Origin of the sequence: Meridianimarinicoccus sp. MJW13, from assembly GCF_014901205.1 — a bacterium.
GTDB lineage: Bacteria > Pseudomonadota > Alphaproteobacteria > Rhodobacterales > Rhodobacteraceae > Meridianimarinicoccus.
This window is the reverse complement of record NZ_JACNMU010000001.1, coordinates 561,628-606,231: the sequence shown is the minus strand read 5'-3', so window position 1 is coordinate 606,231 and position 44,604 is coordinate 561,628. Positions and strand designations below refer to the sequence as shown.

General features: G+C 65.9%; 38 protein-coding genes (1 of these 38 only partly in view). 19 read left to right on the top strand and 19 right to left on the bottom strand.

What is annotated here, in order from left to right:
* Positions 1-131 precede the first annotated feature (131 nt).
* Positions 132-764: a hypothetical protein gene (locus H8B03_RS02910; protein WP_193140076.1), complete on the top strand. Its 633-nt coding sequence runs from the start codon at positions 132-134 to the stop codon at positions 762-764.
* Between the two features lie 409 nt (positions 765-1,173).
* On the opposite strand, the gene carB is transcribed toward H8B03_RS02910, so the two are convergent.
* A complete protein-coding gene (carB, locus tag H8B03_RS02905; protein ID WP_193140074.1) occupies positions 1,174-4,494 on the bottom strand; it encodes a carbamoyl-phosphate synthase large subunit in 3,321 nt (1,106 codons plus the stop codon).
* A 273-nt stretch (positions 4,495-4,767) separates the two neighbouring features.
* Here carB and H8B03_RS02900 point away from each other — a divergent pair, with 273 nt between their 5' ends.
* The 3 genes from H8B03_RS02900 to aspS all read left to right on the top strand — a co-directional run bounded on the left by H8B03_RS02900 (position 4,768) and on the right by aspS (position 8,607).
* On the top strand, positions 4,768-5,880 hold the full coding sequence (locus H8B03_RS02900) for an aminodeoxychorismate synthase component I (protein ID WP_193140072.1): 1,113 nt from the start codon (positions 4,768-4,770) through the stop codon (positions 5,878-5,880).
* Complete coding sequence (locus H8B03_RS02895; protein WP_193140070.1) at positions 5,847-6,488, top strand: aminotransferase class IV family protein; 642 nt, start codon at positions 5,847-5,849, stop codon at positions 6,486-6,488. Before H8B03_RS02900 ends, H8B03_RS02895 begins: the two co-directional genes overlap by 34 nt.
* Before the next feature lie 124 nt (positions 6,489-6,612).
* A complete protein-coding gene (gene aspS / locus H8B03_RS02890) occupies positions 6,613-8,607 on the top strand; it encodes an aspartate--tRNA ligase (RefSeq protein WP_193140068.1) in 1,995 nt (664 codons plus the stop codon).
* Between the two features lie 3 nt (positions 8,608-8,610).
* Here aspS and H8B03_RS02885 read toward each other — a convergent pair whose 3' ends face one another.
* A complete protein-coding gene (locus tag H8B03_RS02885; RefSeq protein WP_193140066.1) occupies positions 8,611-10,461 on the bottom strand; it encodes a pentapeptide repeat-containing protein in 1,851 nt (616 codons plus the stop codon).
* Positions 10,462-10,601: 140 nt separating this feature from the next.
* On the opposite strand from H8B03_RS02885, the gene H8B03_RS02880 reads away from it, so the two are divergent.
* Genes H8B03_RS02880 through H8B03_RS02865 form a run of 4 tightly spaced genes read left to right on the top strand, consistent with a single transcriptional unit; the run spans position 10,602 to position 15,495 of the window.
* Positions 10,602-11,912, top strand: coding sequence for a flagellar hook protein FlgE (locus H8B03_RS02880; RefSeq protein WP_193140064.1), 1,311 nt, complete (start codon positions 10,602-10,604; stop codon positions 11,910-11,912).
* 20 nt (positions 11,913-11,932) lie between these two features.
* Complete coding sequence (gene flgK / locus H8B03_RS02875) at positions 11,933-13,384, top strand: flagellar hook-associated protein FlgK (RefSeq protein WP_193140062.1); 1,452 nt, start codon at positions 11,933-11,935, stop codon at positions 13,382-13,384.
* Between the two features lie 3 nt (positions 13,385-13,387).
* A complete protein-coding gene (locus H8B03_RS02870; RefSeq protein ID WP_193140060.1) occupies positions 13,388-14,398 on the top strand; it encodes a flagellin in 1,011 nt (336 codons plus the stop codon).
* A complete protein-coding gene (locus H8B03_RS02865; protein ID WP_193140058.1) occupies positions 14,395-15,495 on the top strand; it encodes a flagellar basal body P-ring protein FlgI in 1,101 nt (366 codons plus the stop codon). Before H8B03_RS02870 ends, H8B03_RS02865 begins: the two co-directional genes overlap by 4 nt.
* Before the next feature lie 55 nt (positions 15,496-15,550).
* Here the strand turns inward: H8B03_RS02865 and H8B03_RS02860 are convergent, their stop codons facing one another.
* From H8B03_RS02860 to H8B03_RS02850, 3 genes are read right to left on the bottom strand one after another with little or no spacing between them, the layout of a single operon-like run.
* Positions 15,551-16,822, bottom strand: coding sequence for a folylpolyglutamate synthase/dihydrofolate synthase family protein (locus tag H8B03_RS02860; protein ID WP_193140056.1), 1,272 nt, complete (start codon positions 16,820-16,822; stop codon positions 15,551-15,553).
* On the bottom strand, positions 16,819-17,751 hold the full coding sequence (gene accD, locus H8B03_RS02855; protein ID WP_193140054.1) for an acetyl-CoA carboxylase, carboxyltransferase subunit beta: 933 nt from the start codon (positions 17,749-17,751) through the stop codon (positions 16,819-16,821). Before accD ends, H8B03_RS02860 begins: the two co-directional genes overlap by 4 nt.
* 56 nt (positions 17,752-17,807) lie before the next feature.
* Positions 17,808-18,704: a CPBP family intramembrane glutamic endopeptidase gene (locus H8B03_RS02850; protein ID WP_193140052.1), complete on the bottom strand. Its 897-nt coding sequence runs from the start codon at positions 18,702-18,704 to the stop codon at positions 17,808-17,810.
* A gap of 111 nt (positions 18,705-18,815) precedes the next feature.
* Between H8B03_RS02850 and ilvD the strand changes: the two genes are divergently transcribed.
* The 3 genes from ilvD to H8B03_RS02835 all read left to right on the top strand — a co-directional run bounded on the left by ilvD (position 18,816) and on the right by H8B03_RS02835 (position 23,306).
* The gene (gene ilvD / locus H8B03_RS02845) at positions 18,816-20,549 is read left to right on the top strand and encodes a dihydroxy-acid dehydratase (RefSeq protein WP_193140050.1); all 1,734 of its coding nucleotides are present in this window, start codon (positions 18,816-18,818) and stop codon (positions 20,547-20,549) included.
* Positions 20,536-21,207 carry a hypothetical protein gene (locus tag H8B03_RS02840; protein ID WP_193140048.1) on the top strand — a complete coding sequence of 224 codons (672 nt, stop codon included), beginning with the start codon at positions 20,536-20,538 and terminating at the stop codon, positions 21,205-21,207. The genes ilvD and H8B03_RS02840 overlap by 14 nt, the downstream gene beginning before the upstream one ends.
* A gap of 80 nt (positions 21,208-21,287) precedes the next feature.
* Positions 21,288-23,306: an NADPH-dependent 2,4-dienoyl-CoA reductase gene (locus H8B03_RS02835; protein WP_193140047.1), complete on the top strand. Its 2,019-nt coding sequence runs from the start codon at positions 21,288-21,290 to the stop codon at positions 23,304-23,306.
* A 173-nt stretch (positions 23,307-23,479) separates the two neighbouring features.
* Here the strand turns inward: H8B03_RS02835 and H8B03_RS02830 are convergent, their stop codons facing one another.
* The 4 genes from H8B03_RS02830 to H8B03_RS02815 are packed head-to-tail and all read right to left on the bottom strand — an operon-like array spanning position 23,480 to position 26,475.
* Complete coding sequence (locus tag H8B03_RS02830; protein WP_193140045.1) at positions 23,480-24,436, bottom strand: OmpA family protein; 957 nt, start codon at positions 24,434-24,436, stop codon at positions 23,480-23,482.
* A complete protein-coding gene (locus tag H8B03_RS02825) occupies positions 24,433-25,002 on the bottom strand; it encodes a peroxidase-related enzyme (protein ID WP_193140043.1) in 570 nt (189 codons plus the stop codon). Before H8B03_RS02825 ends, H8B03_RS02830 begins: the two co-directional genes overlap by 4 nt.
* Positions 25,003-25,006: 4 nt before the next feature.
* A complete protein-coding gene (locus H8B03_RS02820; RefSeq protein WP_193140041.1) occupies positions 25,007-25,735 on the bottom strand; it encodes a GNAT family N-acetyltransferase in 729 nt (242 codons plus the stop codon).
* The gene (locus tag H8B03_RS02815) at positions 25,732-26,475 is read right to left on the bottom strand and encodes a molybdopterin-binding protein (RefSeq protein ID WP_193140039.1); all 744 of its coding nucleotides are present in this window, start codon (positions 26,473-26,475) and stop codon (positions 25,732-25,734) included. Before H8B03_RS02815 ends, H8B03_RS02820 begins: the two co-directional genes overlap by 4 nt.
* A gap of 46 nt (positions 26,476-26,521) precedes the next feature.
* Here H8B03_RS02815 and sfsA point away from each other — a divergent pair, with 46 nt between their 5' ends.
* The 3 genes from sfsA to H8B03_RS02800 all read left to right on the top strand — a co-directional run bounded on the left by sfsA (position 26,522) and on the right by H8B03_RS02800 (position 29,261).
* Positions 26,522-27,244, top strand: coding sequence for a DNA/RNA nuclease SfsA (gene sfsA, locus H8B03_RS02810; protein ID WP_193140037.1), 723 nt, complete (start codon positions 26,522-26,524; stop codon positions 27,242-27,244).
* Positions 27,245-27,314: 70 nt separating this feature from the next.
* Positions 27,315-28,127, top strand: coding sequence for a type I methionyl aminopeptidase (map, locus tag H8B03_RS02805; RefSeq protein WP_394355440.1), 813 nt, complete (start codon positions 27,315-27,317; stop codon positions 28,125-28,127).
* Positions 28,128-28,268: 141 nt separating this feature from the next.
* On the top strand, positions 28,269-29,261 hold the full coding sequence (locus H8B03_RS02800; RefSeq protein WP_193140147.1) for a TRAP transporter substrate-binding protein: 993 nt from the start codon (positions 28,269-28,271) through the stop codon (positions 29,259-29,261).
* Positions 29,262-29,464: 203 nt separating this feature from the next.
* Here the strand turns inward: H8B03_RS02800 and rsmD are convergent, their stop codons facing one another.
* Positions 29,465-30,019 carry a 16S rRNA (guanine(966)-N(2))-methyltransferase RsmD gene (gene rsmD / locus H8B03_RS02795; RefSeq protein WP_193140033.1) on the bottom strand — a complete coding sequence of 185 codons (555 nt, stop codon included), beginning with the start codon at positions 30,017-30,019 and terminating at the stop codon, positions 29,465-29,467.
* 3 nt (positions 30,020-30,022) lie between these two features.
* A complete protein-coding gene (locus H8B03_RS02790) occupies positions 30,023-31,240 on the bottom strand; it encodes an NAD(P)/FAD-dependent oxidoreductase (RefSeq protein WP_193140031.1) in 1,218 nt (405 codons plus the stop codon).
* 78 nt (positions 31,241-31,318) lie between these two features.
* Between H8B03_RS02790 and H8B03_RS02785 the strand changes: the two genes are divergently transcribed.
* Positions 31,319-31,807, top strand: coding sequence for a peroxiredoxin (locus H8B03_RS02785; protein ID WP_193140029.1), 489 nt, complete (start codon positions 31,319-31,321; stop codon positions 31,805-31,807).
* Positions 31,808-31,822: 15 nt separating this feature from the next.
* Here H8B03_RS02785 and H8B03_RS02780 read toward each other — a convergent pair whose 3' ends face one another.
* From H8B03_RS02780 to H8B03_RS02760, 5 genes are all read right to left on the bottom strand, one after another.
* Complete coding sequence (locus H8B03_RS02780) at positions 31,823-32,104, bottom strand: 4a-hydroxytetrahydrobiopterin dehydratase (protein WP_193140028.1); 282 nt, start codon at positions 32,102-32,104, stop codon at positions 31,823-31,825.
* Positions 32,105-32,115: 11 nt separating this feature from the next.
* Positions 32,116-33,303 carry a GNAT family N-acetyltransferase gene (locus H8B03_RS02775; RefSeq protein WP_193140026.1) on the bottom strand — a complete coding sequence of 396 codons (1,188 nt, stop codon included), beginning with the start codon at positions 33,301-33,303 and terminating at the stop codon, positions 32,116-32,118.
* Between the two features lie 81 nt (positions 33,304-33,384).
* Positions 33,385-33,849 (bottom strand): RidA family protein, encoded by a 465-nt coding sequence (locus H8B03_RS02770; protein ID WP_193140024.1) that lies wholly within the window; start codon positions 33,847-33,849, stop codon positions 33,385-33,387.
* A 29-nt stretch (positions 33,850-33,878) separates the two neighbouring features.
* Positions 33,879-35,309: an HlyD family type I secretion periplasmic adaptor subunit gene (locus H8B03_RS02765; RefSeq protein ID WP_193140145.1), complete on the bottom strand. Its 1,431-nt coding sequence runs from the start codon at positions 35,307-35,309 to the stop codon at positions 33,879-33,881.
* 323 nt (positions 35,310-35,632) lie between these two features.
* Positions 35,633-37,363, bottom strand: coding sequence for a type I secretion system permease/ATPase (locus tag H8B03_RS02760; protein ID WP_193140022.1), 1,731 nt, complete (start codon positions 37,361-37,363; stop codon positions 35,633-35,635).
* Positions 37,364-37,518: 155 nt separating this feature from the next.
* On the opposite strand from H8B03_RS02760, the gene H8B03_RS02755 reads away from it, so the two are divergent.
* Together H8B03_RS02755 and H8B03_RS02750 are read left to right on the top strand one after the other, a co-directional pair.
* On the top strand, positions 37,519-38,286 hold the full coding sequence (locus H8B03_RS02755; RefSeq protein WP_319022423.1) for a VacJ family lipoprotein: 768 nt from the start codon (positions 37,519-37,521) through the stop codon (positions 38,284-38,286).
* Positions 38,279-38,878 (top strand): ABC transporter substrate-binding protein, encoded by a 600-nt coding sequence (locus H8B03_RS02750; protein ID WP_319022422.1) that lies wholly within the window; start codon positions 38,279-38,281, stop codon positions 38,876-38,878. The genes H8B03_RS02755 and H8B03_RS02750 overlap by 8 nt, the downstream gene beginning before the upstream one ends.
* Before the next feature lie 53 nt (positions 38,879-38,931).
* Here H8B03_RS02750 and H8B03_RS02745 read toward each other — a convergent pair whose 3' ends face one another.
* Entirely contained in the window at positions 38,932-41,172 is a 2,241-nt protein-coding gene (locus H8B03_RS02745; RefSeq protein WP_193140018.1) for a transglycosylase domain-containing protein, read from the bottom strand.
* Between the two features lie 258 nt (positions 41,173-41,430).
* On the opposite strand from H8B03_RS02745, the gene H8B03_RS02740 reads away from it, so the two are divergent.
* Both H8B03_RS02740 and H8B03_RS02735 read left to right on the top strand, forming a co-directional pair.
* The gene (locus tag H8B03_RS02740) at positions 41,431-41,769 is read left to right on the top strand and encodes a P-II family nitrogen regulator (protein WP_193140016.1); all 339 of its coding nucleotides are present in this window, start codon (positions 41,431-41,433) and stop codon (positions 41,767-41,769) included.
* A gap of 31 nt (positions 41,770-41,800) precedes the next feature.
* On the top strand, positions 41,801-43,135 hold the full coding sequence (locus H8B03_RS02735) for an ammonium transporter (protein WP_193140015.1): 1,335 nt from the start codon (positions 41,801-41,803) through the stop codon (positions 43,133-43,135).
* A gap of 98 nt (positions 43,136-43,233) precedes the next feature.
* Here H8B03_RS02735 and H8B03_RS02730 read toward each other — a convergent pair whose 3' ends face one another.
* Both H8B03_RS02730 and sseA read right to left on the bottom strand, forming a co-directional pair.
* Entirely contained in the window at positions 43,234-43,848 is a 615-nt protein-coding gene (locus H8B03_RS02730) for a pseudouridine synthase (RefSeq protein ID WP_193140014.1), read from the bottom strand.
* Positions 43,849-43,856: 8 nt separating this feature from the next.
* Positions 43,857-44,604, bottom strand: partial view of a 3-mercaptopyruvate sulfurtransferase gene (gene sseA, locus H8B03_RS02725; protein WP_193140013.1) — the 3' portion only. The gene runs 104 nt beyond the window's last position; only the last 748 of its 852 coding nucleotides appear in the window; its start codon lies beyond the right edge, outside the window; the stop codon is at positions 43,857-43,859.

Sequence of the window (44,604 nt, the reverse complement as noted above, 5' to 3'; positions counted from 1 at the left end):
GGAAGAAAGGCTCAAGACGCGCCATTTGCACGTCAGTCAGCCAGAAAAGATCAGACATGTTCACCGCTCGTTTTTGAGCCGTGAATCACGCCAGCAAACGGAAATCAATGGGTCCTGACCCTAGGCAAGCTATGGAAAGCCAAGCGGACGAGTTTGAGGCTCGCGTTAGAATTTCCCGTGAAGTAGAATCGAAATTGTTTCCAGATGGTATGATGGCAAAGGGAATATCGAATGAGGGATTTATAGCGGAATGCGACAAAAGAAAACTTCTTGTGGATGCTAAAGTTCGGCGCCAGATGTGGGAGCGCGGATTTTTGCCTCCGAGCTTTCTGAGAATGCCTCCATTTATCTTTGCGAAGGCGTTCATTCACGCATTGGATTTGTTTGACAAATTTCTGGGGGACATAGCGAAAGACCCAGGCGCACCAACTACTGTAAATGACATTCACGAGAATTTTGGCGTTTCTCTTCCCGATTTGCGAGGAATTCGCAACTCAATTCAGCATGCCGAAGACCGATCCAAGGGCGAGCACTATGGAAGGAAAATAGATCTGAAGGAGGTTGATAAATCCAAAATCGGTATTGAAGGTGCCGTTCTCGTAAACAAGGGCTTGAAGGGTAATAAATTTGGCACGACGATGTCTGATGGCCACTACGGTGCAATAGACGTGTCAGTGCAAACTATCGACGTCCTGCGCAACACACTACTCGAGGTCTACTCGGCTTTCGAATGGAAAGGCGGGGAAATGCTCTATCCTATCTAAGGGGCAGCTTCAGATAGGTTTCTGCTCCCAACCTGAAGCTACCCCAAAGCTATAGGGCCCAAACGCTCGCAATCACCTGCGCATAGCTGCCGTCGATACATGATGCAGCATCGGTTACTTGGACCCAAAGCCGCCATCAGAGTGTTTCTGCCGGACGCCGGCCTGACCGCGGTGAGCGGTCGTTGCTGTGGCTCATTCCATTCTTTGCGACATGGCGATTCGGGATGGCAGGAAAATTGACCATGTGCGGTACTGTTGAATCAGAACGAACTTGCCGAGGGTCTCAGACGAATGGGCTTTTTTTCTGCCTGCGAGACCGGGCAGATATGAGGTTGCCAGAGCGTACGTGAGAGCATTCACAAAAAAGGCCGCCCCGAAGGGCGGCTTTTCCAATCTTGGGTAGTAGGACTCACGCCTCTTGCAGCGACCGGACCTCGAAGCCTTTTTCCCCGCGCGCCTTCATCGCCAGCGCGGCGGCGTGGCTGGCGGCGAGCGTGGTGAAATAGGGGATGCGGTCCATCAGGGCGACGTTGCGCATCGAGCGGCTGTCTTCCACCGCCTGCGCGCCCTCGGTGGTGTTCATCACCAGCGCGATCTTGCCGTCCTTCATCACGTCCACGATGTTCGGGCGGCCTTCATAGACCTTGTTGACGATCTGGCTGTCGATGCCGGCCTCGGCCAGGAAGGCGGTGGTGCCGCGCGTGGCGAGGATGTCGAAGCCGGTGTCGACCAGCGCCTGTGCCGCCTCGATCAGCTGCGGGGTCTTGTCGGACTCCTTGATCGACAGGAACACGGTGCCGCCTTCCGGCAGGATGGTTCCGGCGCCAAGCTGCGCCTTCAGGAAGGCGGTGTGGAAGTCGGGGTCGGCGCCCATGACCTCGCCGGTGGAGCGCATTTCCGGCCCCAGCAGCGTGTCGACACCCGGGAAGCGGGCGAAGGGCAGCACCGCCTCTTTCACCGCGAAGCGGTCATTCGGCATTTCCTTCAGGTCGAAGTCCGACAACTTCTCGCCCGCCATCAGGCGGGAAGCGATGGCGGCGATGGGACTGCCGACGGCCTTGGCCACGAAGGGCACGGTGCGCGAGGCGCGGGGGTTGACCTCGATCAGGTAGATGGTGCCGTCCTTGACCGCGAATTGCACGTTCATCAGGCCGACGACTTTCAGGGCCAGGGCCAGCGCCTCGGTCTGGCGGCGCAGTTCTGCGAGGATCTCGTCGCTCAGCGAATAGGGCGGCAGCGAGCAGGCGCTGTCGCCCGAATGCACGCCGGCCTCTTCGATGTGCTGCATGATGCCGGCCACATGCACGGTCTCGCCGTCGCACAGGGCATCGACGTCGATTTCCACCGCACCGGAGAGGTAGCTGTCGAGCAGCACCGGGCTGTCGCCCGACACCACCACGGCCTCGGCGATGTAGCGTTCCAGCTGCGCCATGTCGCGCACGATCTCCATCGCCCGGCCGCCCAGCACATAGGACGGGCGGATCACCAGCGGAAAGCCGATGTCCCCGGCGATGGCCAGCGCCTGCGCGTCGGTCGAGGCGATGCCGTTCTTGGGCTGGGCGAGGCCCAGCTTGGTGACCAGCGCCTGGAAGCGTTCGCGGTCCTCGGCCAGGTCAATGGCGTCCGGCGTGGTGCCAAGGATCGGGATGCCCGCCTCTTCCAGCGCATTGGCCAGTTTCAGCGGGGTCTGGCCGCCGAACTGCACGATGACCCCGTGCAGGGTGCCCTTCATCTGCTCGATCCGCAGGATTTCCATCACGTGTTCGAAGGTCAGCGGTTCGAAATACAGCCGGTCCGAGGTGTCATAGTCGGTGGAGACGGTTTCGGGGTTGCAGTTGACCATGATGGTTTCATAGCCAGCCTCGGTCAGCGCGAAACAGGCGTGGCAACAGCAATAGTCGAACTCGATCCCCTGCCCGATCCGGTTCGGACCGCCACCCAGGATGACCACCTTCCTGGCGTCGGTGGGGCGGGATTCGCATTCCACCTCACCCATGACCGGGGTTTCGTAGGTGGAGTACATATAGGGGGTCTGGGCCTCGAACTCGGCGGCGCAGGTGTCGATGCGTTTGAACACCGCGTGCACGCCAAGATGCTGGCGAGCGCGGCGGACGTTGTCCTCGTCGCGGCCGGTGAGTTTGCCGAGGCGGGCGTCGGAAAAGCCCAGCATCTTGACCTGGCGCAGGCCCTCTTCGGTGACCGGCAGGCCGTCGCGGCGCAGGGTGGCCTCGGCGCCGATGATCTCGCGGATGCGGGCCAAGAACCACGGGTCGAAGGCGGTGATCTGCTGGATCTCGTCGTCCGAGAAGCCAAAGCGCATGGCCTGGGCGATGACCCGGATGCGGTCCGGGGTCTGTTCGGCCAGGGCGCGGGTGACGGCCTTGTCGATGGCCATCTGGGCGTCGGCGTCCCCCCCCACGAGGATCTGCGCAATCACCGGATCATCCTTGCTGTCGGCAGTGGTGATGCGGTCGGCGGGGGGCACGCCCTCGATATGGATCTCGTCAAAGCCGGTCAGCCCGGTTTCCATCGAAGCCAGCGCCTTTTGCATCGATTCGTGGAAGGTGCGGCCGATGGCCATGGCCTCGCCCACCGATTTCATGGCGGTGGTCAGATTCGGCTTCGAGCCGGGGAACTTCTCGAAGGCAAAGCGCGGGATCTTGGTGACCACATAGTCGATGGTCGGCTCGAAGCTGGCGGGCGTCACCTTGGTGATGTCGTTGTCCAACTCGTCCAGCGTGTAGCCCACGGCGAGCTTGGCGGCGATCTTGGCGATGGGGAAGCCGGTGGCCTTGGAGGCCAGCGCCGATGACCGCGACACCCGCGGGTTCATCTCGATCACCACCATGCGCCCGTCTTCGGGGTTGATCGCCCATTGCACGTTCGAGCCGCCGGTCTCGACCCCGATCTCGCGCAGCACGGCGATGGAGCCGTTGCGCATGATCTGGTATTCCTTGTCGGTCAGGGTCAGCGCCGGGGCGACGGTGATGCTGTCGCCGGTGTGCACACCCATGGGATCGACGTTTTCGATGGCGCAGACGATGATGGCGTTGTCGGCGCGGTCGCGCACCACTTCCATCTCGAATTCCTTCCAGCCCAGAAGCGACTCGTCGATCAGGATCTGGGTGACGGGCGAGGCATCGAGCCCGGTCCGGCAGTAGTATTCATAGTCTTCGCGGTTGTAGGCCACGCCGCCGCCGGTGCCGCCCAACGTGAAGGCGGGGCGGATGATCGCGGGCAGGCCGATGTCCTCCAGCGCCGCCATGCATTCTTCCATGGTGTTGGCGATGGTGGCGCGCGGGTTTTCAAGGCCGATCCGGTCCATGGCTTCGCGGAACAGCTTGCGATCCTCGGCCATCTCGATGGCGGCGCGGTTGGCGCCGATCAGTTCCACGTTGTACTTGTGCAGCACGCCCATGTCGGCCAACGCCAGCGAGGTGTTCAGCCCGGTCTGGCCGCCCATGGTGGGCAACAGCGCGTCGGGGCGTTCCTTCTCGATGATCTTGGCGACGGTTTCGGGGGTGATCGGCTCGATGTAGGTGGCATCGGCCAGCCCCGGATCGGTCATGATCGTCGCCGGGTTGGAATTGACCAGGATGACCCGGTAGCCTTCCTCGCGCAGGGCCTTGCAGGCCTGGGCGCCGGAATAGTCGAACTCGCAGGCCTGTCCGATGACGATGGGACCCGCTCCGATGATCATGATCGACTGGATATCGGTTCTCTTCGGCATGTCGGTGTCCCTTTATGTCCCACGAGTCGGGCGCCCCGCTGCGCCCAAATCCTCGCGGGTTATAGACAAGGCCAGACCCGGCGCAAGGGCACGCGTGCGGTTTTTCCCGTGCGGCAGGGGTGTGGCTGCGCGCGGGCCGCACGGGGCGGGGGGACGCAGCCGCCGCCGGAGCGACGGCGGCAGGGCCGGATCAGGCAGATGGATGTCGCTTGACCGTTGTCGGGCGGGGCCACCAGGCGCTATAGCCCAAGGCGTGCGGGGCAGGGGAACCGGGTGCGAGACATCATTTTCGATCACGGGCCGGAGGGCGGTGCGGCAGGGTTTGCCGATCCGATCCGGCTGATCTTGGCAACGACGGCCGAAGCCGTGCCAGCGGCCCTGGCGGCGCTGGATGCGGCGCGGGCGGCGGGGTTCTGGCTGGCGGGTTATGCCAGTTATGAGCTGGGCTATGCGCTTGAGGCGCGGCTGGCGCCCCGGATGCCGGGGCATCGCCGCCTGCCGCTGCTGTGTTTCGGGGTATTCGCCGGGCCGCAGGCCGCCCCGGTGCTGACGCCGGGCGCACGGCTGGGCCGGTTGGTGCCGACGTGGGACGCGGCCCGCTATGCGGCGGCCTTTGACCGGTTGCACGGGCTGATCGGGGCCGGCGATCTGTATCAGGCCAATCTGACCTTCCCGATGCAGGCCGAGGTAGAGGGCGACAGCGGCGCGCTTTATGCCGCGCTGGCCGCTGCGCAGCCGGTGGGCCATGGTGTGCTGGTGCGGCAGGAGGGCCTGCCCGACTTGCTCAGCCGTTCGCCCGAGTTGTTCTTTCGCACCGATGCCGAAGGGCGGATCGAGACAAGACCGATGAAGGGCACCCAGCCGCGCCACGCGGATCCGGGGGCCGATGCGGCGGCGCGGGCCTTCCTGATGGCCGACGAGAAAAACCTGGCCGAGAACCTGATGATCGTGGACCTTTTGCGCAATGACATCAGCCGGGTGTCGCGGCCCGGTTCAGTGCATGTGCCCGAGCTGTTCGCGGTGGAAACCTATGCCACGGTGCACCAGATGGTGTCGCGGGTGGCTGCGGAGCTGTTGCCGGACTGCGGTCTGGGCGCAATCCTGCGGGCGCTGTTTCCCTGCGGGTCGGTGACCGGCGCCCCTAAGCTGCGCGCGATGGAGGTTCTGGCCGATCTGGAACCCGAACCGCGCGAGATCTATTGCGGTACCATCGGCTGGGCCGCACCGGACGGGCGGTCCGAGTTCAACGTGGCCATCCGCACCCTGATGGTGGAAAACGGGCAGGCCACCCTGAACGTCGGCGGCGGCGTGGTCTGGGACAGCACCGCCGCGTCGGAATACGAGGAAGCCCTGTGGAAAGCCCGTTTCGCCCGGAACTCGACGTGAACCTGATCGAAACCTTCCGCTGGGAGCCCGGCGAAGATGTGCGGCGGCAGGCGGCGCATCTGGACCGTCTGGCGGGGTCGGCCGCGGTGCTGGGGTTTGCCTTTGATCGCGCCGCCGCAAGTGCGCGGCTGGCCGGGATCGCCGGGGACGGGCCGCTGCGCTGTCGCCTGTCTTTGGCGCAGGACGGGGCATTGGACCTGACCACGGTGCCGCTGCCGCCAACCCCGCCGGAATGGCGGGTGGCGCTGTCGGACGTGCGCCTGCCCTCGGGCGATCCGCTGCTGCGCCACAAGACCACCCGCCGCGATCTGTACGATGCAGCGCGCGCGGCGATGCCGGCAGGTGTGGATGAGGTGATCCTGTGCAACGAGCGGGGCGAGATGTGCGAAGGCGCCATCACCAACCTGTTCGTGACGCTGGACGGCGTGCGCCTGACCCCGCCGCTGGCCTGCGGGCTGCTTCCAGGGGTGTTGCGCGCCGAAATGCTGGCGCAGGGGACGGCGCGCGAGGCGGTGCTGACGCCAAAGGATTTGGCGCGCGCCACCCGGATCGAGATGGGCAATTCCCTGCGCGGATTGATCCCGGCGCGGCTGCTGCGCCCCGGATAGACCCGCCGACCTTCGGTTTTCCGCCCCGTTTGCCCCTGCGACAGGCCGAACCCGCCCGCCTGCCCTTGACTTCGCGCCCTGCGCGCGGTGTATCGGCGCGGACCATTCAGCCCGAGGAACCGCCATGCACGCCTATCGCAGCCAGACCTGCGCCGACCTGAACAAGAGCCACGTGGGCCAGACCGTCCGCCTGTCGGGCTGGGTTCACCGCGTGCGTGACCACGGCGGCGTGCTGTTCATCGACCTGCGCGACCATTACGGCGTGACCCAGATCCTGTGCGACGGCGACAGTCCGGCCTTTGCCGAGCTTGAAAAGGTCCGCAGCGAATGGTGCATCCGCATCGACGGCACCGTGAAGGCCCGCGACGAGAGCCTGATCAACCCCAAGCTGCCCACCGGCGAGATCGAGGTCTATGTCCGCGAACTGGAAGTGCTGGGTGCCGCCGACGAGCTGCCGCTGATGGTCTTTGGCGACCAGGAGTATCCCGAGGAAACCCGGCTGAAGTACCGCTACCTCGACCTGCGCCGCGAGAAGCTGCAGGACAACATGCTGCTGCGCTCCAACGTGGTCGCCTCGATGCGCAAGCGGATGTGGGACAAGGGCTTCAACGAATTCCAGACCCCGATCATCACGGCATCCAGCCCCGAGGGCGCGCGCGATTTCCTGGTGCCCAGCCGCCTTCATCCGGGCCGCTTCTATGCATTGCCGCAGGCGCCGCAGCTGTTCAAGCAGCTGATCATGGTGTCGGGCTTCGACAAGTATTTCCAGATCGCGCCGTGTTTCCGCGATGAAGACCCGCGCGCCGACCGCTCGCCCACCGATTTCTACCAGCTAGACATGGAGATGTCCTTTGTCACCCAGCAGGATGTGTTCGACACCATCTCGCCGGTGATCGCGGGGGTGTTCGAGGAATTCGGCGGCGGCCGCAAGGTCGATGCGGCGGCGGACTGGCCGCAGATCAGCTATCGCGATGCGGCGCTGTGGTACGGCACCGACAAGCCCGATCTGCGCAACCCGATCAAGATGCAGGTCGTGTCCGAGCATTTCGCCGGCTCGGGCTTTGCCATCTTCGCCAAGCTGCTGGAGCAGGACGGCACCGAGATCCGCGCCATCCCGGCCCCCAAGGGCGGCAGCCGCAAGTTCTGCGACCGGATGAACAAATTCGCGCAGGAACAAGGGCTGCCCGGCATGGGCTATATCTTCTGGCGACAAAGAACCGGGGCAGATGTAATCGGTGAAGAGATAAAGAAGTGGATTTCTAGTGCATCCGTTAATGCGGCGGAATTCGAGGCCCATGCCCGTGTAATGAAACAGCTAAACGCTGATGACGAGCTTGAAAAAATTGAGAAAATTAGATCTTTGATCGAAAGCGGTGACGCGTTGGATCGTTTGGAAGCCGGACGCATGCAGCGTGTTTTCTTTCCGGATATTGGCGACCCTGAAGCTGCCGGTCCGCTGGCCAAGAACATCGGCCCCGAGCGCACCGAGGCGATCCGCCAGCAACTGGGGCTTGGGGTCGGCGATGCGGCCTTCTTCCTAGGTGGCAAGCCCAAGGCGTTCGAGGCTGTTGCCGGCCGCGCCCGTACCGTCATCGGCGACGAATTGGGCCTGACCGACACGGGCCGCTTCGCCTTTGCCTGGATTGTCGATTTCCCGATCTACGAGAAGGACGAGGAAACCGGCGAGATCGATTTCGAACACAACCCCTTTTCCATGCCGCAGGGCGGGATGGAGGCGCTGAAGGGCGATCCGCTCAAGGTGCTGGGCTATCAGTACGATCTGGCCTGCAACGGCTATGAGCTGGTGTCCGGCGCGATCCGGAACCACAAGCCCGAGATCATGTTCCGCGCCTTCGAGATTGCCGGCTATGGCAAGGACGAGGTCGAGAAACGCTTCGGCGGTCTGGCCACCGCGTTCAAATACGGCGCGCCCCCCCACGGCGGCTGCGCGGCGGGCATCGACCGCATCGTGATGCTGCTGGCCGACCAGCAGAACATCCGCGAGGTCATCATGTTCCCGATGAACCAGCGCGCCGAAGACCTGATGATGGACGCCCCCAGCCTGCCCACGAACGAGCAGCTGCGCGACCTGCACCTGCGGGTGATCGAGGAAGACTGACGCCTACTCGGACGCGGCAGGGACGGCGTCCGGGTCCACCGGTTCGACCGGTTGATTTTCGGGGAGGGCGAGCCAATCTTCGACGGGCATCCCTGCCTGCTGCCACGGCGGCGGGCGGTCCACGGGCCACGGCGTGCCGGTTTTCATCGGCACGGTGCCGGGGGCGCAGAAAAAGCCATTGGCCGGGTCGCGGATGCGTTTCTTCGAAAGGCCTCGATTGGCGTAGATTGCGGCTCGGGACTCGGATCCCGGCGGATCAGTGGTCCAACAGGACGGCACGAACAGCTTTGCTCGCCCGTCCGGCATTTCCGGCAGCAAGGTGGCGGCATTGCCGATCAGCGACATCAAGCGGGATTGATCAAGGCCAAGACCCCCACGAAAATCTGTAGAATGAGCCGCGATTCCAATAATCACTGAATCAGTCCAGTTTACCGATCTGAGATCTGCCCAGCGAAGGTCTACCCGTTCTAAACGTGCCCCGCAGAAGTCTGCGCCCTCCATCTGTACCTTACAAAGTTTGGCCCCTGTTAACTGTGTCCAACGGAGATCGGTGCCCTGCATTTGTGTTGCGCTAAGGTCCGCTCCGTCTAATCCTGCACCACTAAGGTCAGCCCCCTTAAACTGCGCCCCACTGAGGTTGGCTCCTTGCAGTCGCGTGGACTGGAATTCCGCTCCCTGCGCTTTCGCGTCTATGAGGGCCGTTGCCTCCATCCGCGAACTACTGAACATTGCGCCTTGCATTTTGGCATTGCTGAAGACCGTCCCCTCCAAATTTGCAGAATCGAAGTCTGTTTCCTGTAATCGTGCCTCATTAAGTAATGCACTCTGCATCCGAATTCCTCGGAGGACCGCTCGTTTCATTCGAGCCTTGCGGAGGTCCGCTCCTTCCAAATGAACAGTGTCAAAATCAAGCCCATTTAGGTACGCGGCGCTAAGGACGGCTCCTTGCAATTTAGTTTCTCGGAGGACTACCCCCTCCAGCCGCGCCTCGATGAGGATCGCCCCTTCCATCCGGGCGCTAGTGAAATCCGCCATGCGAAAGTCCTGATGCGCCAGTTGTGCCGCCTGAAGGTTGGCCCCGCGCAGGTCGAGGCGATAGCCGTCCTCTTGGCCCGGACGCACATCGGCCCGTTCCACCTGAAACTGCACCTCGTCGCGGGAGCCAAGCACTTCCAGCGCTGTCTGAATATCCGTGCGAGGTTTTGGCAGAGTTGAAATCCAGTTCTTCAGTGCTTCTGCGCGTTCTGAACGCCATTTTACACGTTCACGTAGATCGGATTGTTTCGGTGCCGACGGAAACTCTGGCCACGGTCCCAGCTCCGACTCCGACGGTGGTTGCGCGTTTGAATTTTCGCGCACATAGGCGCAGAGGATCTTCATGATGCGGATATGGTCGGCCGCGCCCTGTTCGGTGCCCAGATGTGCTTGGATGCGGGCGATGCGCTCTAACTGGTAGATCGCGCCGATGCGGACTTCGAGGTTGGGTTCTGTCACCTCATCCCCGCCCCGCTTGACGGTCTTTTCAGCCCCCAGCCCCTCCACCGCCTTGTTGATCAGGTCAGTAGTCAGGTTCTCCTGCGCGATATCGGCCTGCCGCTGGTGAACCACCGCCCGCCAGACGATGACCGGAAAACCGATCACCGCCGCCAATGCCAGGCCGACATCGCGGATATTCTCATCGCGACTGAAGTCCGTAAGCAGGAACACGAAGTGCGCCAAGAGCAGCAGCAGGATCAGCGCGACGATCACGACTGCGATATTTCCGGCAAGGCCGACGAACCGTCGCGACGCGGCAAATTCCAGCGGGCGTTTCCAGCCCATGGCGACCAGCAGGTCAAATTTCTTTCGGTGCAATGCAGTCCCCTGACGTGGTCCGGGTGAAAATCAATTGCTCCCATGGTAAATGACTCAAACTTGATCTGTTAAGCCTGAATTAGCCCTGCGGCCCTAAGGCTGGTGCCGAAGACCAGTTTCTGACGCAGAAAGGCACAGGCGTGACGATTTCCTCTTCTTTGAATGCCGGGGTCATGGGCCTGTCGGCCAATGCCAGCAAGCTGGCCGTGATCTCGGACAATATCGCCAATGCCGGGACCTATGGCTACAAGCGGTCGGTGGCGGATTTCCATTCGATGGTGATCGGCAGTTCCGACAACGCCTATTCGGCGGGCGGGGTGCGGATGACGCATCAGCGGCTGGTGGACGAACGTGGGGCGCTGATCGGCACCAGCAATTCCACCGATATCGCGGTGCGCGGGCGCGGCTTCTTCCCGGTCACCGACGCGGCGTCGGTCAATGTCTCCAACGGCGATCTGCCGATGATGCTGCAGACCACCGGCTCCTTCCGCACCGACGAGGAAGGCTATCTGAAAAGCCAGACCGGGCAGGTGCTGATGGGCTGGCCGGCGCTGGCCGATGGCACCATCCCCAACTATCCGCGCGACACCGTCGACGGGCTGGAGCCGGTGCAGATCAACATCAACCAGTTCGCCGGAGAGCCGACAACGCGGATGACGCTGGGCGTGAACCTGCCCGCGACCTCGACCAAGCCCGGCGCGGCGGGCGATACCGAGATCCTGTCGGTGGAGTATTTCGACAACCTCGGCACCTCGGAAAACCTGAACGTGACCTTCACGCCGGTGGTGCCGGCGGCGGGCTCGACCGTGGCCACCAACACCTGGACGCTGGAATTGCGCGACACCGGGTCGAACGGGGCGGTGATCGGCGAATACCAGATGACCTTCCACGACACCCGGACCGGTGGTGGCACCCTGGCTTCGGTCACAGCGATCTCGGGCGGGGCCTACAACCCGGCCACAGGCGAGGTCTCGGTGAATGTGGCCAGCGGGCCGCTGGACATCAACATCGGCCAGCTGAACAACCCTGACGGCATCACCCAGCTTTCCGACAGTTTCGCACCGGTGGCGATCACCAAGGATGGCTCGCCCGTGGGCAACATCATCGAGATCGACATCGACGCCAACGGCATGGTCAACGCGCTGTATGACATCGGGATTTCGCGCACCGTCTATCAGATCCCGCTGGTGGACATGCCAAATCCCAACGGGCTGATCGCGCTGGACAACCAGTCCTACGCCATTTCGAACGAAAGCGGGTCGTACTTCCTGTGGGATGCGGGCGACGGGCCGACCGGGGACATCGTGAACTACGCCCGCGAGGAATCGACCACCGATGTGGCCTCGGAACTGACCGAGCTGATCCAGACCCAGCGCGCCTATACCTCGAACGCCAAGGTCATCCAGACCGTGGACGAGATGCTGCAGGAAACCACCAACATCAAGCGCTGAGGCGCGGAAAGGACTGAGCGATGAGCATTTCCGGTGCCCTGGCCAATGCCCTGTCCGGGCTGAGCGCCGCCAGCCGATCGGCCAGCGTGGTGTCCGACAACCTCGCCAACGCCCTGACCGAAGGCTTCGGGCGCCGCGAGGTCGAACTGGGCGCGCGCGCCTCGGGCGCGGGCGGCGGCGTGCAGATCGTGTCGGTCGACCGGGTGCGCACCCTGACCCTGCTGACCGACCAGCGCGCCGCCTCGGCCGATCAGGCCGGCGCCGAGACCCGCAGCGCCTTTCTGGCTCGCGTCCAGGATCTGCAGGGGGAACCCGGATCGGGAACCGCGCTGACCGATCTGGTCAGCGGCGTCGAAACCGCGCTGGTGGCGGCGGTGGCGCGTCCTGATCAATCGGCCCGGCAGACCCAGGTTGTGGATGCGCTGTCGCTGCTGGTGGACCGGATTGCCCAGGTGTCCGACGGCATTCAGGCTGAGCGCGCCCGCGCTGACGACGGGATCGGACAGGCGGTGGCGCAACTGGAAACGGATCTGGCGCAGATCGCGCAACTGAACACCGACATCCGCAAGGCAACCATGCGTGGCGATGCGGCCAACGCCCTGAAGGACACGCGGCAGCGACTGGTTGACCGGGTCTCGGAACTGGTCCCGGTGCGCGAGGTGGATCGCGGCCACGGCATGATCGCGCTGATGAGCGAGGGCGGCCTATTGCTGGATGGCACGGCGCCGTCCTTCGACTTCCAGGCGACCCCGGTGATCACGCCGCATCACGCTTCTGGTGCCGGGCTGCTGTCGGGCATCCAGGTCAACGGACAGCCCGTCGACCTGACCCGCGACAAGCATCTGCTGTCGGGCGGGCGGCTGGCGGCCCTGGTGGCGGTGCGTGACGATCTTTCGGTGACTGCACAGGCGCAACTGGATGGGTTTGCCCGCGATCTGCTGGACCGGGTTTCGGCCAGCGGGGTGGATCCCTCGGTTGCGGCGGGCGCGCCCGGGCTGTTGACCGACGGAGGCGGGTCCTTTCTGACGACCAATGAGACCGGGTTGTCGCAGCGGCTGGCCCTGAACGCCGCCGTCGACCCGGCGCAGGGCGGGCAGGTCTGGCGCCTGCGCGACGGGTTGGGCGCCGCCGCGCCGGGTGCAGTCGGGGATGCGGCCGGTTTGGCGCGCTTGCGCGATGCGCTGGCGGCCTCCCAATCCCCGGCCTCTCCGGTGCTGTCGGGGGCCAGCCGCACCGCCGCTGGTCAGGCCGCCGATCTTTACACGGCACTGGGCACGGCACGGCTGTCACAGGATACCGCCCTGGCCCATGCCACCGCCCGCCAAAACGGGCTGAGCGCGGCACTGCAAGCCGAGGGCGTCGACAGCGATCGCGAGATGCAGAAGCTGCTGCTGATCGAACAGGCCTATGCCGCCAATGCGCGGGTGATTTCGGCCGCCCAGGGCATGCTCGACACCCTATTGGAGATCTGAGCGATGATGACAACCAACCTTGGCGACCTTTCCCGCGCCTTCCTGCTGCGGCGCCAGACCACCACGGTGAAGGCGGATCTGAACCAGCTTTCGGCAGAGCTTGGCTCGGGCCGGCTGTCCGATCTGCAAACCCGTCTGGACGGCAATTTCGGCGCTTTGGCGGGGATCGAACACGGGCTGCAACTGAACACGGGCTATGCCGCCAGCAACCGCGATGCCGGGCAATTCGCGGCGGCCCAGCAACTGGCGCTGACCGGGGTTCTGGACACTGTCACGCGCGCCGGTGCCGACTATCTGAACGTGGCCTCCACCGGAGAGGCGACGCAGCGCAACACAATCTACGCTCAGGCCGCGGACCAGCTTGACCAGCTTCTGGCGCGGCTGAACACCAGCTATGGCGACCGCAGCCTGTTTGCCGGTGTGGCCACCGATGCGCCCGCGGTGGCAGATGCCGCGACCCTTCTGGCGGGCCTGTCTACCGCGCTGAGCGGGCAGACCACCGCCGCGGGGGTGCAAACCGCGGCGGACGCGTGGTTCGACACCCCCGGCGGCGGCTTTGAAACCACCGTTTACCAGGGTGCCACCACCGATCTTGCCCCCTTCGACATCGGCGAAAACGCGCAGGTGGCGCTGACCACCCGCGCCGATGCCCAACCCCTGCGCGAGGTGCTCAAGCAGGTGGCGGTGACGGCGCTGATGGGGCAGGGGCTTCTGGCGGGGAATGTGGCCGAACAGAAGCGCCTGCTGGCCGACGCCGGGGCCGGGCTAATGAACAGCGCCGATGAGGTCACCGCGTTGAAGGCCGGCATCGGCTATGACGAGGAACGGATTGATACCGCGCGGATCCGGTCCGACAGCCAGGCGGCGGCGCTGCGCATGGCGCAGAACGCACTGGTCCAGGCCGATCCCTTCGAGACGGCGCTGCGGCTCAGCGAGGTCGAGGCCCAGCTGGAGACGATCTATACGGTCACCGCGCGCCTGTCCGGGCTGTCGCTCGTGTCGGTGTTGCGATGATCCGGGCGGGTCTGATCCTGATCTGGATCCTGCTGGCCGGAGCCCTTCAGGCGGGCGAAATCCGGCTGAAGGATCTGGTGGAATTCGACGGGGTGCGCGGCAACGACCTGGTGGGCTATGGCCTGGTGGTCGGGCTGAACGGCACCGGCGACGGCTTGCGCAACTCGCCCTTCACCGAAGAGATCATGGCCAACATCCTGGAACGGCTGGGCGTCAACGTGGCCGGAGAGCAGTTTCGGCCCAAGAACGTGGCCTCGGTCTTCGTGACCGCCACCTTGCCGCCGTTCTCGCGGGTCGGTTCGCAGATCGACATCACCGTCTCGGCCATTGGCGATGCGAAAAGCCTGCTGGGCGGGACGCTGGTGATGACGCCCCTGAACGCGGCGGATGGCCAGATCTACGCGGTGGCGCAGGGCACGGTGATCGCCGGGGGCGCCTCGGTCGAGGGCGAGGCCGCGACGGTGATCCAGGGCGTGCCGACCTCGGGCGTGATCCCGTCAGGCGCGCGGGTGGAACGGGAGGTGGAGTTCGATTTCTCGACCCTGTCGTCGCTGCGGCTGGCCCTGCGCACACCAGATTTCACCACCGCGCTGCTGATCGAGCAGGTCATCAACCGCCGCTTCGACCGGGGCGTGGCCGAGGCGATGGACGCAGGCACCGTAAGGCTGAACCTCGATGCCACGCGGGCCGGATCCCCGGCGCGGGCCATGGCGCAGATCGAAAACCTGCGGGTCGTGCCCCAGCGCCGCGCCCGCGTGGTCGTTGACCAGCGGTCGGGCACGATCGTCATGGGCGATGAAGTGCGCATCAGCCGCGTGGCCGTATCGCAGGGCAACCTGACGCTGAAAGTGCAGGAAACCCCGCTGGTGTCGCAGCCCAACCCGTTTTCCGACGGCGAAACCATCGTCGTGCCACGCACCGATGTCGCGATCGAGGAAGAGCCCGGCACCGGGCTGGCCGAAGTGCCGGACGGGACCACCCTGTCCGAGGTCATCGCCGGTCTGAACGCGCTGGGGGTCTCGCCGCGCGACATGATCGACATCCTGAAAAGCATCAAGGCGGCCGGGGCGCTGCATGCGGAATTCGTGGTGCGCTAGACGGCGGCCGGCGATTGCGGCGCGAACCGCGTGGGCGATCCCGGCCGGGCGTGGCTCAGGCGTCTGCCAGAACCGCGCCGGCCAGGTAGAGCGAGCCGCAGATCAGCACGCGGGCCTGCGGAGAGGTGGCGGCGATCCGGGCACAGGCGTCGGCGACATCGCGCGCGGGCGCGGCGGCCAACCCGGCTTGTTGTGCGGCGTGGGTGGTTTCCTCGGCGCTCAGGGTGGCTTCGGCACCGGGAATTGATACCGCCTGCACGCCCGTCACCTGGGTTGCCAGCGGACGCAGATAGCCACTGGCATCCTTGGTCCGCAGCATGCCGCAGATCAGGTGGGTTTCCCGGTCGGGCAGGCTGGCCAGATGGCGCGACAACGCTGCGCCCGCCGCGGCGTTGTGGCCGCCGTCGAGCCAAAGCTCGGCCTGCGGCAACAGCGTGTTCCACGAGGTGCCGGTCAGCCGCTGCATCCGGGCGGGCCAGTCGGGGCCGGTCATGGCGGCCTCCAACGCGGCCTCGCCAAACCCCAGGTGCCGCAACCCGGCCAGCGCGGCCCCGGCATTGGCGATCTGATGCGCGCCGGGCAGGGCCGGCAGCGGCAGGTCGCACAGCCCAGTTTCATCCTGGAAGACCAGGCGGCCACGTTCTTCCCAGACATGCCAGTGCTGGCCATGCACCAGCAGCGGCGCGCCGACGCGGGCGGCCCGGGCCTCGATCACCTCCAGCGCTTCGTCGGGCTGGGGTCCGACCACGCAGGGCACGCCGCGCTTCAGGATCCCGGCTTTTTCAAAGGCGATCTTGGCCAGTGTGTCGCCCAGAAACTGTTCGTGGTCCACCGACACCGGCGTGATCACGCAGAGCGCAGGTTTTTCGATCACGTTGGTGGCATCCAGCCGCCCGCCCAGCCCCACTTCCAGCAGGGTCCAGTCCGCGGGCGTGCGGGCAAAGGCCAGCAGGGCGGCCACGGTGGTGATCTCGAAATAGGTGATCGGGTCGGGGCCGTTACGCTCCAGACATTCGTCCAGCACCGCCGACAGCGCGGGTTCCGAAATCAGCTGTCCGGCCAGCCGCACCCGTTCGTGAAACCGCACCAGATGCGGCGAGGTATAGGCGTGGCAGCTTTGCCCGGCGCCCTCCAACCCGGCGCGCAGCATCGCCAGGGTCGAGCCCTTGCCGTTGGTCCCGGCGATGTGGATCACCGGCGGCAGCCGAGTCTCGGGGTGGTCCAGCCGCGCCAGCAGCCGCCAGACCCGGTCCAGCGTCAGGTCGATGATCTTGGGGTGCAGCGACATCATCCGATCCAGAAGGATGTCGGAGCCAACAGCCGTCACGGCTTGGATCCGGCCTTTGCGGCCTTGGCGACCTTCTTGTCGGCCGATCCCGGCGGCGGCAGTTCGCCCTTGATGGCGGGCGACTTGCGCAGCAGCAACCGCAGAATGGTGATCAGTTCCTCGCGCATGTCCTTGCGCGGGATCACCCGGTCCAGCATCCCGTGTTCCAGCAGGTATTCGGCGCGCTGGAAGCCTTCGGGCAGCTTTTCGCGGATGGTCTGTTCGATCACGCGCGGCCCGGCAAAGCAGATCAGCGCGTCGGGTTCGGCGATCTGGATGTCGCCCAACATGGCATAACTGGCGGTCACCCCGCCGGTCGTCGGGTTGGTGAGCACCACGATGTAGGGCAGCCGGGCCTCGCGCAGCATCTGGACTGCCACGGTCGAGCGCGGCATCTGCATCAGCGACAGGATGCCTTCCTGCATCCGTGCGCCCCCGGCAGCGGCAAAGACGATGAAGGGCAGGCCGCGTTCCACCGCCCGCTCGGCCCCGGCGATCAGCGCGTTGCCCACATGCATTCCCATGGAGCCGCCCATGAAGTCGAAGTTCTGCACCGCGACCACGGCGCCGGTGCGCCCCATCTCGCCTTCGGCCACCAGCATGGCCTCGGATTCGCCGGTCTTCTTCTGGGCGGCCTTCATGCGCTCGGGATATTTCTTCTGGTCGCGGAATTGCAGCGGGTCGGGCACCGGCGCGGGCACCGGAACCTCGACATAGGCGCCGCCGTCGAACAGCGAGAACAGCCGGTCGCGCGGACCAAGCGCCATGTGATGCCCGCAATTGGTGCAGACGTTCAGGCTTTCCACGAGTTCGCGGTGAAACAGCATGGTGCCGCAGCCGGGACATTTGGTCCACAGGTTCTCGGGCACCTCGCGCCGCGAGAAGAGCGAATTGATTGTCGGACGGACGTAATTCGAGATCCAGTTCATGGCCGGGCCTTTTTCCATGTTTGGGCCGAGATAAGACCCTGCAGGCGGAATTGCAATCAGCGCGGCAATATCCGGCGCAGGATCAGCCAGCTCAGCACCAGGGGAATCAGGTCGGTGAGGGTGCCTATCGGCGACCAGCCAAGGTCCTGAACCGTATAGGGCGTCACCCGCAGGCCCAGGCCGGTGATGGTGCCTGGCGTGGCCAGCAAGGCGATGGCGGCGGTGTTGTTGACGAAATGCAGCCCCCAGGCCGCGCCGATGCTGCCGGTGCGCGCGGTCAGATCGGCGGCCAGCAGGCCGAAGATCACCGCCGCGATTACCGCAGCAAGCGCGCCATCGCCCATCCGCGCCGGATCGTGATGCAGCGCCCCGAAGACCAGCGCCGGAAGCCCCGCCCAGATCAGCGGCCGGGCAAAGCGCACCGCCAGCTGGCCTTGCAGATAGCCGCGAAACACCAGTTCCTCGGCGAAGGTTTGCAGCGCGATGGCCGCCAGTGTCAGCGGCAGCAGCCGTGCCCACAGGCCCGGCGGCAGGTTTGGCTGGCTGTCCTGCGCCAGATGCCACAGCCCCAGCGCCGGGGTATAAACTGCCAGCCCCACCAGCCCCGCGATCCCGGCATGGCGCAGCAGCACCCCGCCCGGCCCGGTCAGCGAGCGCAGCGGCCGGCGATGCATCAGCCGCGCCGCCAGTGCCGCGCCCAGGGCCATCGGCGCAAAGCTGGCCAGCAGGATCAGCGCCGTCGCCGGGGTCGAGGCCACGGCGAGTTTCGCCAGCAGCATCTCGGCCCGGTCCCAGCCCGCGCTCAGCCCGTAGGCGGCCCAAATCGCGGCGTTCAGCCCCAGATAGACCATCGCCAACAGCAGCAGCCCCGGCGCCAGCCGCCACAGGGCAGGCCGGGCGCGGGCGGGGGCGATCATTGCGGCAAAGCGCGGGGGCAGGGGGCGGGCAGGCATCGGGCGATCCTTTTCGGATCGGTATAGCCCGACGCGACACGGGGGGAAGCCCTTGCACGCGGATGCGGGCCGCCCTATTCCGGTTTCCAGCCAGAATTCCCGGAGGATCCGATGCTCAAGCGCACGTTCGACAAGTCCAAACTTCCCAGCCGTCATGTGACCGAAGGCCCGGCGCGCGCGCCGCACCGGTCATATTACTATGCGATGGGCATGAGCGAGGAGGAAATTCACCAGCCGTTGATCGGTGTGGCCACCTGCTGGAACGAGGCCGCGCCCTGCAACATCAGCCTGAATCGACAGGCCCAGGCCGTGAAGATGGGCGTCAAGGCTGCCGATGGCACTCCGCGCGAATTCACCACCATCACCGTGACCGACGGCATCGCCATGGGGCACGAGGGCATGCGGTCCTCGCTGGCCTCGCGCGAGGCGATTGCCGACACCGTCGAGCTGACCATGCGCGGCCATTGCTACGACGCCATCGTCGGCCTTGCGGGCTGTGACAAGTCGCTGCCGGGCATGATGATGGCCATGGTGCGGCTGAACGTGCCGTCGGTCTTCATCTACGGCGGATCGATCATGCCGGGCCGGTTCAACGGCAAGGATGTGACCGTGCAGGACGTGTTCGAGGCCGTGGGCCGTCACCAGGCCGGGGCCAACTCGGACGAGGAACTGACCGCGCTGGAAAAGGTCGCCTGTCCGTCGGCCGGTGCCTGCGGTGGCCAGTTCACCGCCAACACCATGGCTTGTGTGTCCGAAGCCATCGGCCTTGCCCTGATGAACAGCTCGGGTGCCCCGGCGCCCTATGAGAGCCGCGATCAGTATGCCACCGCCTCGGGCGAAGCGGTCATGAACCTGCTTGAAAAGAGGATCCGCGCCCGCGACGTGGTGACCCGCAAATCGCTGGAAAACGCCGCGCGCGTCGTGGCCTGCACCGGCGGGTCGACCAACGCCGGCCTGCACCTGCCCGCGATTGCCCATGAGGCCGGGATCGACTTCAACCTCGACGATGTTTGCGACATTTTCCGCGACACCCCCTATTTCGTCGATCTCAAGCCCGGCGGTCAGTTTGTGGCCAAGGATCTTTACGAGGCCGGCGGCGTGCCGGTGGTCCTGAAGGAGCTGCGCCGCGCCGGTCTGATCCACGAAGACTGCATGACCGCCTCGGGCCGTGTCATCGGCGAGGAGTTGGACCTGATCGAGGGCGAGGCCGATGGCCGTGTCATCTATCCGGTGGACAAGCCGATCACCCAGACCGGCGGTGTGGTCGGGCTGAAAGGCAACCTGGCCCCCGATGGGGCCATCGTGAAGGTCGCGGGCATGAGCGACGAAGAGCAGGTCTTCACCGGCCCGGCGCGCGTGTTCGAATGCGAGGAAGATGCCTTCGAAGCCGTGAAAGCGCGCCAGTACAAGGAAGGCGAGGTTCTGGTGATCCGCAACGAAGGCCCCGCTGGCGGCCCCGGCATGCGCGAGATGCTGGCCACCACCGCTGCCCTGTCCGGTCAAGGCATGGGCAAGAAGGTGGCGCTGATCACCGATGGCCGGTTCTCGGGCGCGACCCGCGGTTTCTGCGTCGGTCACGTCGGCCCGGAAGCGGCCCATTGCGGTCCCATCGCGTTGTTGCAGGATGGCGACCAGATCACCATCGACGCGATCAAGGGCGAAATCTCGGTCGCGCTGAGCGACGAGGAACTGGCCGCTCGCAAGGAGGCCTGGACCGGCCCGCGCGACACCATCTATGCCGCCGGTGCGCTGTGGAAATACGCGCAGCTGGTGGGCGCGACTCGTCTGGGCGCGGTCACCCATCCCGGTGCGAAGGAAGAAAAGCATATCTATGCCGATCTTTGATCGCATGAGTGCCAAGGGGGCGGCTGTGGTGGCCGCCTTCGGCGTTCTGGCCCTGTCGGGCTGCGACGCCAACGGCGAATTTGCCGGACGTTCGTCCTTTGGCCACGGCCCGGTGACCGCCGTGCGCGTGGCGCAGAATTCGGTCACGGTGGTCGGCCCGTCGGGCTATTGCATCGACAAGTCCGGCAGCCGCGACCGCGAACGTGGGTCTTTCGTGCTGCTGGGCAGCTGCGCCACGCTGAACGGCGAACCCGAAGGGCCCACGGCACCGGGGGTGCTGACCGCGCTGGTCTCGCCGGAAACCGATCAGCCGCAGGCGCCCACCGCCGCCCAGCTGGAACGCTTCTTGCGGTCAACCTCGGGCCGGGCGGCGCTGTCCCATGACAACCGGGCCGACACGGTCACGCTGCTGGATATCCGCCGCGACGGCGATGTGTTGCTGCTGAAGGTGCGTGATCGCAGCACCGGGCGGCCCGATGATTTGCAGGACACCTCGTGGCGGGCGGTTCTGGCGATGAAAAACCGACTGGTGGCCCTGTCGGTGCACTCCCACGAGGCGGTGCCGATGACCGACGCCCAGATGCGCCGGACGCTGGATCGTTTCCTGGCCGCCATGCGCGCCGCCAATGCCGCGCCGGTCTCTGATCAGGACGCCTGAGCGTCTGTGACGCCGCGTTGAGCGTGACAAACCCCGTGCGGGCAGGGAAACCTGTGGCCAGCAACGGGGGAGCCGCGCCAATGACAACCTATCCACATCTTCTGGCACCGCTGGATCTGGGCCATGTGACCCTGCCCAACCGGGTTCTGATGGGATCCATGCACACCGGCCTGGAAGAAACCGGCGACTGGGGCCGGGTGGCCGAGTTTTATGCCGAACGCGCCCGCGGCGGCGTCGGCCTGATGGTCACCGGCGGCATGGCCCCCAATCCCGAAGGCGCGGTTCTGAAAGGCGCGGCGGGGCTGTACCGGCCCGAGGAAATTCCCCATCACCGCATCGTCACCGACCGCGTGCATGACGCGGGCGGCCGCATCGCCATGCAGATCCTGCATGCGGGCCGCTATGCCTATTCCCCCGATTGCGTCGCCCCATCGGCGATCAAATCCCCGATCTCGCCCTTCCCGCCCGCCGAACTGGACGAGGCCGGCATCGAGAAACAGATCGCCGACATCGCCGCCACCGCCGGCCGCGCCCGCGAGGCCGGGTATGACGGGGTCGAGATCATGGGCTCGGAAGGCTATTTTCTGAACCAGTTCCTTGTGCGGCACACCAACCGCCGCACCGATCGCTGGGGCGGGTCGTATGAGAACCGGATGCGTCTGCCGCTGGAGGTCATGCGCCGCACCCGCGCCACCGTGGGCGCCGATTTCATCATCATCTACCGGCTGTCGATGATCGACCTGGTGCCTGATGGCTCCACCTGGGACGAGGTCGTCACGCTGGCCCGCGCCATGGAAAAGGCCGGGGCCTCGATCCTGAACACCGGCATCGGCTGGCACGAGGCCCGCATCCCCACGATCGCCACCAGCGTCCCGCGCCGCGCCTTCACCTGGGTGACGAAGAAACTGATGGGCGAGGTCTCGATCCCGGTCATCACTTCGAACCGAATCAACACCCCCGAGGTGGCCGAGGCGGTGCTGGCCGAAGGCTGTGCCGACATGGTGTCGATGGCGCGGCCGTTTCTGGCCGATGCCGATTTCGTTGCCAAGGCCGCACGCGGGGATGCCGCCCGCATCGCCCCCTGCATCGCCTGCAACCAGGCCTGCCTGGATCACACGTTCTCGGGCAAGATCAGCAGTTGCCTTGTCAACCCGCGCGCCTGCCACGAGACCGAGCTGACGCTGCCCCCCACCGTCACCCCGCGCCGTATCGCCGTGGTGGGCGCCGGACCGGCAGGGCTGGCCACCACCATCGCCGCTGCGGGCCGTGGCCATGACGTGACCCTGTTCGACAAGGCCGACCGTATCGGCGGCCAGTTGAACCTGGCCCGCCAGGTGCCGGGGAAAGAGGAATTTCACGGCCTGGTGGACTGGTTCGCCACGGAACTGGCCGCCAGCACCGCGACGCTGCGTCTGAACCACGAAGTGTCCGCCGAAGACCTGACCGGCTTCGATGCAGTGGTGCTGGCGACCGGCGTCCTGCCACGCGACCCGCAGATCCCGGCCCAGCAGGCGCCGCAGGTGATCGGCTATGCCGACCTGCTGGAAGGTCGTGCGACCGCCGGGCCGCGCGTGGCGGTGATCGGCGCGGGGGGCATCGGCTTCGACGTGGCCGAATACCTGGTCCATCAGGGCCACAGCCCGACCGAGGATCTCGATCTGTGGCTGCGCGAATGGGGCGTCACCGATCCCGGCCTTGCACCAGCGGGCCTTGCGCCCGAAGGCCCCCAGCCCGAACCGCCCGCGCGGCAGGTGACCCTGCTGCAACGCAAGGCGGAAAAACCCGGCAAACGGCTGGGCAAGACCACCGGCTGGATCCACCGGGCGACGCTGAAGATGAAGGGCGTGAACATGCTGGCCGGCGTTACCTATGACCGGATCGACGCCGCCGGGCTGCATATCACCCGCAACGATGTGTCGGAAACCCTGCCCGTGGACACCATCGTGCTCTGCGCCGGTCAGGTGCCCAACCGGTCGCTGGCGGATGCACTGACCGCTGCCGGGACCGAGGTGCATGTCATTGGCGGCGCCGACAAGGCCGCCGAACTGGACGCCAAACGCGCCATCGATCAGGGCACCCGCCTGGCCGCGCAGCTGTAGGACAGGCTGAGGCGCTGCCTGTTCGCGCCTCAAACGATCCCCGTTCGGCGGGAAAACGCGCCACGGGCGCGTTTTCGGTTCCGCCTCACCGTTTCCGGGACGGCGCTCATTCTTCTTGGCGAAAATACTCCGGGGGTGAATGGCCCGGCAGGGCCAGAGGGGGCAGCGCCCCGCTACTCCGCCGGGGGCCGCAGCACCACCTCGACCCGGCGGTTGGCGGCCCGCCCCTCGGGGGTGGTGTTGGACACACGCGGCGCAAGAAAGCCCGCGCCATGGGTTTCGATCTGGCGCGCCCGCGCGCCCAACTCGCCAGTCAGGATCGCGCCCACTGCCTGCGCCCGTTGCCGCGACAGGCGCTGGTTGGCCTCGGCCGAGCCGGTCCAGTCGCTGTGACCCACCAGCGCCACGCGCCGCGCCGGATCGGCGGCAAGCCAGTCGGCCAGGTCGCGCAGAACCTGCGGGATCTCGGCCTCCATCTCGTTCTTGCCGGCCTCGAACCCCATGCCGTCCAGTGCCGCGTGGCCTTGGGTTTCCAGTCGCAGGCCAATATCGTCCACCGGGGCCGCAACCACTGCGCCGACGGGATCGGGCGCCAACGGATCAACCACCTGCGTTTCCGGTTCCCCGCCCACCAGGGTCAGTTGCAGATAGGCACCGCCGGGCGCGGGGCTGGCGATCAGGCTGGCCAGCGCCACGCCGGTCTCATCTTCCCGCCGCAGCGCCAGATAGGCATAGCGCCCCAGGCTCACGAACATCTCGGGGCTGGGCAGCAGGGGCAGGGCATCGCGGAAATCGAAACCGCCGCAGGTGCGGCTTTCGCAGTCATAGATCACCTCGAACCCGTCCCCGGCCAGCCGCGCCTGCATCTCGGCCAGCAGGCGTGCGGCATCCGCCCCGGCGGGATCGCTGCCGCGCCAGCTGATGCGCTGGCGGGGGGCCACCAGAACCGCCTCCTCGGGCGGCTGGAACGGCGCGGCGGGGCCGATGGCAATGCCGTGGGGGGCGGCGGCGTCGCTGCGGGTAGCCAGTTGCGTGGTGCCGGCAGGCCCCGTCGTCTCGACGGCGGTGGCGGCCCCTGCAACAGCCAGAAGCAGGGCACCTGCCAGGCCCGACGGCCAGCCGGGGTTCATCTGGCGGTGCCGTGGTATTCCGGATTGGGCGCCATCGCCACGGCCGAGGCCATACGGTTGGACATGGCGAAGAACCCCGCGACCGAGGCGATGTCCCAGATGTCACGATCGGTGAAACCGTGGTCGCGCAGGGCCTGCCGGTCGGGCTCTTCGATGGTGCTGCTGGCCTCGGTCACCTTGACGGTGAAATCCAGCATCGCGCGGGTGCGCGGATCCAGATCGGCGGCGCGGTAGTTCATCACCATGGCCTCGCCCAGGGCCGGATCGCCGGACAACTCCCGCACGGCCGCGCCATGGGCCACCTGGCAGTACCAGCAGCGGTTCACGGAGGAGACCACCACCGCGATCATCTCGCGCTCCAGCTTGCTCAGGCCGCTGTCGCCCAACATCAGATCGTTGTAGAGCGCGGTGAAGGTGGTCAGCTTCTCGATGTCGAAGGCATAAGCCCGCAGCACGTTGGGGACCAGTCCCAGCTTGTCCTCGCACAACTTGAAATAGGCTTCGGTTTCCTCGGGCAGGGGCGAGACTGCGGGCAGGTCTAGGGCGGTGGGGCCGGTCAGGGGCATCGGTTTATTCCTGTGTTCCAATGCGATAGGTGTAGCCGGGCCGCTCTTCCATGCCAAGCCCGCGATAGAAGGCACGCGCCACGGTATTGGCTTGCGTCACCGCCAGCGCCATGTGGCGCGCACCCTGCCCGGCCGCCCAGCGGGCCGCCTGTCCCATCAGCCGTGTTGCCACCCCTTGACCGCGAAACTCTGGCCGGGTTTCCAGTGCGTGCACCATCGCCACGCCCCCGTGGCAGGCCACGAAGCCCGCGCCGGCGACCCGGTCGCATTCCCGGCCCATCAGGCTGCGGTGCGGGTCCTTGCAACGGGTCATCACCGCCAGTCGATCGGGACCGATCCCGGCCTCGGCCCAAAGCTCCTGCTGCACCGCAAGCGGCGGCCAGATGTCAAAGGCGGTCAGTCGCGGCACGTCGATGTCGCACAGCGGGGCCAGGTCGCAGGTCATGAACAGGGTCTCGTCCGCCACCGCATAGCCGCGCGCCGCAAGGGCGCGGTCCAGCGCCTCCTGACCGGGGGCCAGCTGGAACAGCGGCGGCTGACCGGCGGCGCGCATCGCAGTCTCGGCCCGATCCAGATCAGCGGGCGTGAAGGTCTCGGTCAACAGCCGCGCCGCGCGCACCCGTTTGCCGCCTCCGGGCGAGAGCTTCAGCAGGAAGGGGCCGTCCGTGCGGCAGGTTGCAGACGGCCATGTCGCGTCCAGAACCTCGGTTAGATGGGTGGTGGACAGGCTCATGCGGTCTCCGTCGGGAACAGCGCGTGCAGGCGGGTCATGGCGGCCCCCAGCCTGGCGGCATCCGTGCTGCGCGCCACGACGTTGGAGCCATAGGCGCCATTGCGGATGAACGGGTAGGAGCCGAAACTGACATCGTCGAATTCTGCGGCCAGGTCCGCCAGCGGCCCGGCGATATCGCCTTCGCCGCGATGCACGGTCAGCGACTGGCTGAGCATCTGCGGCCCGCCGGTGATCGTCGGCAGGACCGAGGCCACCATGGCCTGAAACACCGACGGCACCCCGGCCATCACATGCACGTTTTCCAGGGTGAACCCCGGCGCGGTGCTGACCGGATTGTCGATCAGGGTTGCGCCATCGGGAATGCGCGCCATGCGCAGACGGGCGGCGTTCAATTCCGATCCCTGGCGGTCGTAATGGGCCTGCAACAGGGCGCGGGCATCGTCGCGCACGTCCAGATGCGCGCCAAAGGCGGCGGCCACCGCATCGGCGGTGATGTCGTCATGGGTCGGCCCGATCCCGCCCGAAGTGAACAGGTGGTCGTAGCGCGCCGACAACTCGCGGATCGCCGCGACGATGACGTCGTGCGCGTCGCTGACCACGCGGACCTCGGCCAGCGGCACGCCGTGGCGGGTCAATTCGTTGGCGAGGTAATGCATGTTGCTGTCACGGGTGCGACCGGACAGGATCTCGTCGCCGATGACCAGCATCGCGGCCTGCGGTTGTGCCTTTGGGTCAGCCATGTCGGGTCTCCTTGCCGGACTGTTAATGGGGGTATAGGTCAGGCCCATGCGCTTTCAAACCCCACTGGTGCCCGGCCGCCTGATCCGCCGCTACAAACGCTTTCTGGCCGATGTCGAACTGGACAGCGGAGAAGTGATCACGGCCCATTGCGCCAACCCCGGCGCGATGCTGGGGCTGAAGGACGAAGGCCTGCGGGTCTGGCTGGAGCCCAACGACGACCCCAAGCGCAAGCTGAAATACGGCTGGCGACTGGCGGAACTGCCGGGGGGCCATTGGGCGGGCATCGACACTGCGGTGCCCAACCGCGTGGTGAGAGAGGCGCTGCTGGCCCGCGCCGTACCCGCGCTGGCGGCCTATGGCACCGTCCGGCCCGAGGTCAAATACGGCCAGAAAAGCCGCGTCGACTTCTTGCTGAGCGAGCCCGGGCTTCCAGATGCCTATGTCGAGGTCAAGAACGTGCACCTGCGCCGCGACGGCGACTGGGCCGAGTTTCCCGACAGCGTCACCACGCGGGGCGCACGGCATTTGCAGGAACTGTCCGACATGGTGGCGCAGGGGCATCGCGCGGTGATGCTATATGTGGTGCAGCGCACCGATTGTGCGCGCTTCCGGCTGGCGGGGGACATCGATCCGGCCTATGCGGCGGCGTTTGATCGCGCGATTGCCGCCGGAGTTGAGATGATGTGTCACGGATGTACCATTTCGCAGGATGGGGTTATTCTGGCGGAAAACCTGCCCATTCCTGCCGCTACGGCAGAAGTGATCTGACCACCACTGGCATCCGCAGCGCCGCTGTATTACATGAATGCCAAATTTTTATCGCCCGGGAGAGACGTTTTTGGACGATCGCAGCCAGGGCCGTCTGACGAAAGACGGCATCAGGATCTATGAACCGGCGGACTTTGCCGGGATGCACAAGGCGGGCCGTCTGGCCGCCGAAATCCTCGACATGGTCGGGCCCATGGTCGTGCCGGGCGCCACCACGGCGGCGCTGGACGCGGCCATCGAGAAGGCGGTCGAGGATGCGGGCGCAAAGTCGGCCACCATCGGCTATCGCGGCTACCAGCATGCCTCGTGCATCTCGGTGAACCATGTGGTCTGCCACGGCATTCCCGGCGCCAAGGTGCTGAAGGATGGCGATATCCTGAACATCGACGTGACCGTCATCGTCGATGGCTGGTTCGGCGACACCAGCCGCATGTATGTGGCCGGCAAGCTGCCCCGCAAGGCCGAGCGGCTGATCCAGGTGACCCATGACGCGCTGTTCAAGGGCATCGAGGCGGTCAAGCCCGGCAACACCTTTGGTGACATCGGCCATGCCATCCAGGCCTATGTCGAGGCGCATCGCATGTCGGTGGTGCGCGACTTCTGCGGCCACGGCCTTGGCCGGGTGTTCCACGCGCCGCCCAACGTGCTGCACTATGGCCGTGCGGGCACCGGGCCGAAACTGGAAGAGGGCATGTTCTTCACCATCGAGCCGATGGTGAACCTGGGCCGTCCCGAAACCAAGGTGCTGGCCGACGACTGGACGGCGGTGACCCGCGACAAGTCCCTGTCGGCGCAGTTCGAGCATTCGATCGGCGTCACCGCCGAGGGCTGCGAGATCTTCACCCTGTCGCCCGCCGACCTGTTCTTCCCGCCTCAGGGCTGAGCCCCGCCGCGATCCCGACCCATCGGTGCCTTGGTGGCGCGGTCTGATCCGCGCGCGGCACGGCTTTCCACAGGAGACTTCGTCTTGACCCTTTCGCTTCGTCGCATCGCCCTGCCGCTGGTCCTTTCGGCGTTGGCCGGGATGGCCTCCGCCCAGGAGGTTACCCTGCGGTTCCAGCATTTCGTGTCGCCCAATTCGGCCAACCCGAAGTATTTCATCGGGCCGTGGGCGGAAAAGGTAGAGCGGGAGTCCGGCGGCCGGATCAAGGTCGAGATCTATCCCTTCATGCAGTTGGGCGGCAAACCCACCGCGCAATACGATCTGATCCGTGACGGCGCCATCGACGGCGGCTGGGTGATCCCCAGTTACCAGCCCGGCCGTTTCCCCGAGGCCGAGGCGCTGGAACTGCCGTTCATGACCTCAAAATCCGCCGAGGAATCAAGCCAGGCGGCCTGGGAGTTCACCCAGAAGCACCTGATGGACGATTTCGCCGATGTGCATGTGATCGTGGCGCATCTGCACGGGCGCGGGATTTTGCACACCAAGGGCGCGCCGGTGGAAACCGTCGCCGATCTGGACGGGTTGCGTATGCGCGGCCCGTCGCGCCCGGCCACGGCGCTGCTGAAGGAAGCCGGGGCCACCCCGGTCGGAATGCCGGTACCGGCCTTCCCCGAGGCGCTGGCCAAGGGCGTGGTCGATGGCGGGGTGATCCCGTGGGAGATCGCGCCCTCGCTGAAGCTGGACGAGCTGACCGACAGCCATACCGACGTGGCGGGTGACCAATCGCTGTATAACCTCTATTTCATCTGGGCGATGAACAAGGCTAGGTACGAAAGCCTGCCCGAAGATCTGAAAGCCGTGATCGACGCCAACTCGGGCGCCATGGCGGCGGCCTGGGCTGGACGCGCCCATGACCAGGGCGATGCCGAGGGCGAAGATGTGATCCGATCCGCCGGCCACACCATGGTGGTTCTGGACGAGGCCGAGACAGACAAGCTGCGCACCGTGGGCGCGGCCGTGACCGCCGGCTGGATCGAGGAAATGACCGCCAAGGGGCTGGATGGCGCCGGTCTTGTCGAAGATGTCCGCACGATGATGGGCACCTATTCGGGCACCGCCGGCGCGGGCAACTGAGGGCGGTTCCGGGCGCGCTGCGCCCGGGATTTTCTGCCTCCGACGGGAGTATTTTGACAAGAGTGAGCGCCGTCTTGCAATCGATCCGGGGGATCGATTGAGGTGCGAACGGGCGGAGCCCCAGCCGACCGGCACTTGCTCCGGCGGAGCTTCAAGCCGTGGGTCGGTCGGGCGGCAGGTCGCACCGACGCCTTCGGCCCGGCTCACCCCAGCGTCAGCAGCGTGACCTGCGTGTCGCCAAAGCGGCGCTGTGTTTCGACGGTGAACCCTTCGGGGGCGTCGTGGGGGGTGTTGTCCTCCCATAGGATCATGGCCTTGGGCGCGATCCAGCCGCTGGCGCGGGCGCTGGCCAGCGCCTGTTCGCCCAGCCCCTTGCCATACGGCGGATCGAGAAAGACAAGATCAGCGGGCGTGCCGGAACAGGGCGGCAGCCGCGTGGCATCCGCGCCCAGCAGGGTGCAGCGCGCCGCGCTGCGGGTCAGGGCGATGTTCTGACGGATCAGGGATTGCGATTTGCGGCCCTTTTCCACGAAAATGGCGGTTGCCGCGCCGCGCGACAGGGCCTCAAGCCCCAGTGCGCCGGTTCCGGCAAACAGGTCGAGGACGTGCAGATCGTCGAAATCGCCCAGCCGGCTGGTCAGCATCGAGAACAGGCTTTCGCGCACCCGGTCGGGCGTGGGGCGCAGGTGGGCACCGGGATCGCCCTTGCCCAGAGCGGCCAGGCGCAGGCCGCGAAACTCTCCGGCGATGATGCGCATGGCTCAGCCCAGCAGCGATTTGAGATCGGTTGCCGGGTCGGCGACGGCGGCAGGATCGGCGCTTTGCCCGGCATCCACCAGCCGCTTGCCGATCATATAGGCGCGAGGGTCGTTCATGGCGTCCACCGCCAGAAGCTGATCGCCCGCGAAATACCAGTGCGAGATCGCGCCGTCGCGGGTGCCGGGACGGGTGACGATGCGGTCATAACCGGTGTTCAGCCCGGCGATCTGCAGTTTCACATCATATTGATCCGACCAGAACCACGGCTTGGGGATGTAATCGGCGCCCTGATCCAGCATGTCGCGGGCGGCGGCCTCGGCCTGATCGATGGCGTTCTGCACGCTTTCCAGCCGGATGCGCCCGCCGCGATAGGGGAAGGAGGCGCAGTCGCCCGCCGCCCAGATGCCGGGTTCGGTCGTGCGGGCGCGGGCGTTGACCGCGATGCCGTTGTCCAGCACCAGCCCCGCGCCTTCGGCCAGCGCGGTTTCGGGGCGCACGCCGATGCCGACGATCACCAGATCGACTTCCAGGGTGGTGCCATCGGACAGTTCCGCCGCGGTGACGGTGCCATCGGGGCCGGTCAGGCGGACAAGGCTGGTGCCTTCGCGCAGATCGACGCCTTCGGCCCGGTGGCGGGCAGCGAACCACTGGGCGGTTTGCGGGCAGGCGACGCGGCCAAGGATGCGGTCGGCGGCTTCGACCAGCGTGACGTCCATGCCGGATTTGCGGGCCACGGCGGCAGCCTCCAGCCCGATGTAGCCGCCGCCAACCACCAGCGCGCGGGCGCCGGGTTTCAGGTGGGGGGCGATGGCATCGGCATCGGCCAGATCGCGCATGGTGAAGACCCCGTCCAGATTGCCGCCGATGGTGGCGGGCAGGCGCAGGGGCGTGGCCCCCAGGGTCAGGGCCAGCTTGCCGTAAGCCAGGGTTTCGCCGCCCTTCAGGGCCAGCTTGCGGGCGCCGGGGTCGATGCCGATGACGCGGGTGCCGGTGCGCAGGGTGACGTTCAGATCCGCCCAGGCCTCGGCCGGTTTCAGGTACAGCCGGTCCAGCGGCATCTCGCCCAGCAGATAGGCCTTGGACAGGGGCGGTCGCTGATAGGGCGGCACGGGTTCCTGCCCGATCAGGGTCACCGGCCCGTCGTGGCCCGCACCGCGCAGCGCCAATGCCAGCGAAGCCCCGGCCTGACCGGCCCCGATGATGACAATTGAGGTGTCCATGCTGCTCTCCGCTGGTTTGGCCCGCTGGCTGCACTATAGTCGCCACACCTGCAAGTGAAACACGAAGCGAGGACACCCATGCCGATTTCCCAAGGCGACACCCTGCCCGAAGCCACCCTGATGCGTCTTGGGGCCGAGGGTCCCGAAACCGTCGAACTGAGCAGCCTGACCAAGGGCCGCAAGATCGTGCTGGCGGGCCTGCCCGGTGCCTATACCGGCCCCTGCACCGAGGCCCATATCCCCAGCTATATCCGCACCATCGGCGATCTGAAGGCCAAGGGTATCGATGATATTGTTTGCGTGATCGTCAACGATCCCTTCGTTGCCAAGGTCTGGGGCGACACCACCGGCGCGACCAAGGCCGGGATTCGCATCCTGTGCGACCCGGAATGCACCTTCATCCATGCGCTGGGGCTGGAGTTCACCGCCCCGGCCATCGGTCTGATCGACCGGTCGCAGCGATTCGCCATGATCGTCGATGACGGCAAGGTCAGCCTGCTGAACGTCGAGCCCGACGGCGGCGTCTGCAACGTCTCGGCGGGCGAAACCCTGCTGGACGTTCTGTAAAACCGATCTGGCGGGTCAGAGGCTGTCCATCTTGCCCGCCAGCACCACATCCAGCGCCGACAGACCGCCCGCATCATGGGTGGTCAGGGTGACGGTGACGGTGCGATAGACATTGTGCCATTCGGGGTGGTGGTTCATCGCCTCGGCCACAAGGGCCGCGCGGGTCATCCAGCCGAACGCCTCGATGAAATCGGCGAACCTGTAGGTCTTGGTGATGGCGTCGCGCCCGTCCACAAGGTCCCATCCGGTGGCGAACAGCGGCTCCAGCGCACTGCGGTCGGTCAGTTTGTCTTGCATGTCTTCTCCTGTCACGGATCGACCGAGGGGTCGGATTTCCTGAACGGGCCATAGGCGGTGAGAACCTCGATCTCTTCCTCGACCGCAGCGCCTTCGGCCTCCAGATAGCGGGCGATGGCCTTGGCAAAGCCGGGATCGCCGACCCAGTGCAGCGAATGGCAGGTCACCGGCAGATAGCCGCGCGCCAGCTTGTGCTGGCCCTGCGCGCCGGCCTCGACCCGCGCCAGACCGTGGGTGATGGCGAAGTCGATGGCCTGATAGTAGCACAGCTCGAAATGCAGGCAGGGGTGATCTTCCAATGCGCCCCAGTAGCGGCCGAACAGCGCGTCACGGCCGATGAAATTCAGCGCGCCGGCGACGGGGCGGTCGTCGCGCAGAGCCAGCACCAGCAGCATGTCGTCGCGCAGGCTTTCCTGGGCGCAGTCGAAGAAGGCGCGGGTCAGATAGGGGGTGCCCCATTTGCGCGCCCCGGTGTCCTGATAGAATCGCCAGAACCAGTCCCAGTGTTCGGGCTCGATGTCCTTCCCGGTCAGGGCGACGATCTGGCCGCCGAAGCCCTGGGCGGTGGCGCGCTCCTTGCGGATGTTCTTGCGCTTGCGCGAGGACAGGCTGGCCAGGAAGGCGTCGAAATCCGCGTAGCCGTCGTTGAGCCAGTGAAACTGCTGACTGCGCCGCCGCATCAGGCCCATTTGCGCGCCGGCTTCGGCCTCGGCCTCGGTGCAAAAGGTGATGTGGACCGAGGAGACCTCGTTGTTGGCGGCCAGTTGCACGGCGCCCTGCACCAATGCGGCCTGTCCCAACTCGGTGAAGGCGGGGTGGGCCAGAAGGCGGCGACCGGTGGCCGGGGTGAAGGGCACCGCGATCTGCAGCTTGGGATAATAGGCGCCGCCCGCGTTTTCATAGGCGTGCGCCCAATTGTGGTCGAAGATGTATTCGCCCTGGCTGTGCCCCTTGACGTAAAGCGGGGCCACGGCGATCACCTGCCCGTTGTGGTGCACCGCCAGATGGCGCGGCTCCCACCCGGTGCCACGCCCGACCGAACCGCTGTCTTCCAGTGCCTTGAGAAACCGATGCGTGGTGAACGGATCGAGCGGGCGTGCGCCATCGGCGGCCTCGGGGCAGGCGCAGGCATCCCACTCCGCTTGCGGGATCTCGTCAATCGACAGGTGGACAGTGACTTCGGTGGGGCTGTGCTTCATCGGGCAACCTGTGGCGGGCTCGCCCTGAACCTGACACTGCCAGCGCCAAGGTCAAGGCATGGCCCGTACACGGGCGCGCGATCAGGAGATCTGAAAGACGCCGTCGATTTCGACCGCCACGCCAAAAGGCAGTTGCGCCACGCCGACGGCAGAGCGCGCATGTTTGCCCGCGTCACCCAGCACCTCGCCCAACAGGTTCGAGGCGCCGTTGACCACCGCCGGCTGGTCGGTGAAATCGGAGGTCGAATTGACGAAAGCGTTCAGCTTGACCACCCGCACCAGCCGCGACAGGTCGCCGTCGCAGGCGGCCCTGACCTGCGCCAGCAGGCTGAGCGCGCAGCGTGCGGCAGCCTTCTGGCCGGCCTCCACATCCAGATCCTTGCCCAACTGGCCCACTATCAGCCCCTCGGCGTTCGCGGACACCTGTCCGGACACATGCAGCAGATCGCCGGTGCGGACGAAGGGCACATAGGCGGCCAACGGGGCGGGCGCATCGGGCAGCGTCAGGCCAAGGGCGGCAAGGCGGGATTCGATCGGGTTGGTCATGGGTCTTTTTCCTGTTGGTCGGGCCGCGATCAGCTTTCGCGGAAGGCTTTGACGAAATAATCGGCCAGCGGTTTCACCAGATAGGCCATGGGCGTGCGATCGTCGGTGCGCAGGAAGGCTTCGACCGGCATGCCGGGCAGCAGGGTGATGCCTTCGGGCAGCTTGTCGATCTCGCCTTCCAGCAGTTCCAGTTCGGCCAGGTAGAAGCTGAAACCGGTGGACTGGTCGGTGAAGGCATCCGCCGAAATCTGGGTGACGCGGCCGGTCAGTTCCGGCGTGGTGCGGCTGTCCAGCGCCGAGAAGCGCAGCGTGACCTCCTGACCGGGAAAGACCTGGTCGATGTGGATCGGCTCCACCCGCGTCTGGATCACCAGCGGGCGATCCTGCGGGATGATGTAGAGCACCGGGTCGGCAGGGCGGATGACCGAGCGTTCGGCAAAGACCTGCAGGTCATAGACGATGCCGGCAACCGGGGCGCGGATGTCCAGCCGTGACAGCCGGTCCAGAAGGGCGCGGCGCTGTTCGGCCAGTTCGGCCTCGCGGCTCTGGATGTCGCGCAGGCGCGAGATGGCTTCCTCGCGGCGGGTGTTCTCAAGGCCAAGGATCTGGATGTCGATCTCGGTGATGCGGCCCTCGGCCTCGGCCTTCGAGGCCTGCAATTCGCCCAGCGTGCCGCTGAGACTGGATTCCTCGCGCAGAAGCGCCAGCAAACGCGGTTTCTGGGCCAGGCCGCCGGCCAGCAGGGTTTCGGCGTCGGCGACCTCTTCCTTCATCAGTTCCAACTGGCGGGCCAGGGCGTCCTGCTGCGCCTCGATCCCTTCGATCTGGCTGCTGATCTGGCTGCGCCGCTTGCCAAGCTGTTCGACTTCACGGGCCAGCGACTGGGTGCGCGCCTCGAACAGGCGCTGCTGGCCGCGCATCAGGCTGGCCACTTCGGGACGGGTGGCCGCGACCTGCAACAGAATCGGGTCGTAGGAGATCGCGTTCAGTCCGTCCTGCTCGGCCTCAAGCCTTCCGCGCCGGGCCATGAGTTCGTAAAGCTGGCCTTCGACGATGGACAGTTCCGAAGCCAGGATGCTGTCGTCGAGATGGATGAGTATATCGCCCGAGGCCACCCGGTCGCCCTCGTCCACAAGGATCTCGTCCACAATGCCGCCATCCAGGTGCTGCACGACCTGACGGTTCTGATCGACCTCGATCCGGCCGCTGGCGATGATCGCCCCGGCAATCTCGGTAAAGACGGCCCAACCGCCGAAGCCGCCGACAAGCACGATCAGCACAAGGATGCCCAGCGTCAGGGGCCGCCGCGCCGACCATGCTGCCGAGGTATCGGCGGGGGGCAGTTGCGGGGCCGCCGGGGCGGTGGTCGCCAGAGCGCCATTGCCCTTGGTGGGATCGGGTTTGGGTGTCGGGGCTTGACGCGGTGGCGGGGTGCCGGCGGTCTTGAGTTGCGCTTCCATCACCTTCTTGGCCAGTTCCGGTGGCATGGCGGCACTGGCCTTGCGGGCAAGGGTCGTGGCCTTGTCGCCCTTGGGTTGGGCGCTGGCCTTGTCGCCCGTTGGTTGGGCGCTGGCAGGGTCGCCCGCTGGCCGGGCGCTGGCCGGGTCGCCCGCTGGTTGGGCGCTGGCAGGGTCGCCCTTGGGTTGGGTGTCCGCGGCGTTGTCTGTCGATTGTGCATCGTCTGCCGTGGCCGGCGTGGCGGGCTTTGATGCGTCGGTTGCCGGGGTTCCCGCCGCAGCGGTGGCCTTGGGATCTACGGGCTTGGGGGTCTGGTCGTCGGTGCTCATGTGATGCCTCCCTGGCCTTGTGAGGCTTTGATCTCATTGGCGTTCTTGACCATCTTGCTCAGCACCTCGTCGCGCGGGCCGGTGGCGCGCACGATGCCGCCATCCAGAACCAGCAGCAGGTCGCATTCCTGAATCGCCGCCGGACGGTGCGCCATGATGAGCACCGCCTTGCCTTCGCGCTTCATCCGCCGGATCGCCTCGTTCAGGGCAATGGAACCTTCGTTGTCGAGGTTCGAGTTCGGCTCGTCCAGCACCAGGATCACCGGATCGCCATAGAGTGCGCGGGCCAGCCCGACGCGCTGGATCTGGCCGCCGGACAGGTGGCCGCCATCCATCGCCAGATAGGTGTCATAGCCGTTGGGCAGGTTCAGGATCATCTCGTGGGCCGCGGCTTCCTTGGCGGCAGCAACGATGTCGGCGTCGCGGGCGTTGGGATCAAGACGGGCGATGTTCTCGGCCACGGTGCCGTCGAACAACTGCACCTTCTGGGGCAGATAGCCGATGTAGCGGCCCAGCAGGTCGGGTTCGTATTGATCCAGCGTGGCACCATCCAGACGGACGGTGCCGCCCGCCGGACGCCAGGCGCCGGTCAGCACCTTGGCCAGCGTAGATTTGCCAGCGCCCGACGGGCCGATCACGCCCATGGCCTGCCCCGGATCCAGCCGGAACGAGACCATGCGCAGCGTTGCCTGCTGTTCGCCCGGCGGCAGGGCGGTGACCTGGCTGACCTCAAGATGCGCCTTGGGGGCGGGCAGTTGGGTCAGCGGCGGTTTCGGCGGGTGCTCGGTCAGCAGGCGCGCAAGGTTGTTCCACGCGCGCGAGGCCGATTGTACCAGCGCCCATTGGCTGACCGCGATCTCGATCGGGGCCAGCGCCCGGCCCATCAGGATCGAGGCGGCGATCATCGCGCCCGGCGTCACCAGGTTCTGCAGCACCAGATAGGCGCCCAGACCCAGCATTGCCGATTGCAGGAACAGCCGGAAGGTCTTGGTGGCCGCCGCGAAGGAACCCTGTGCATCACTGGCTGTCACCGAAAGCCCCAGCGACCTGTTGCGGATCGCCTGCCAGCGGGTGAACGCCGAATTGCGCATGCCGAGGCTTTGCACCATCTCGGCCTCGGTCTTGAGCCGTTCGGACATGCGGTCGGCCTCGGCCGAGGCCACATGTGATTCGACCACCGGGCGGCGGGTCATCGCCTGGTTCATCACCGTGATCGCCACCAGAATCAGCCCGCCCCCGATGGCCAGCATCCCCAGCCACGGGTGGAAAATGAAGATGCCGAACAGGAAGACAGGGGTGAAGGGCACGTCGAACATGGCGCTCAGCACTGGCGAGGACAGGAACTTCTGCACCGTCTCAAGGTCGCGCACCCCGGCGGCGGCGGCGCTGCGGTTGGATTTTGCGGCGTCGTCGATGGCTGCCGTGAACACCCGGCGATCCAGTTTGGCCTGGAACCGCGCGCCGATCCGGGTCAGCACCCGCCCGCGCACGTAGTCCAGCAGACCCATCATCAGGTAAAGAAAGGCCACCAGCGCAGCCAGCGCCACCAGCGTCGCCTCGGACCGACTGCCCAGCACCCGGTCATAGACCTGCAGCATGAACAGCGGCCCGGTCAGCATCAGCAGGTTCACGAAGGTCGAAAAGACGGCGACGAACCAGAACAATCCGCGGTTTTCGGCCCGCGCGGCGCGAAGCTCGTTTCGGCCCGCCTGGTCAGTTTTCTGCATGGATTGTTCCTCTGGATGCGGTCTGCGAGGCCACGATAGCGTGTCGCGCCGGAAATACCTCTGGCGGAAAACCCTCACGGCCTCGCGAGGTGGTGGCATCTTCTTTCCGGGTCTACTATGTGTGGTCGCGTGCTTACAAGAGGGTGATCCCCCCAGTGCAACACGTACGCAAGTGGTCGGCCATTGCTCGCCGACATGTCATCAAAGCCCTTGTTTTACCGGTGTTTCTGGCCGGTTGCGCGACATCTGGTCCCGAGGGCTCTGTCGTCGACGACCCCTATGAGAACGTGAATCGCAAGGTCCACGAGTTCAACAAGGACTTCGACACGGTGCTGTTTCGCCCGTTCTCGCAGGCGTATGGCGTGTTGCCGCGCTATCTGCGGACGCGGGTGAACAATGTTCGGGCCAATCTGGAGCTGCCCGGCGACATCGTCAACGATGCCCTGCAGGCCAAGCCCGAGGATTTCGGCCACAACCTGTTCCGGTTCCTGGTCAATACCACCGTGGGCGTGTTCGGCATCTTCGACGCCGCCGGCGCCTGGGGGATGGAACGCCGGTCAACCGACTTTGGCGAGACCCTGTTCGTCTGGGGCGTCGAGGAAGGGGCCTATGTCGAGGTGCCGTTCTTCGGTCCCTATACCCAGCGATCCCTCACCGGCGAGGTCGTGGACCTGTTCCTGAACCCGTTGACCTTCGTTGGACTGACGCCGCCCGAGAGCTTTATTCCGCCTACAACCTATGTGCTTGAGAAATCCGACTACCGGTACGAGTTCTCGAGCACGGTGGACGAAGTTCTGTACGATAGCGCCGACAGCTATCTGCAGACCCGCCAGATCTATCTTGATACCCGCCGATTCGAGCTGGGGGATACCCCGGACGACGGCGGTGTCATCGACCCCTATGAGGAGCTCTTCAGTGAATGATATTGCCCTGACCCGCCGCCATCTTCTGGCCGCGCTGGCCGCCACGACCGTGCTGCCGTCTGCCGCCTTCGCCGCGACCAGCCCGGCCGCTGCCGAAGCCATGGTCAACAAGATGGTTGCCGAAGTGCAGAAGGCGATCAACTCGGGCCAGTCCGAATCGCGGATGATCAAGGACTTCGAGGCCCTGTTCAAACGCTATGCCGATGTGCCCACTATTGCCCGCTTCTCGCTGGGCGTCGCCGCCCGCTCGGCCAGCAGTTCCGAGCTGAGGGCCTATACCAATGCCTTCACCGGCTATTTCTCCCGCAAGTACGGACGCCGGTTCAACGAGTTCAAGGGCGGCACCGTGAAGGTTGTGCGCGCCCGCGCCGACAAGAAGGTGACGGTGGTGGATGCGGTGGCCAAAGTGCCCGGGCATTCGGATGTAAAGGTGGAATTCCACGTCTCGGACGGGTCCGGGTCGGACAAGGTGTTCAACGTGATCATCGAAGGCATCAACATGCTGACCACCGAACGTACCGAGATCGGCGCGCTGCTGGACAAGTCCGGCGGCTCGATCTCGAGGCTGACGCAGACCCTGAAGAACACCTGATACGAAAAAGGGCGGCCCCGGAGGCCGCCCTTTTTCTGTCGTGATTTCGCGATCTAGCCGCCGAAGATCGATCGCAGCACGTTGTTGATGGCGCGTTCGGTGTTGCGCACGGCGTTGTCGACATTGTTGCTCAGACCCTGCGCCGACTGTCCCACGTTCTTGGTCGGGCTGCTGCCGCTGTCGCCGGCCATCTGGCCGGGGCGAACGCCGGCGGGGATCTCCATCGGCAGTTGCGAGATTGGCACGCCTTCGTGCACCCTCACCATGGTCTCGCGCCAGATTTCGGCCGGAAGCCCGCCGCCGGTGACACCGCTGAGCGGCGTGTTGTCGTCGTAGCCCATCCAGACACCGGCCACGTAGTCGCCGGTGAAGCCGATGAACCACGCATCCCGCGCGGCCTGCGTGGTGCCGGTCTTGCCCGCCGCCGGACGATCGCCCAGCTTGGCGCGCTGGCCGGTCCCGTTTTCGATGACCTGGTTCATCATGTAGACAAGCTGCCGCGCGGCTTGTGGCGCGATCACCCGCTCGCCGATGCCGCCTTCCTGCCCGAACAATGGCTGGCTGTCGCCCAGCAGGCGCAATTCGGTCAGCCCGTAGGGCGTCACCGACGAGCCGCCGTTCAGGATGCCCGAATAGGCCGCCGTCATTTGCAGCAGCGTCGCCTCGGACACGCCCAGGGCCAGCGCCGGACCGGCGGCCAGATCGCTGCTCAGGCCGAAATCGGCGGCGATGCGGCGCACGTTCTCGCGGCCCATTTCCTCGGACACCTTCACGGCGGGGATGTTGTAGCTGTGTGCCAGCGCCTGCGTCAGCGTCACCTTGCCATGATACTTGCGATCATAGTTCTTGGGGGACCATGCGCCGGACCCGGGCACGTTGATGGTCAGCGGTTCATCCACCACCTGCGCGTTGGGGGTGAAGCCCCAGTCAAGGGCCGCGGCATAGACGAAGGGCTTGAACGCCGATCCGGTCTGGCGCAGCGCCTGCGTCGCGCGGTTGAAGGCGCCCGAAACCTTGGTCTTGCGGCCGCCGACCATGGCGCGCACGGCGCCGTCGGCATCCATCACCACGATGGCCGCCTGCGCCTTGGAGCCTTCGCGGACCTTGTTTTCGAACACCCATTGCAGCGCCTCTTCCGCGGCCCGTTGCAGGCGCGCATCGAAGGTGGTGCGGATCAACACATCTTCGGTGGTTTGCGAGCTGAGGAAGGACGGCGTGCTTTCCATCACCCAGTCCGCGAAATAGCCGCCCGCGCGGGCCTCGGCGGCCTCGGACAGGGTGGCGGGATTGGCGACGGCCAGCGCGGCCTCGGTCGCGGTCAGATAGTCTTCTTCCTCCATCAGGCCGATGATGATGTTGGCCCGATCCTGCGACCGCTGCAGGTCGGCGGTCGGCGCATAGCGCGTGGGCGCTTTCAGCAGACCGGCCAGCATCGCGGCCTCGGCCGGGTTCACCTCGGCAGCGGATTTGCCGAAATAGCGCTGGCTGGCGGCCTGGAAACCGCGCGCCCCGGCACCCAGGTAGGCCCGGTTCATATAGATCGTGAGGATTTCGTCCTTGGTATAGCGCGCTTCCAGCGCCATCGCGTACAGCGCCTCGCGGATCTTGCGACCCATCGAGCTGCGGCGGCAGTCGGCCTCATAGGCGGCTTCGTCGTTCTTCCATTCGTCGGGCTTGTAGGGCCGGCCAAGACACAACAGCTTGGCGGTCTGCTGGGTGATGGTCGAGCCGCCGTGCCCCTCAAGCGCGCCGCGCCCTTCGCGCAGGTTGATGGCGATGGCACCGGCCACGCCGCGCGGGCTGACCCCGAAATGGCGGTAGAACCGGCGATCCTCGGTGGCGATGATCGAATGTTTCAGATGCGGTGACACGGTGTCGGCGGTGATGACACCGCCGAACTGGTCACCGCGCCATGCGTAGACCTCGCCGTAGCGGTCCATCATGGTGACCGACCCGCGCGCACGGCCATCGACCATTTCCGAGGCATCGGGCAGCGTGGCATAGATCGACCCCACGGCCAGCGCCAGAATCAGCCCCATGACCAGCCCGAACCGCCAGCCGATGCGCCAGAACAGGCGCAGGATCCAGCTGATGATACGCCGGAAGAATCCGATGATACCGCCGCCGCCGCCGCGACCGCCCCGGCGTTGCTTGCGCGCCGCCGGTTTCGCCTTGCGCCGCTTCGCGGGCGCCGCCTTGCCTTTTTTCGCCGGTGTCGGGCGTTTCTTGGCGGTGGTGCCCGCATAGCGCTGATCGGCCCGCAGAATGCGCGGGGATTTCTGGGATCTGCTCATCTTGCGCCCTTCTTGGGGGTTCTGCCTTGCCGCAGTGTACCTCGGTTTGACGGTCATGTGGACCCGTTCCCCGTGTTGCGCAAGATTCTCGGATGCCCAAAATTTCATCATAGCGCACAAATTGTGCAAAATTTGGGCGTTTGTCGGCCGTGCTGCCGCATTTCCAAGGCCGGTTTTCTTGAGGCCGCCCGTGTTTTGCGGCGTCAGTGCCTGTGTGAATTCTGGCGGGCCAGGCCCGCTGCAAGGAAGGGAAAGAACGTGAAACTGATCATTGCAGCAATCAAGCCGTTCAAGCTGGAGGAGGTTCGCGAAGCTCTGACCTCGATCGGCGTCCGCGGCATGATGGTGAACGAGATCAAGGGCTTCGGGTCGCAGTCCGGCCACACCGAGATCTACCGGGGGGCTGAATACGCCGTGAACTTCGTGCCGAAGGTCAAGCTGGAAATCGTCGTCAGCGCGGCGATGGCAGACCAGGTGGTCGACACCATCCAATCCACAGCCAGGACCGACAAGATCGGCGACGGCAAGATTTTCGTCCTCGACGTGGCCCAGGCCGTTCGCGTCCGCACGGGCGAAACCAATGAAGACGCCCTCTAAGCCAGCGCGACCGTAAAGGGGAATCCTTGAAATGAAACTGACCAACACTCTCATGCTGGCCGCGGCTGCGGCGGCGATGCCGGTCCTCGGCTTCGCGCAGGAGGCCGACGTGCCCACTGCCGTGCCGACGGACACCGTCTTTATCCTCAACTCGCTGTTGTTCCTGATCGGCGGCTTCATGGTGTTCTTCATGGCAGCAGGGTTCTGCATGCTGGAAGCCGGCCTGGTGCGCGGCAAGAACGTGACCATGCAGCTGACCAAGAATGTCGTGCTGTTCTCGCTGGCGTCGATCTTCTACTACCTGATCGGCTATAACCTGATGTACCCGCTGGGGGATTGGGCCATCGAAGGCATCCTTTCGGGCCTGTTCCCGTCGGTGGGTGTCCTGGAAGCAGTGGGCGTGACCGCCGAAACTGCAGACGACTATTCCTATGCCGCGACCGGGTCGGACTTCTTCTTCCAGCTGATGTTCTGCGCCGCGACAGCCTCGATCGTGTCGGGGGCCGTGGCCGAGCGCATCAAGCTGTGGCCGTTCCTGATCTTCACCATTGTGCTGACTTCGGTCATCTACCCGCTGCAGGCATCGTGGAGCTGGGGCGGCGGCTTCCTGTCGGAAGCAGGTTTCTCGGACTTCGCGGGTTCGTCGATCGTGCACTCGGTGGGTGGCTGGGCCGCCCTGACCGGGGCCTTGATCCTGGGGCCGCGCATCGGCAAGTACAAGGACGGCGCCGTGCATCCGATGCCGGGGTCGAACCTGCCGCTGGCCACGCTGGGCACGTTCATCCTGTGGCTGGGCTGGTTCGGCTTCAATGGCGGCTCGCAGCTGGCCATGGGCTCGATCGGAGACGTCGCGGACATTTCGCGGATCTTTTCGAACACCAACGCCGCCGCAGCCGGTGGCGCCGTGGCCGCGATGATCGCCTCGCAGATGATGTTCCGCAAGCCGGACCTCACCATGGTGCTGAACGGGGCGCTGGCCGGCCTCGTGTCGATCACCGCCGAGCCGCTGGCACCCACGCTGGGGCTGGCCACCATCATCGGTGCCGTCGGTGGCGTGATCGTGGTCTTCACGGTTCCGATGCTGGACAGGCTGAAGATCGACGACGTGGTCGGTGCGATCCCGGTGCACCTGATCTGCGGCATCTGGGGCACCCTGGCCGTGGTTCTGTCGAACGGTGACGCAGCCCTGGGCACCCAGCTTTACGGCATCGCCACCATCGGCATCTTCACCGTGGTCGCCTCGGCCGTGGTCTGGTTCATCCTGGCGGCTGTCATGGGCATCCGCGTCAGCGAAGAAGAAGAGATCAACGGTCTCGACATGGCGGAGCTGGGCATGGAAGCCTATCCGGAATTCGGCAAGGGCTGATCGCCCACATCCGAACCCGAGGTTTGATCCGGGCGCTGCGGCGCCCGGATTTTTCATGTCGGTGACTATTCAGGAAACGGTGCCGGTGGCTGCCGGGATCAGCGGCGGCGCGGCTTGCGGGCGCGGGGCGGTTTGGGGCCGGGTTTGCGTGCCGGGGCTGCCACCTGAAGTTCGCGCCATTGACCCGGTGCCAGCCCGTCCAGCGACCAGTCTCCGATTTTCCAGCGGATCAGCCGCAGGGTGGGGTGGCCCACGGCGGCGGTCATCCGGCGCACTTGCCGATTGCGGCCTTCGCGGATGATCAGTTCGATCCAGCTGTCGGGCACGGATTTGCGGACCCGGATCGGCGGATCCCGCTCCCACAGGTTCGACGGGGGCGCGATACGCCGGGCCTGCGCGGGCAAGGTGGGGCCGTCTTTCAGGTCCACGCCTTCGCACAGGGCCGCGATGGCTGCGGGGTCGGGGGCGCCCTCGACCTGCACCAGATAGGTTTTGGGCATCTTGTGCCTGGGATGGGCGATCTGCGCCTGCAGGCCGCCGTCATCGGTCAGCAGCAGCAAGCCTTCGCTGTCACGATCCAGCCGTCCGGCGGCATAGACGCCAGGCAGGTCGATGTGGTCGGAGAGGGTTTGCCGGGGACTGTCGCCGCTGCCGGTGTCGGTGAATTGCGACAGAACCCCGAAGGGCTTGTTGAACAGAATCAACCGGGCCATGGCCGCGCTCAGGCGGTGCCGACCTCCAGGTCGCCATACATGCCCCATTCGGCCCAGGAGCCGTCATAGAGCGAATGATCCGATTTCCCCAGCCGCTCCATCGCCAGGTTCAGGACCGAGGCGGTGATGCCGGACCCGCACGAGGTGATCGCCGGTTTCGACAGGTCGATCCCGGCGGCTTCGAACGCGGCTTTCAAACCGGCGGCATCCTTCATGGTGCCATCGGCGTTCAGCAGGGTTCCGAAGGGCAGGTTCTTGGACCCCGGAATATGGCCCGCGCGCAGGCCGGGGCGGGGTTCGTCCACCTGTCCGGCGAAACGGTCCGGGGACCGCGCGTCGATGATCTCGTGATCGCCCAGTTTCGAAGCCGCCGCCACCTGTGTGACATCGCGGATCAGACCGGCCTGGCGGCGCACGGTCATGTGACGATCGCGGATCATTGGCGGCAGGTCTTCCAACTCGCGCCCTTCGGCGATCCACTTGGGCAGGCCGCCGTCCAGAACCGCGACGTCTGTCTTGCCCATCAGGCGGAACAGCCACCAGACTCGGGCGGCCGAGAACAGGCCGGCCCCGTCATAGATCACCACCTGATGGCCGTCGCCGACGCCCATCTTGCGCAGGCGGGACATGAATTTTTCCACCGGCGGCGCCATGTGCGGCAGGTCCGAGCGTTGATCCGAGATCTCTTCGATGTCGAAGAATCGCGCACTGGGGATGTGGCCGGCCTCGTATTCGGCGCGCGGGTCGCGATTCTCG

What these genes read in the sequence shown, in the direction of transcription:
- H8B03_RS02910 (WP_193140076.1), top strand. Translation starts at nt 132, where the DNA reads ATGGAAAGCCAAGCGGACGAGTTTGAGGCTCGCGTTAGAATTTCCCGT.
- carB (WP_193140074.1), bottom strand. Translation starts at nt 4,494, where the DNA reads ATGCCGAAGAGAACCGATATCCAGTCGATCATGATCATCGGAGCGGGT.
- aspS (WP_193140068.1), top strand. Translation starts at nt 6,613, where the DNA reads ATGCACGCCTATCGCAGCCAGACCTGCGCCGACCTGAACAAGAGCCAC.
- flgK (WP_193140062.1), top strand. Translation starts at nt 11,933, where the DNA reads ATGAGCATTTCCGGTGCCCTGGCCAATGCCCTGTCCGGGCTGAGCGCC.
- H8B03_RS02870 (WP_193140060.1), top strand. Translation starts at nt 13,388, where the DNA reads ATGATGACAACCAACCTTGGCGACCTTTCCCGCGCCTTCCTGCTGCGG.
- H8B03_RS02865 (WP_193140058.1), top strand. Translation starts at nt 14,395, where the DNA reads ATGATCCGGGCGGGTCTGATCCTGATCTGGATCCTGCTGGCCGGAGCC.
- accD (WP_193140054.1), bottom strand. Translation starts at nt 17,751, where the DNA reads ATGAACTGGATCTCGAATTACGTCCGTCCGACAATCAATTCGCTCTTC.
- H8B03_RS02850 (WP_193140052.1), bottom strand. Translation starts at nt 18,704, where the DNA reads ATGCCTGCCCGCCCCCTGCCCCCGCGCTTTGCCGCAATGATCGCCCCC.
- ilvD (WP_193140050.1), top strand. Translation starts at nt 18,816, where the DNA reads ATGCTCAAGCGCACGTTCGACAAGTCCAAACTTCCCAGCCGTCATGTG.
- H8B03_RS02840 (WP_193140048.1), top strand. Translation starts at nt 20,536, where the DNA reads ATGCCGATCTTTGATCGCATGAGTGCCAAGGGGGCGGCTGTGGTGGCC.
- H8B03_RS02835 (WP_193140047.1), top strand. Translation starts at nt 21,288, where the DNA reads ATGACAACCTATCCACATCTTCTGGCACCGCTGGATCTGGGCCATGTG.
- H8B03_RS02830 (WP_193140045.1), bottom strand. Translation starts at nt 24,436, where the DNA reads ATGAACCCCGGCTGGCCGTCGGGCCTGGCAGGTGCCCTGCTTCTGGCT.
- H8B03_RS02825 (WP_193140043.1), bottom strand. Translation starts at nt 25,002, where the DNA reads ATGCCCCTGACCGGCCCCACCGCCCTAGACCTGCCCGCAGTCTCGCCC.
- H8B03_RS02820 (WP_193140041.1), bottom strand. Translation starts at nt 25,735, where the DNA reads ATGAGCCTGTCCACCACCCATCTAACCGAGGTTCTGGACGCGACATGG.
- H8B03_RS02815 (WP_193140039.1), bottom strand. Translation starts at nt 26,475, where the DNA reads ATGGCTGACCCAAAGGCACAACCGCAGGCCGCGATGCTGGTCATCGGC.
- sfsA (WP_193140037.1), top strand. Translation starts at nt 26,522, where the DNA reads ATGCGCTTTCAAACCCCACTGGTGCCCGGCCGCCTGATCCGCCGCTAC.
- H8B03_RS02800 (WP_193140147.1), top strand. Translation starts at nt 28,269, where the DNA reads ATGGCCTCCGCCCAGGAGGTTACCCTGCGGTTCCAGCATTTCGTGTCG.
- rsmD (WP_193140033.1), bottom strand. Translation starts at nt 30,019, where the DNA reads ATGCGCATCATCGCCGGAGAGTTTCGCGGCCTGCGCCTGGCCGCTCTG.
- H8B03_RS02790 (WP_193140031.1), bottom strand. Translation starts at nt 31,240, where the DNA reads ATGGACACCTCAATTGTCATCATCGGGGCCGGTCAGGCCGGGGCTTCG.
- H8B03_RS02785 (WP_193140029.1), top strand. Translation starts at nt 31,319, where the DNA reads ATGCCGATTTCCCAAGGCGACACCCTGCCCGAAGCCACCCTGATGCGT.
- H8B03_RS02780 (WP_193140028.1), bottom strand. Translation starts at nt 32,104, where the DNA reads ATGCAAGACAAACTGACCGACCGCAGTGCGCTGGAGCCGCTGTTCGCC.
- H8B03_RS02775 (WP_193140026.1), bottom strand. Translation starts at nt 33,303, where the DNA reads ATGAAGCACAGCCCCACCGAAGTCACTGTCCACCTGTCGATTGACGAG.
- H8B03_RS02770 (WP_193140024.1), bottom strand. Translation starts at nt 33,849, where the DNA reads ATGACCAACCCGATCGAATCCCGCCTTGCCGCCCTTGGCCTGACGCTG.
- H8B03_RS02765 (WP_193140145.1), bottom strand. Translation starts at nt 35,309, where the DNA reads ATGGAAGCGCAACTCAAGACCGCCGGCACCCCGCCACCGCGTCAAGCC.
- H8B03_RS02760 (WP_193140022.1), bottom strand. Translation starts at nt 37,363, where the DNA reads ATGCAGAAAACTGACCAGGCGGGCCGAAACGAGCTTCGCGCCGCGCGG.
- H8B03_RS02745 (WP_193140018.1), bottom strand. Translation starts at nt 41,172, where the DNA reads ATGAGCAGATCCCAGAAATCCCCGCGCATTCTGCGGGCCGATCAGCGC.
- H8B03_RS02735 (WP_193140015.1), top strand. Translation starts at nt 41,801, where the DNA reads ATGAAACTGACCAACACTCTCATGCTGGCCGCGGCTGCGGCGGCGATG.
- H8B03_RS02730 (WP_193140014.1), bottom strand. Translation starts at nt 43,848, where the DNA reads ATGGCCCGGTTGATTCTGTTCAACAAGCCCTTCGGGGTTCTGTCGCAA.